General features: G+C 32.1%; 43 protein-coding genes. 25 read left to right on the top strand and 18 right to left on the bottom strand.

The window, feature by feature from the left end; translation table 11 throughout:
- Positions 1-134: 134 nt before the first annotated feature.
- From ACQY1Q_RS13415 to tyrS, 6 genes are all read right to left on the bottom strand, one after another.
- Positions 135-677, bottom strand: a complete 543-nt coding sequence (locus tag ACQY1Q_RS13415; protein ID WP_431005834.1) for a DUF2911 domain-containing protein — start codon at positions 675-677, stop codon at positions 135-137.
- A 103-nt stretch (positions 678-780) separates the two neighbouring features.
- Positions 781-1776, bottom strand: a complete 996-nt coding sequence (locus ACQY1Q_RS13410; protein WP_431005833.1) for a transporter — start codon at positions 1774-1776, stop codon at positions 781-783.
- Entirely contained in the window at positions 1739-2773 is a 1035-nt protein-coding gene (locus ACQY1Q_RS13405; RefSeq protein ID WP_431005832.1) for a cytochrome-c peroxidase, read from the bottom strand. Before ACQY1Q_RS13405 ends, ACQY1Q_RS13410 begins: the two co-directional genes overlap by 38 nt.
- 78 nt (positions 2774-2851) lie before the next feature.
- Positions 2852-3646 carry an MbnP family protein gene (locus ACQY1Q_RS13400; protein WP_431005831.1) on the bottom strand — a complete coding sequence of 265 codons (795 nt, stop codon included), beginning with the start codon at positions 3644-3646 and terminating at the stop codon, positions 2852-2854.
- 150 nt (positions 3647-3796) lie between these two features.
- Entirely contained in the window at positions 3797-4219 is a 423-nt protein-coding gene (locus tag ACQY1Q_RS13395; RefSeq protein ID WP_431005830.1) for a hypothetical protein, read from the bottom strand.
- Between the two features lie 286 nt (positions 4220-4505).
- On the bottom strand, positions 4506-5810 hold the full coding sequence (gene tyrS / locus ACQY1Q_RS13390) for a tyrosine--tRNA ligase (protein WP_431005829.1): 1305 nt from the start codon (positions 5808-5810) through the stop codon (positions 4506-4508).
- A gap of 62 nt (positions 5811-5872) precedes the next feature.
- On the opposite strand from tyrS, the gene ACQY1Q_RS13385 reads away from it, so the two are divergent.
- Positions 5873-6886: an SDR family oxidoreductase gene (locus ACQY1Q_RS13385; RefSeq protein WP_431005828.1), complete on the top strand. Its 1014-nt coding sequence runs from the start codon at positions 5873-5875 to the stop codon at positions 6884-6886.
- Positions 6887-6912: 26 nt separating this feature from the next.
- On the opposite strand, the gene ACQY1Q_RS13380 is transcribed toward ACQY1Q_RS13385, so the two are convergent.
- From ACQY1Q_RS13380 to ACQY1Q_RS13370, 3 genes are read right to left on the bottom strand one after another with little or no spacing between them, the layout of a single operon-like run.
- Positions 6913-7371, bottom strand: a complete 459-nt coding sequence (locus tag ACQY1Q_RS13380; protein ID WP_431005827.1) for a DUF4296 domain-containing protein — start codon at positions 7369-7371, stop codon at positions 6913-6915.
- Positions 7371-8705, bottom strand: coding sequence for a dihydroorotase (locus ACQY1Q_RS13375; RefSeq protein WP_431005826.1), 1335 nt, complete (start codon positions 8703-8705; stop codon positions 7371-7373). Before ACQY1Q_RS13375 ends, ACQY1Q_RS13380 begins: the two co-directional genes overlap by 1 nt.
- Before the next feature lies 1 nt (position 8706).
- Positions 8707-9426, bottom strand: coding sequence for a polyprenol monophosphomannose synthase (locus ACQY1Q_RS13370; protein ID WP_431005835.1), 720 nt, complete (start codon positions 9424-9426; stop codon positions 8707-8709).
- An 86-nt stretch (positions 9427-9512) separates the two neighbouring features.
- Here ACQY1Q_RS13370 and ACQY1Q_RS13365 point away from each other — a divergent pair, with 86 nt between their 5' ends.
- From ACQY1Q_RS13365 to ACQY1Q_RS13305, 13 genes are all read left to right on the top strand, one after another.
- The gene (locus ACQY1Q_RS13365) at positions 9513-10154 is read left to right on the top strand and encodes a DUF4271 domain-containing protein (protein ID WP_431005825.1); all 642 of its coding nucleotides are present in this window, start codon (positions 9513-9515) and stop codon (positions 10152-10154) included.
- A gap of 11 nt (positions 10155-10165) precedes the next feature.
- Positions 10166-10915: a uroporphyrinogen-III synthase gene (locus tag ACQY1Q_RS13360; RefSeq protein WP_431005824.1), complete on the top strand. Its 750-nt coding sequence runs from the start codon at positions 10166-10168 to the stop codon at positions 10913-10915.
- 119 nt (positions 10916-11034) lie between these two features.
- Positions 11035-11712: a TIGR04282 family arsenosugar biosynthesis glycosyltransferase gene (locus tag ACQY1Q_RS13355; protein WP_431005823.1), complete on the top strand. Its 678-nt coding sequence runs from the start codon at positions 11035-11037 to the stop codon at positions 11710-11712.
- Between the two features lie 121 nt (positions 11713-11833).
- Positions 11834-15049 carry a SusC/RagA family TonB-linked outer membrane protein gene (locus ACQY1Q_RS13350; RefSeq protein WP_431005822.1) on the top strand — a complete coding sequence of 1072 codons (3216 nt, stop codon included), beginning with the start codon at positions 11834-11836 and terminating at the stop codon, positions 15047-15049.
- Between the two features lie 103 nt (positions 15050-15152).
- Positions 15153-16577, top strand: coding sequence for a SusD/RagB family nutrient-binding outer membrane lipoprotein (locus tag ACQY1Q_RS13345; RefSeq protein WP_431005821.1), 1425 nt, complete (start codon positions 15153-15155; stop codon positions 16575-16577).
- 37 nt (positions 16578-16614) lie between these two features.
- Entirely contained in the window at positions 16615-17964 is a 1350-nt protein-coding gene (locus ACQY1Q_RS13340; protein ID WP_431005820.1) for a sodium:solute symporter family transporter, read from the top strand.
- Positions 17940-18776, top strand: a complete 837-nt coding sequence (locus ACQY1Q_RS13335; RefSeq protein WP_431005819.1) for a metallophosphoesterase family protein — start codon at positions 17940-17942, stop codon at positions 18774-18776. The genes ACQY1Q_RS13340 and ACQY1Q_RS13335 overlap by 25 nt, the downstream gene beginning before the upstream one ends.
- Positions 18777-18814: 38 nt before the next feature.
- Positions 18815-19696 carry a sterol desaturase family protein gene (locus ACQY1Q_RS13330; RefSeq protein WP_431005818.1) on the top strand — a complete coding sequence of 294 codons (882 nt, stop codon included), beginning with the start codon at positions 18815-18817 and terminating at the stop codon, positions 19694-19696.
- Between the two features lie 42 nt (positions 19697-19738).
- The gene (locus ACQY1Q_RS13325) at positions 19739-20341 is read left to right on the top strand and encodes a TIGR04282 family arsenosugar biosynthesis glycosyltransferase (protein WP_431005817.1); all 603 of its coding nucleotides are present in this window, start codon (positions 19739-19741) and stop codon (positions 20339-20341) included.
- Positions 20342-20356: 15 nt separating this feature from the next.
- The gene (locus ACQY1Q_RS13320) at positions 20357-21178 is read left to right on the top strand and encodes a purine-nucleoside phosphorylase (RefSeq protein WP_431005816.1); all 822 of its coding nucleotides are present in this window, start codon (positions 20357-20359) and stop codon (positions 21176-21178) included.
- Positions 21172-21588, top strand: a complete 417-nt coding sequence (locus ACQY1Q_RS13315) for a DoxX family membrane protein (RefSeq protein WP_431005815.1) — start codon at positions 21172-21174, stop codon at positions 21586-21588. Before ACQY1Q_RS13320 ends, ACQY1Q_RS13315 begins: the two co-directional genes overlap by 7 nt.
- On the top strand, positions 21585-22553 hold the full coding sequence (gene arsM, locus ACQY1Q_RS13310) for an arsenosugar biosynthesis arsenite methyltransferase ArsM (RefSeq protein ID WP_431005814.1): 969 nt from the start codon (positions 21585-21587) through the stop codon (positions 22551-22553). The genes ACQY1Q_RS13315 and arsM overlap by 4 nt, the downstream gene beginning before the upstream one ends.
- A 247-nt stretch (positions 22554-22800) precedes the next feature.
- Positions 22801-24576: a chloride channel protein gene (locus tag ACQY1Q_RS13305; protein WP_431005813.1), complete on the top strand. Its 1776-nt coding sequence runs from the start codon at positions 22801-22803 to the stop codon at positions 24574-24576.
- A 31-nt stretch (positions 24577-24607) separates the two neighbouring features.
- Here the strand turns inward: ACQY1Q_RS13305 and radA are convergent, their stop codons facing one another.
- From radA to panC, 4 genes are read right to left on the bottom strand one after another with little or no spacing between them, the layout of a single operon-like run.
- A complete protein-coding gene (radA, locus tag ACQY1Q_RS13300) occupies positions 24608-25969 on the bottom strand; it encodes a DNA repair protein RadA (protein ID WP_431005812.1) in 1362 nt (453 codons plus the stop codon).
- A gap of 33 nt (positions 25970-26002) precedes the next feature.
- Complete coding sequence (locus tag ACQY1Q_RS13295) at positions 26003-26947, bottom strand: lysylphosphatidylglycerol synthase transmembrane domain-containing protein (protein ID WP_431005811.1); 945 nt, start codon at positions 26945-26947, stop codon at positions 26003-26005.
- A 2-nt stretch (positions 26948-26949) separates the two neighbouring features.
- On the bottom strand, positions 26950-27300 hold the full coding sequence (panD, locus tag ACQY1Q_RS13290; RefSeq protein ID WP_431005810.1) for an aspartate 1-decarboxylase: 351 nt from the start codon (positions 27298-27300) through the stop codon (positions 26950-26952).
- Positions 27301-27353: 53 nt separating this feature from the next.
- On the bottom strand, positions 27354-28196 hold the full coding sequence (panC, locus tag ACQY1Q_RS13285; RefSeq protein ID WP_431005809.1) for a pantoate--beta-alanine ligase: 843 nt from the start codon (positions 28194-28196) through the stop codon (positions 27354-27356).
- Between the two features lie 96 nt (positions 28197-28292).
- Here panC and ACQY1Q_RS13280 point away from each other — a divergent pair, with 96 nt between their 5' ends.
- From ACQY1Q_RS13280 to glmS, 3 genes are read left to right on the top strand one after another with little or no spacing between them, the layout of a single operon-like run.
- Entirely contained in the window at positions 28293-29108 is an 816-nt protein-coding gene (locus tag ACQY1Q_RS13280) for a glycogen/starch synthase (RefSeq protein WP_431005808.1), read from the top strand.
- A 9-nt stretch (positions 29109-29117) separates the two neighbouring features.
- Complete coding sequence (locus tag ACQY1Q_RS13275) at positions 29118-30791, top strand: DUF4270 family protein (RefSeq protein ID WP_431005807.1); 1674 nt, start codon at positions 29118-29120, stop codon at positions 30789-30791.
- Between the two features lie 9 nt (positions 30792-30800).
- Positions 30801-32657, top strand: coding sequence for a glutamine--fructose-6-phosphate transaminase (isomerizing) (glmS, locus tag ACQY1Q_RS13270; RefSeq protein ID WP_431005806.1), 1857 nt, complete (start codon positions 30801-30803; stop codon positions 32655-32657).
- 57 nt (positions 32658-32714) lie between these two features.
- On the opposite strand, the gene ACQY1Q_RS13265 is transcribed toward glmS, so the two are convergent.
- Positions 32715-33674, bottom strand: coding sequence for an endonuclease/exonuclease/phosphatase family protein (locus ACQY1Q_RS13265; protein WP_431005805.1), 960 nt, complete (start codon positions 33672-33674; stop codon positions 32715-32717).
- Between the two features lie 340 nt (positions 33675-34014).
- Here ACQY1Q_RS13265 and ACQY1Q_RS13260 point away from each other — a divergent pair, with 340 nt between their 5' ends.
- Positions 34015-34338, top strand: coding sequence for a hypothetical protein (locus tag ACQY1Q_RS13260; RefSeq protein WP_431005804.1), 324 nt, complete (start codon positions 34015-34017; stop codon positions 34336-34338).
- A 44-nt stretch (positions 34339-34382) separates the two neighbouring features.
- On the opposite strand, the gene ACQY1Q_RS13255 is transcribed toward ACQY1Q_RS13260, so the two are convergent.
- Entirely contained in the window at positions 34383-34817 is a 435-nt protein-coding gene (locus ACQY1Q_RS13255) for a LexA family protein (protein WP_431005803.1), read from the bottom strand.
- 2 nt (positions 34818-34819) lie between these two features.
- A complete protein-coding gene (locus ACQY1Q_RS13250; protein WP_431005802.1) occupies positions 34820-36073 on the bottom strand; it encodes a Y-family DNA polymerase in 1254 nt (417 codons plus the stop codon).
- A gap of 35 nt (positions 36074-36108) precedes the next feature.
- Between ACQY1Q_RS13250 and hflX the strand changes: the two genes are divergently transcribed.
- From hflX to ACQY1Q_RS13220, 6 genes are all read left to right on the top strand, one after another.
- Entirely contained in the window at positions 36109-37305 is a 1197-nt protein-coding gene (hflX, locus tag ACQY1Q_RS13245; RefSeq protein ID WP_431005801.1) for a GTPase HflX, read from the top strand.
- 374 nt (positions 37306-37679) lie between these two features.
- Positions 37680-38408: an energy transducer TonB gene (locus ACQY1Q_RS13240; RefSeq protein WP_431005800.1), complete on the top strand. Its 729-nt coding sequence runs from the start codon at positions 37680-37682 to the stop codon at positions 38406-38408.
- Between the two features lie 128 nt (positions 38409-38536).
- Complete coding sequence (locus ACQY1Q_RS13235) at positions 38537-39262, top strand: energy transducer TonB (protein WP_431005799.1); 726 nt, start codon at positions 38537-38539, stop codon at positions 39260-39262.
- A 42-nt stretch (positions 39263-39304) separates the two neighbouring features.
- On the top strand, positions 39305-42049 hold the full coding sequence (locus tag ACQY1Q_RS13230) for a TonB-dependent receptor (RefSeq protein ID WP_431005798.1): 2745 nt from the start codon (positions 39305-39307) through the stop codon (positions 42047-42049).
- 201 nt (positions 42050-42250) lie between these two features.
- A complete protein-coding gene (locus tag ACQY1Q_RS13225) occupies positions 42251-43045 on the top strand; it encodes an energy transducer TonB (RefSeq protein ID WP_431005797.1) in 795 nt (264 codons plus the stop codon).
- Positions 43046-43079: 34 nt separating this feature from the next.
- Complete coding sequence (locus tag ACQY1Q_RS13220; protein WP_431005796.1) at positions 43080-45836, top strand: TonB-dependent receptor; 2757 nt, start codon at positions 43080-43082, stop codon at positions 45834-45836.
- 83 nt (positions 45837-45919) lie between these two features.
- Here the strand turns inward: ACQY1Q_RS13220 and ACQY1Q_RS13215 are convergent, their stop codons facing one another.
- A complete protein-coding gene (locus ACQY1Q_RS13215) occupies positions 45920-46372 on the bottom strand; it encodes a hypothetical protein (RefSeq protein ID WP_431005795.1) in 453 nt (150 codons plus the stop codon).
- A gap of 176 nt (positions 46373-46548) precedes the next feature.
- Positions 46549-48303: an aspartate--tRNA ligase gene (gene aspS, locus ACQY1Q_RS13210; RefSeq protein ID WP_431005794.1), complete on the bottom strand. Its 1755-nt coding sequence runs from the start codon at positions 48301-48303 to the stop codon at positions 46549-46551.
- Between the two features lie 985 nt (positions 48304-49288).
- Between aspS and ACQY1Q_RS13205 the strand changes: the two genes are divergently transcribed.
- Positions 49289-49636, top strand: a complete 348-nt coding sequence (locus ACQY1Q_RS13205) for a HopJ type III effector protein (RefSeq protein ID WP_431005793.1) — start codon at positions 49289-49291, stop codon at positions 49634-49636.
- The last annotated feature ends 293 nt before the right edge of the window (positions 49637-49929 follow it).

The raw sequence follows: 49929 nt of genomic DNA, 5'->3' as shown, positions 1-49929 counted from the left end.
AAGGATTAAAAATTATTTTTACGCCTAGTTCAGATTTTAAAAGTGAGCTTACTAAAATATCTTTTGAAAAGCAATAAACAAAAAAGACGCTGTATAGCGTCTTTTTAATTTTTAATATTCTATAGTTATAAATACTACCCTTTAACAGGTACTGTTACTATCGTAGTTCCCCATCCTAAATACATATTAAAATCATCTCCTTCACCTTCAAATGTAATTGAAAAAGCTTCTAATGGCTCATTGCTTTTTGATACATTTCCGGATACTCTTACCACATCTTCGCTATCTTTATAAAAATAAGCTCCCCATACATTTTTAGCGGTACTTAAAATAACAGTCCACTCTTTTTCTCCCGGTACTGTAAATAAGGTATAAGTGCCTGCTTTTACCTCTTTACCTCCAAAATTAAGATCTTTATAAAAAGTAATTTCAGCGGCTTCATTAGCTCCTGTTCTCCATACTTTTCCTGCCGGTGCTAACTTATCAATACTTCTCTTTTTTAATTGCGGACGGCTATATATTACTTTTACTTTTTTATCAGAAACTCTGTAACTAGACGGATAAGAAGCAGCATCCATAGGGCTCTTATCTAGTTCCGGAAATTTTTGCGCTACTATTTCATTTGAAAAAACTAGGGTTATAGTAAAAATGATGATTGATAAAATTGATTTTTTCATGATTATATCTTTGTATTAATAATTAGGTGATTGGTCATCAAATTTAAGAATCCTTACGATAGTGCTTATTTTTTTAACTAAACTTTATATAAATAACCTTTAGTTAAAAATTATAATTCAAATACACTCCTGACCTATATTTAACATCAATAGTTCCTTGTGCTAATTTTTGCTGAATAGGGTACATTGCTATAATTCCGGCCGTTATTTTTGAAGTGTTGTACTCTATTCCAATACTTGAAAATAATGCGTGCCCTTCTGTATTTTTAATCGGAAGGCCAAATACTTCATTATGATTATAAAACTCTCCTGAAACCCCTAATGAAGGCACAAAGTTGTTGTTTTGAGCATCTTTAAATACATAAAAAAAGGTGCTATTAAAATTAAACTGATTTCCAAACCGGTACTCTTCTTTATTGGCTGTTTTTATATAATAGTTAAGGTAATTAGTTACTCCAAAATTATTATGCTTATACACATATTGTACATTCGTAATTACATCAACACTACCCGTTCCTAATTGAAAACTAGGATTAATAGCATTATTAATGGCCGCATCATAAGTACCTGTAGGCAATTTTAAGCCAGCTCCTAGTTTTAACATGTGATTAGAAGAAGTTATTTTATCTTTCTCTTCATTATAACCTCCTGTTTTTTTATTTAAAACTGTATAATTAACTAAGAAAGACACATCTCCTAATCCGCTAATAGTAGTTGTTTTATTGGTGTATTCTCTAGAATGAAAATGAAACGGTATAAAAACTTGTGCTTCTAAATAGCCTTTAATCACCGGAATTCTTGACCATACTTGAATGGTATTAAAATACTCATTTATAATGGGGGAATTATTAAAAACACCCTCTTTTGATTGGTATTTTTGATGCAGATATCGTACTCCTATAAAATTAGTATCAATAACACCGCCCATTCCTAAACTACCGCCATTATTACTACAACCACAAGCATCACAATCATCTAAAAACCAAGCGTAATATTCCGGAAACGGAGTTGCTGCCTGTATTGATATTGAATAAAAAACACCTAAAAATATAAGCCCTGTTTTATTCAGCAAATCTTTTATCTGTAATAAACTGTTCATCTGTTAATGTTTTTAAAAAAGCTATTATGTTTTCCTTTTCTTCTTCTGTTAATTGGATACCTAATGTGCCGTTAGTATTTTTAAGAATAGGATCTAGATTAGGTGTTTCCTGTACCCCATTGATATAAAAATTAAGCACTGAGTTTAACGATCCAAACCTACCATCATGCATATAAGGTGCTGTAAGTTCTATATTTCTAAGGCTCGGAACCTTAAATTTATATTTATCTTCTTCCACTAACGTCACCGTCATTCTCCCTAAATCGTTTATTTCCGGATTAATTGGTAAACCATTATTTCTAAATGAATTATCTGTAAACACATCTGAAGTATGACATGAAGCGCATTTATTTTTAAAAAGCTGTAATCCGTTTTTTTCTTCTACAGAAAAATCACCTCCTTTTTCTCCTCTAATGTATTTATCATATTTAGAGTTAGCAGACACCATCATTAACATAAATTGAGACATGGCTTTAAACGTATTATCCGCATTTATTTTTCCATCTTCAAATGCCTGACTAAACAACCGGGTATAGGCTGCATCTTCTTGCAATTTTTTAAGAACATTGGTTACTGTTTCATCCATTTCAACCGGATTGGTAATAGGAATAATTGGAAAAAGATCCAGATGAAAAGCAGCTCCATCCCATGAAAATTGGTTTTGAAAAGCCATATTTTGAATTGGAGGCGTATTTCTTTTTCCTACTCTATCTTCAACTCCATGACTAAACTGATGTCCGTGATGCGTAAATGCAAATTTTTGTTGATGACAAAAGGCACAAGAAACAACTCCGTCTGACGATAATTTTCCATCATAAAAAAGTTTTTTTCCTAACTCAAATCCTTTTTCGGTAATCGGATTGGAGTTTAAATCATAATCAGGTTCCGGAAAATTAGCCGGTTTTTCAAAAACCAATGCTACATTAGTATATACTTCTTCTTTTTTACAGCTTAAAAAAGTACATACTCCTATGAATGCAATCACTATTTTTTTCATGATACACTTATTTTATACGGTATTATAAAATCAACTAAACCTCTAAAGAGCAGAAATACTCTTTAGAGGTTTCTTATATTAATGGTGATTTGCATTATGAACGTGATGCACCACAAACATATCTGCGTAATTTTCTGCTATAGTGGTAGCTTTATCACCTCCCATAATTGTTGCTCCTTCAGAAAGTTTGATTTTAGCTTTTCCGTCCAGCATTTTATTAGCATCTGCTACAATATGTAGTTGTGGTGACTGGTTATTGCTTACTATAGCAATATCCATAGGTAACGTTACTTCTTTGTATAAATCAACGGTAGTTCCTCTACTGGCAATATGTAACATAAAAGGAGCTTCTGTAGTTTGAGCATTCTCTTTGTAAGTACCTTCTAAAACCACAAATTTATATCCTGCTTGCCAACTCCATGTTAAATTATAACTTTCTGCTAAGGTCCAAAAATCTTGCTGAACAGCTTGCCCTTGCTTAAATCTTTCCTGATCTACTCCTATTCCGAATTTAATTTTGGTATACTTTCCGGCCGGTACATCTTTAAGTGAAATTTGAACTTTTTTTGTTTTTGTTCCTCCTCCTTCACTTATAATAAAATACCCTTTTTCTTTTGGGTAGGTAAACTCTTTTCCTTCTTCTGTAATTAACACAAAATTACTTACTATATAATCAAAAGAATTGATGGTTAACAGTTCTCCGTTTCCGTTGGTATAGGTAGATGTGCCCAGTAATAACTTATCATTATTAAACCCGTTATCAAACTCAATTACTACTTCATTTTTTCCTTCTAAGTCATCATTTTTCAATTCATTATCACTACAAGAAGTATATATCATAGCTAAAGCTATGAACGCTATTATTTTTTTCATTTTAATTCGTTTTGTTGTCAAATACAGCCTACCTCACCTATTGTTTTATACAAGTAAGCCATATTTATTTTTTTAATAAATTTTTAAATTTTGCATGAATTACCTTAGATTACTTTTAGTAACCCGGTAATAAAAACGATATGTAAAAAATTAAGCTATAGGAGGGTGAAATACCTTTTCATCTAATAAATAAAAGTAATCTCTATTATAACTGAAATTTCTTTTAAATACTAAAGAAAAAGGTTTTTGAGTTTGAATTTGTAAGATATTCACAAAGCCTATAGGATATTCATCCATTGAAATTCGTAACGATTTATAGTCATCTTCTTGCTGTTTTTCAAGCTCTTTCATCAGCTGACATTTACCGTTACAGTTCATTTCCGGCTTATCTTTATTTATACACAGCACTTTAGAAATGTAATCATAATTAATTGCATATTCTACAAAAGGAGCTATAGGCCTAAGCATGGCTACCAAGTATAGAAATACAAAAAAATAGATAGTGGCTGTTTTAAACAAAGTAGGTGTTTTTTTAGCTTCTGCAAAGATACCGCTATCCTTTTTTAGAAACAATACTAAAAGTTTTTAAATTTTATTTTAATTTATTCTAAATAAAAAACTTATATTTGCACGGATTTTACAGATAAAGCATGATTGTTTTTTATACTGAAACTAAGAAAGTTACTCCGATTGTTCCAATGGAAACCTTACAAAAGGCAACTATTTGTGATACTATATGTACAGCTAACTGTGCAAAACCAAAGAGTAAATGCTGCAATAAATACCAAAAAAAAGGCATCAACTGTAAGCGATGCCCTTTAACTTATAATTTAAAAGCGGTTTCTTAAGCTACTATATATTATTCTACCTTTAGTAAGAAATAATTCTTTTTACCTCTTTGTAACAAAACATACTTATCTGCAATTAAATCATTGGCAGTAATTGTATATTCTTCTTTTACTTTTTCTTTATTTACTGCTATTGAGCTTTCTTTTAATGCCCTTCTAGCGTCACCGTTAGAGCTTAAAAAGTTGGTTTTAGCAGCTAAAGCATCAATCATACTTAATCCTTCCTTAATATCTTCTGTTGAAACAGAAGCTTGCGGAACTCCGTCAAACACATCTAAAAATGTTTGTTCATCTAAGCTTTTTAAATCATCAGCAGTTGATTTACCAAATAAGATATCAGAAGCAGCAATTGCCTTTTCTAATTCTTCTTTTGAATGCACAAAAACAGTTACCTCTTCAGCTAACCTTTTTTGTAATACTCTTAAGTGAGGGGCTTGTTTATGCTCTTCAATTAATGCCTCTATCGTTTCTTTATCAAGGAACGTAAAGATTTTAATGTATTTTTCAGCATCTTCATCGGTTGTATTTAACCAAAATTGATAGAATTTATATACTGATGTTTTATCAGCATCTAACCACACATTACCTCCTTCAGATTTTCCAAATTTAGAACCGTCAGCTTTTGTAATTAAAGGACAGGTAGCTGCAAATGCTTCTACTTCTTTTCCTACATTCATTCTTCTTACCAATTCAGTCCCAGTGGTTATATTACCCCATTGGTCTGACCCGCCCATTTGAAGTTTACAACCATAAGCAGTGTGTAAATGGTAAAAATCGTATCCTTGTATTAATTGATATGTAAATTCTGTAAAACTCATTCCGGCTCCTGTTTCTCCTGAAATACGTTTTTTTACCGAATCTTTAGCCATCATATAGTTTACGGTAATTCGTTTTCCTACATCACGTGCAAAATCGATAAATGAAAAGTTTTTCATCCAATCGTAGTTATTCACTAAAATTGGCGAGTTTTCTTTTCCGTTATCAAAATTCAAAAAGCGAGCTAATGTATTTTTAATTCCGGCTACATTTTTAGCTAATATTTCTTCAGTTAACAAATTACGTTCATCTGATTTTCCTGAAGGGTCACCAATCATTCCTGTAGCTCCACCTACTAAAGCAATAGGTCTGTGTCCTGCTTTTTCTATATGCACCAATAAAATAATTGGTACCAAGCTACCAATATGTAATGAATCTGACGTTGGATCAAAACCAATATAAGCTGTTGTCATTTCCTTTTGCAATTGCTCTTCTGTTCCAGGCATTATATCGTGAATCATTCCACGCCAACGTAGTTCTTCAACTAAATTCTTGGTCATATCTTTGTGTTTTTAAAGAAGCAAAGATACATTTATAAGATAAAAAATTCTATTTTCGCTATATGATTTTAGTCACCGGAGGTACAGGTTTAGTAGGATCTCATTTGTTGTATCATTTAACACTAACAAATGATACTGTTTTAGCTATTTATAGAGACAAAGAAAAAATAAAAGCTACCGAGAAAGTTTTTACCTACTACACTAAAAATACAGCACCTTTATTCAATAAAATTAAATGGGTTCAGGCTGATATTACTGAGGTTCCTTCACTTACCCATGTTTTTCAATATCCGATTACTAACGTATTTCATTGTGCGGCCTTGGTTTCTTTTGACCCTAAAGATTACAAGAAAATGAGAAGGGTAAATATAGAAGGAACGGCCAATATAGTTAATTTTTGTATTGAACATACTATTGAAAAATTATGCTTTGTAAGCTCTATTGCTGCTGTAGGTGATGCTGTAAACGGAAATATAATTACCGAAGAAAATGAGTGGATTGATACAGGTGATAATCACGGATATGCAATTACCAAGTATGGTGCTGAAATGGAAATATGGCGCGCCAGTCAAGAAGGCATTCATGTAATTGTAGTTAACCCAGGTGTTATTTTGGGTAGTGGTTTTTGGAAAGAAGGTTCCAGAAAACTGTTTTCTCAAATTTATAATAATTTCAAATTTTATACTGAAGGAATAACAGGTTTTGTAGGGGTAAAAGATGTGGTTAAAGCCATGATTGAACTTGTGGACTCTTCTATTAAAAATGAACGTTTTATTTTAGTTGCCGAAAACAAATCATTTAAAACTATTTTTAGTCAAATAGCTAATGGTTTTGGTAAAAAAGCTCCGTCAATTAAAATTGGTAAAGTAGCTACTGGTATTTTTTGGAGAATTGACTGGTTCTTAACAAAAATTACCGGAAAAGTCCCGTTATTAACTAAAAATTCTGCCAAATCATCTCATAATACCTCGTATTATTCTTCGGAAAAAATAACACAAGCTATCGATTTTCAGTTTACTCCTACTGAACGTGTAATTAAAGACGTATGTAACGATTATCTTTCTGAGATAAATTAAAATCTACATTACTTAACAAGTATAATTTATCGTCTTAAATGTTGTAGTTTTTCTTCTCCTAAACCTTTAACTAAACTACTATCAAAAGTCTTTCCGTCTTCGTCAAGCATTAATTTAGAGTTTGGTTTATCTATAGAGTCTTTAACACGTTGTAGCTCTCTGTATTTTTTATCCAGACTATCAATATTCTTCTTTACTTTTTTAAGCATGTCTGAATAGTCATCCGCTTTTGAAGTATAATATTTATTACTACGATCAAATCGTATGGTATCAATTTTATACTTGTTATATACCAATACCATGTAGTTAGATTCTTTCTTTAAAAACTTGTTTTTTATATTTTTTGCAGAAGAAGCCAAGTACATATCTGTTAGCAGAGCGATCATGGTATCTTTAGGTATTAAATCTTTTGGTTCCTTGTATATTGTATTACTAGTACAAGAAACCAAAAAAGTTAATACAATGAAGGATAAAAATTTATTCATTATCTGTTAAATACTAAACGTTCACCTTTTATATCTTCATTAAACGTGCCTTCATTATATAATAAATTTCCGTTTACAAAAGTGTGCGTTATTTTATTAGAAAACTCTTGTCCTTCAAAAGGAGACCATCCACATTTATACAATATATTTTCTTTTTCAACTTTCCAAGATTGGTTAGGGTCAACTAAAACAAGATCTGCATAAAAACCTTCTTTTATAAAACCTCTTCTATCTATCTTAAATATTTTTGCCGGGTTATGGCACATTTTTTCAACCGCTTTTTCTATAGGTAAAACTCCTTCTTTTACTTTTTCTAAAACAGCTACCACAGCATGTTGTACTAAAGGACCTCCACTTGGTGCTTTGGTATAAATAGCATCTTTTTCTTCTAATGTGTGAGGTGCATGATCTGTTGCAATAATATCAATTCTATCATCTAGCAACGCTTTCCATAATCCGTCTTTATCTTTTTGAGTTTTTACAGCCGGATTCCATTTAATATGTGTCCCCTTTTTTTCATAATCCACATCTGTAAACCATAAATGATGTACACAAACCTCAGCTGTAATTTGCTTTTCTTCTAACGGAATATCATTTCTGAATAAATGTGTTTCTTTTTCTGTTGATAAATGGAAAATATGCAAACGTGCTCCGGTTTTTTTAGCTAATTCAATTGCTTTTGAAGAAGATAAATAGCAGGCTTCTTCACTTCTTATTAATGGATGGTATTTTACCGGAATATCTTCTCCGTATTTAGCTATGTATTCTTCTGTGTTTTTTCGAATGGTATTTTCATCTTCACAGTGTACTGATATTAACAACTTAGTTGATGAAAATATTTTTTCTAAAACTTCTTCATTATCAACCAACATATTTCCGGTAGATGAACCTAAAAACAATTTTATTCCGGCAACTCTTTTAGGGTCTGTTTTTAGCAACTCTTCTAAATTATCATTAGTACCCCCAAACATAAATGAATAGTTAGCATAAGATGTTTTACTAGCTATTTGAAATTTATCTTCTAACAATTCTTGCGTTGTTGCTTGCGGTACAGTGTTAGGCATTTCTATAAACGAAGTAATCCCTCCAGCAACCGCTGCTTTACTTTCTGTTGCTATGTTGGCTTTATGTGTTAAACCGGGTTCTCTGAAATGTACTTGGTCATCAATCATACCCGGAATTAAATATTTTCCTTCAGCATTAATTACCGTAGCATTATTTACTTCAATAGTTTTAGCTATTTGCTTTATATAAGCACCTTCAATTAAAACATCGCCGTTAAAAACTTTATTCTCGTTAACTATTCTTCCGTTTTTTATTAAATATGATTGCATTTTATCTTGGTAATCCGTTTATTCTCATTTTTATAACTCCAAAAAGAGCTTCGTATACTATACCGCCACTCATTTTAGATTCTCCTTTGGTTCTGTCTGTAAATATTACCGACACTTCTTTGATTGTAAATTTATGCTTCCAAGCTTTGTATTTCATTTCTATCTGAAATGCGTAGCCTACAAATTTAACTTTATCTAGCTTTATGGTTTCCAACACTTTTCTATTCCAACATACAAATCCGGCCGTTGTATCATGTACAGGAATTCCTGTTATAAAACGCACGTATTTAGAAGCAAAATAAGAAAGTAATACTCTGCTCATTGGCCAGTTTACTACATTAACTCCAACAGAATAGCGCGAACCAACAGCAACCTCTGCTCCGTCAACAGTACAGGCATTGTATAACCGTATTAAATCGTTTGGATTATGAGAAAAATCGGCATCCATTTCAATGATATATTCATATCCTTTTGCCAAAGCCCACTTAAAACCATGAATATAGGCTGTGCCCAATCCGTTTTTCCCTTGTCTTTCTTCTATATGAAGTCTGTCCTTAAATTCTTCTTGTAATTTTTTTACAATATCGGCAGTACCATCCGGTGAGTTGTCATCAACCACCAAAACATCAAACTCTTTTTGCTGATTAAACGTAGCCCTTACAATAGCTTCAATATTTTCTTTTTCATTGTAAGTAGGAATAATAACTACGGTGTCTGACATCATATTTTTCATGTAAATAAAGGCAAAGATACACTAATTTATTACTAATTTTGTGTTAATTAGAGGGACTAAAAAAATAACATCTTTTGCAAGCAATTGAACTCAGTAACAATTACGATAGTTGGTTTACTTTAGTAATACTTTTTACTATTGTTTTAATTGCTGTGCTAAAATTAATCAAGCCAAATCAATTACTTGGCTATACGATTGCTTTTTTTACTCCCGGTTTTTTTCAAAAAAAAGCAGAAGAATACATAACTATTTTTAAACCTTTTACATTTGTTTTAGCTTTATTCAGCATTGTTATTCTTGCTTTAATATTTCAATTTACTTTAGCTGTTTCAATATTTAATGCTGATAATTTTAATACGTTTTTAAAAATACTAGCGTTTATTTTTTGCTACTTTTTTGTTAGGTATTTTTTAGATTTATTTCTGGCAAATGTTTTGGCCATTAAAGAAAACGTAAACTATTTTTTACATGTTAAATATGGTTATTTGTTTACCATCTGTTTACTAATGCTGCCCTTTATTATACTTAACAAATATACCATTCGTAGTAAGTTTTTTATACTAAGTATTTTTATTCTTTTACTAATTATCAGAGCCTTTTTTATTTTGTTTAATAATAAAAGAATCGTTATAAGTAAGTTGTTTTATTTTATTTTGTACTTTTGCACACTTGAAATAGCACCGCTATTAATTCTTTATAAAACAACAACTACGTAAAGAGAAATTTTATGAAAGTGAAAACTATTTTAGTGTCTCAACCAGCCCCGAAAACTGAAACTTCTCCTTATTTTGACTTGGCGGAAAAACTAAAAGTAAAAGTAGACTTCCGTTCATTTATACATGTTGAAGGAATTCCTGTAAAAGAGGTAAGAGCTCAGAAAGTAGATTTAAACAACTACACAGCTATTATCTTAACCAGCAGAAATGCTGTTGATCATTTTTTCAGAATTGCTGAAGAAATGCGTTATACAGTTCCTGATGATATGAAATATTTTTGTCAATCTGAGGCTGTAGCATACTACTTACAAAAATATGTTGTTTATAGAAAACGTAAAATTTATGTGGGTAGCAGAACATTTCCTGAGTTAGCTAAACTAATTAAGAAGCATAAAGATGAAAAATTCTTATTGCCTTCTTCTGACAAATTGAAAGATTTAATTCCTGAGGAACTAAATAAATTGGGCATTGAATGGAAACGTGCCGATTTGTACAGAACCGTAATGAGTGATTTATCTGATTTAGAAAATGTATTTTATGATATTTTAGTATTCTTTAGTCCTTCCGGAATTGATAGTTTATTTAAAAACTTTCCTAATTTCAAGCAAAACAATACTAGAATAGCTGTATTTGGTAACTCTACCATGAAAGCTGTTGAAGATAGAGGTTTACGAGTAGATATTGCTGCTCCAACACCAGAAACCCCATCTATGACAATGGCTTTAGAAAAATATATAAAGGAAGTTAATGGGAAAAAGTAGTTAAAAGACCTTACTTGAAAGAAATTCACAAAACCGCTAAGAAAACTTAGCGGTTTTTTTGTAATGATAGGTAATTTGTTTCGACTTCACTAAACATAATTCAAATGAAAACAGCATAAATGTTTAACCAGCAGTCTAATGTAGCTATTCTGATTTTTGCCAATTCCTCTAAAAAAGAGGCAGAGCAAAAGTTTTTAGGTAAAGGTGAACGGCTGTTTACGTATTTAAACAAAAAAACTGTACTTGAAGCTACAAAAACAAAGGCGCAAGTAATTATTCATAATGAAAAACACCAAAGAGGTACTAACTTTAACGAACGTTTTACCAATGCACTAGAGCATACATTTTCAAAAGGTTTTCAATATGTAATCGCTATTGGTAATGACAGTCCTAACTTACGTACTTCACACATACAAAAAGCCATAACCTCTGTACAAAATAACCAATGTGTTTTAGGTCCTTCAGTAGATGGTGGTGTTTATCTAATAGCCTTAAGTAAAAAGCAGTTTAACAAGGATACCTTCCTACATTTACCTTGGCAAACTACTAATTTGTTTTCTTGCCTTAAAGAAACACTAGAAAAAGAAAATCATCCTGTTTGCCAACTTACGTATTTAAAAGATATCGATTCTGAAAAAGATCTTACTTATTTTTTAAACCGTTTTAAGACTACTGCTTTTTTAAAAAAATTAATTATTGAAATTGTAGCATTATTCAATATATCTTATAATAAAATAACTTCTGTATATTTATTCCAACACACCTCATTCTTATACAATAAAGGATCTCCTTTATAGACTTCCAGAGTAAGTAAACATTTTTAAGTTTTACAACATCAGAAACATCTTTTAGGTAAACAACTCAATCTTACTTTCATTTTTGATGGTGATTGATAACAACCAAAACGTATAAAAACACATGAAACAAATCTTATTAGGATTAGTATTGTGCTTTACTGGCCTTGCTAATGCTCAACATAAGGTTACAGGTATAGTAACCTCTAAAAATGACGGAATTCCACTTCCATATGTTAACGTAACTATAAAGAATACAACTAAAGGAACTGTTACCGATAGCAATGGTAAATACTCTATAGCAATTGACACCATACACGATTGGCTTGTTTTTTCTTCAATAGGTTATAAAACAAAAGAAATTAAGGTTACTAATAAAAATTACATAGCTATTTCTTTAGAAGAAGAAACAACTGGTTTAGATGAAATTGTAGTCACTGCTTTAAACAGAAAAAGAGAAACAAAAGAGTTGGGTTATGCTGTTCAAAATATTAAGCAAAAAGAAATTTCAGAAGTAAAGGCCGTTAATTTTTTAGATAATTTATCAGGAAAATTGGCCGGTGTAACCATAACAACCGGAGGTGCCACCGGAGTAGGTTCGTCTTCTAAAATTGTAATTCGGGGAGAACAATCGTTCACTAACAATAATCCTCTTTTTATTGTTGATGGAACTCCTATTAACAACAACACTGTTTTTAATAGTACTAATGAAGCTGCTGCCGGATTTCAAGAAGTTGATTTTGGTAATGGTGCTATGGAAGTAAATCCGGATGATATTGAATCTGTAACTGTTTTAAAAGGAGCCAGTGCAGCAGCTTTGTATGGTACCCGAGCTTCAAACGGTGTTATTATTATGAACACTAAAAAAGGGAAGAAAGACTTTACGATGAGTTTTAATTCTTCTTTATTCGTTGATACTGCTTTTCAGTTACCTCAATTTCAAAACCTATACGGACAAGGGAATTCAGGAAATTTTGAATTTGTTGATGGATTAGGAGCTGGAGTTAATGATAATATTACCTATAGTTGGGGATCAAAATTAGACCAAGGCCTTTTAATTCCACAATTTGACAGCCCTGTAACATTGCCTGATGGCACCATTGTTAGAGGTGGTGACACAGCTCTATATAGTGGAGTTTCTATTACACCTACTCCTTTTGTTTCGCAACCAAATAACTTAAAAAACTTCTATCAAATCGGAGTTACCACTATAAATAACCTTTCTGTTGCTTCCGGTTTTAACAAAGGAAATTATCGTTTATCGTTTACAGATGTCAATAGTGAATCTATTATTCCCGGAGTAAATTTAAAACGTAAAACAATAGCAACCAATCTGCAATTTACGCCTACTTCAAAAACTACAATTACTTCACATATTAATTATGTAAATAGTAATAGTGATAACAGGCCTTCTAACGGGTATGGTTCTGAAAATGTTAACTACTCTTTAGTTGCTTGGGGGCCCAGATCATTAAACATAGATAGTTTAAAAAAATACTGGCAACCTGGATTGGAAGGAAGACAACAATTTTCTTTCAATTATACTTTTTTTGATAACCCGTATTTTATTTTATATGAAAACAGAAACAGCTTTAATCGTGATCGTCTTTTTGGAAATATTTCTGTTAAACAGCAAATTACCGACAACTTAAGCGTTCTATTGAGAACAGGAATGGATTATTCTAATGAAAACAGACGGTTTTTAAGAAACTTCAGCTCTAACCGTTTTAAAAATGGTGCCTATGCTGAACATACTGTTACCTACCGTGAAATCAACACAGATTTTTTAATCAACTACACTCCTAAAATAAAAAATATAAGTCTTGACATTTCCTTAGGAGGAAATAGGTTAGATCAAAAAGCAAGTACACAACAAACACAAACCACACAATTGGCACAACCCGGAATTTTTAGTTTTAACAATGCTGCCTCACCTATTGAAACTTTTGGTTTTTCTTCAGAAAAAAGAATTAACAGTTTGTACGGCTTACTTAAAATAGGTTATAAGAACTTCTTGTTTGCAGATATTACCGGAAGAAACGACTGGTCAAGTGCTTTAGCAACACCTTTTACTTCGGCAAACACCTCATTTTTTTATCCATCGGTTTCTACCAGTTTAGTTCTAAGCAACCTCATAAACCTACCTAAAACTATTTCATTTGCAAAATTACGAGCAAGTATTGCTCAGGTTGGAAATGACACAAATCCTTATCAAACTTCAAGAACATTTATCCCAACTACAAATGTAAATGCTCAACCAAGTTTTACAAGTCAAGATTTTATTTCCAATCCTAATTTACGTCCCGAAAAAACAACCTCTTTTGAGATAGGAACGGATATTCGTTTTTTTAACGATCGATTAAATTTTGACATTACCTATTACAATTCACTTACTAAAGATCAAATTTTATCGCTTCCTATTCCAATTTCATCAGGTTTCAAACAGCAAGTAATTAACGGAGGAAAAGTTCGTTCAGAAGGAATTGAAGTGGTTTTACAAACTACCCCTATTAAAAACAACCATTTTCAATGGAACTCTACTATAAACTTCAGTAAAAATATATCTACTATAGAATCGCTTCCTCAAAATAGTGACAGAGTTACCTTAGCATACTCAAGAGTATATGACAATCCGGATCAAACAGTTTGGTTTCAGGTAGAAGAAGGAGGTCGCATAGGTGATTTTTACGGAACAGGATATCTTAAAAATGAAAACGGAGACTTTGTACTCACCTCTGACGGTCGTTTTATTGCTGATCCTACACTGAAAAAACTAGGTAATTACAATCCTGATTTTACAGTTGGTTTAACTAATGATTTTTCCTACAAAAACTGGAATTTAAACTTTTTATTTGATTGGCGCCAAGGAGGAGAGCTAGTATCTAGAACTTTATCTTTGGCCGGAGTTGCCGGTCAGTTAGAAGAAACTGCTTACAGACCGGAATCCGGTATTATTGCACAAGGAGTAGTTAATACCGGTACTGCACAAAACCCTGTTTATACACCCAACACCACAGCCGTTACTCCAGAAAGTTATTACAGACAGTTTTATGACAGAAATCATGAAGAAAATAATGTATATGATGCTTCGTATTTAAAACTCAGACAATTTTCTTTAGGCTATACTTTTCCTCTGCAAAATAAGACTTTCGGCTTTGTTAAAAACGGTGCAAACATAACAGTTTCTTTTATAGGAAAAAATGTATTTGCCATTAGTAAAATTCCACATTTTGACCCTGAGCAACTTGCCGTTCAAGGGCAAGGAATTATTAGCGGAGTAGAAGATATGTCGTATGCAACTACAAGAAGCTTTGGTTTTAAATTAGGCATTAACTTTTAAAAAAGAATTATGAAAACCTATAATGGGCATTTGGCAAACAAGGGTTAATCCCCGCCAAAACAACTAAACAATTGTTCCATAAGTTCTTAAAAAATTTAAATAGATGAAACATTTTTTATACAGTATACTATTCATTCTCTTATCTGGCTGTACTCAAGGTTTTGAAGAAATTAATACCAACCCAAATTTTCCGGTAGATGTACAACCTAATTTATTGTTACGAAAAGTAATTTACAATTACGGTGAAGCAATGTCTTATGAAGGGTTTGTTGCCGGTAACTTATTGAGCCAGCAACTTACTGCCTTGGATTTTAATTTATTTGACAGGCATGCGTTAAAATCGCCACAACTAGGAGGGAATCCTTGGTCTATTTTTTATACCAACCTGCGTGATAATGAAATCATCCTTGATAAGGCAAAAAACAATCCTACTTTTAAAGTTTATGAAGGTCCTGCTCTAATTTTTAAAGCTTACATGACTATGGGCTTGACTGATTTGTTTGGAGATGTTCCGTATAGCGAAGCCTTTGCCGGAGATACAAAAACCGTAACTCCAAAATATGACACTCAAGAAACTATTTATTTGGGTAACGGAGGTATTTTAGATAATTTGAGAAAAGGAATAGCAGCCATTGAAAAGTACTCAGGAAATTTACCATTAGAAGGAGATGTGTTGTATAACGGAAATTTAAATAATTGGATATTATTTGCCAATTCATTACGAATTAAGGCTTTAATTCGTATCTCTTCAAAACAAGATATTTCACAAGAACTTCAAGAAATTGTAACTCAAGGAAAATTTATTTCTAATGCAGCACAAAATGCTGTTTTTCATTTTACTGAGAGTGAACCTAACAACTTCAGAATGGCTCGTTTACGAGCCGGAGATTTTAACAATTTTGTGATGTCAGAAACTATTGAAGAAGTCTTAAAAAACCTAAATGACCCTAGAATTGAAACGTTATTCCGACCTTTAGGAAATTCAAGTAACGATTATAACGGCTTAATTAATGGAATTGATGCTTCTCAAACCACTATTTCTTTAGGCAATTATTCTTTGGCCGGAACTATCTTCAGAGAAAATTCCGGAAATCTTAAAGCCAATTATATGACCGCTTGGGAAACACATTTTTTATTAGCTGAAGCAGCTTATAAAGGTTTTATTACCTATGATGCAAAATCGTTGTACGAACTAGCTGTATCACAAGCATTCAGCTATTGGAATACTACTTTACCTCTTGATTACTTAAGTACAACTGCTAATTTTGATACCTCCAAAGCTATGGAACAAATTATAACCCAAAAATGGATTGCCAATAGTATTAATGGTTATGAAGGGTGGATAGAATATCGTCGAACAGGTTTTCCTAAACTTAAAGCTGTTTCAGCTAGTTTAAATAACGGGCTAATTCCTGTAAGAATGCCCTACCCAACAGAAGAAGCTACTTTAAATACCGCTAACTATGAATTGGCAGCTCAAGCTACCGATAATAATAGTATTAATCGTAAAGTTTGGTGGAATGAATAAGTATCAATCAAAAAGTATTTCTGAACACGTATAGCTAATGGAAGAATCAATACATATCTGGCAATGGGGATTGCTATTTATAACAAGTATTTTGTTTTTTATATTATCTCCTTTAGCCAAAACTAAAGACGCTTTTTTTAAAGCAACTCAACATAAAAAAGCACCGAATACCTTGTTGTTAACAGGTAGCTTAGTCATTTCATGGATTTTTGCCAAAAGTATTACTAATGCTGCCAATTTAGGATTAGAATTTGGGCTTATAGGTGGTATTGCCTACGCTATGTACTATCTTTCTTTTGCCATAGCAGGAATTATTATTTATCAATTACGTACCCAAGGAGGTTTTATAAGTATTCATCATTTTTTACAAACCAGATTTGGCAATACGGCACTACTTATTTTTTCAATTTTAATTCTTATTCGACTATTTAATGAAGTTTGGTCTAACACCTTAATTATTGGTTCTTATTTCGGTAGTATTGATAGCACTCCTTACTACACCTCAATCATTGTATTTACTGGGCTTACTTTAGCTTACGCACTAAAAGGGGGGTTAAGTAGTAGTATTTTTACAGATGCTATTCAAATGCTGTTTTTTGCTGTTTTACTTGCAATTATTTTATGGAATATCTTTTCTTCGGGAAATTTCACTTATACATCGATTATTAATTCCGGAGAATGGACGATGGCTTTAGGAGGAAATTTAGTAATAGCCGCTTTCTTGCAATCATTTAGCTACCCTTTTCATGATCCTGTACTAACAGACCGCGGTTTTATAAGCAGTCCTAACATAACGTTGAAAAGTTTTTTTGGGGCAGCTATCATTGGCTTCTTGTGTATTCTCTTATTTAGTTTTGTAGGAATTTACGGGAGACTTAATGGCTTACAAGGTCAGGCAGCCGTTGCTTTTAGTAAAACATTAGGCATTGGTATTTTGTTAGTTATTAATTTTATTATGATTACCTCAGCCGCATCAACACTAGACTCAACATTTTCATCTGCAGCAAAACTTTTTGCTATTGATTTAGATATGAAAGCTTCCGTTTCTTTTGGAAGAATTATTATGGTATTAATAGCCATTGTAGGAACTATTCCAGTTTTTTTAGACGCCTCTATTTTATCGGCCACCACTATCAGTGGCACGATGGTTATAGGATTAGCACCTATATTTATATTATGGAAACTAAAACCTCCAACTATTAGTTTTTATTTATCCGTTGGCTGTGGTATTTTAGTTGGTTTTTTATTAGTTTTTAATGCATTTCCTAAAAGTTTAATTTTCACCTCTGGTAAATATGCTGATTTATTATGGGTTAATATTTGGGGTAGTATTGCTTGTTTCACTCTTTACATAATACCTTTATGGATAAAAAAACAATTCATCTAAACACCGTTAAAGGAAAGGTTCTTCTATTTGGTGGTGTTTATAGCAACCTTCAAGCGTTAAAAGCTTTGATAAAAATTGCTAAAAAAGAAAACATTGCTCCTGAAAATTGTTTTTGTACGGGTGATTTAATTGGGTATTGTGCCCAACCGGAAGAAACTATACAAACATTTATACGATGGGGAGCTCGTACAATTATTGGCAATGTTGAGCAACAATTACGAAATGGAGATATGAATTGTGGTTGTGATTTTACATCGGGATCAAGGTGCGACACTTTTTCTAAAGCATGGTATCCTTTTGCCCAAAAAGAACTTTCAGAAGACGCTATAAAATGGATGCTAACGCTACCTGATCATATTTCTTTTACCTATGCTCATAAAAAAGTAACGTTGGTACATGGTACACATCAATACATCTCTGAGTTTATATTCAAATCTACCCCATGGAATAGTAAAGCATCTTCGTTTCAAGAAACTGAAAGCGATATTATTGTAGCGGGACATTGCGGAATTCCTTTTTATCATAAAAAAAATGAGCTTTTATGGTTAAATCCGGGAGTAATTGGAATGCCTGCCAATGATGGACAACCTCATGTTTGGTATGTTATTCTAGATGATGTTAATGAGTTTTCATATTCGTTTAAAAACTTATCATATAATTATAAAAAAGCAAGTGAATTAATGATTGAAAAAAAACTTCCAACAGCTTATGCAACAACTTTGCTTACAGGATTTTGGGATAATATGGAAATTTTACCCCAAGAAGAACAACTATGGAAAGGTAAAAATTTAGCGGAACTGATAAATCATTAATTTGTTATTTTTATTGCTGGCACCTTTATATTTAAGATATGAATAAATACATAGAACTTATTAAAAACTCTTATACAGGATACTGGAATTATTTAAAAGAATCTGTATTGTTTGAAATTCAATGGGAGAATTATTTTTACGGACTTATTATAATTTCATTGATTGTTTGGGCATTGGAAATTGTTTTTCCTTGGCGTAAAAATCAACCCGTTATAAGAAAAGACTTTTGGTTGGATACTTTTTACATGTTTTTCAATTTCTTTTTACTCAACCTAATTGTGTTAATTGCTCTTTCCAATACTGCAGAACAACTATTAAATGACCTTTTGAGCATAATGGGTTTATCCGTTTATCATTTCCGCCTTTTCGATATTAATATATTCTCGTATTGGGCAAGACTTCTGGTCTTTTTTATTGTTATTGATTTTGTACAATGGTTTACACATACATTATTACACAGATATGAGTTTTTATGGAACTTTCACAAAGTACACCATTCTGTAAAACAAATGGGGTTTGCTGCTCATTTACGTTACCATTGGATGGAACCTGTAATATACAATTCAATGAAATACATTCCGTTGGCTATCATGGGGGGATTTACAGCTCAAGATGTAGCTATTGTTCACTTTTTCAACATTACTATTGGACACTTAAATCATGCTAATATCAATTTAGATTATGGTTGGTTTAAGTATTTACTAAACAATCCTCGAATGCATATTTGGCACCATGCAAAAGAGCTTCCTCCTGAAAGAAAAAACGGAGTTAATTACGGAATCACCTTAAGCCTTTGGGATTATCTTTTTAAAACGAACTACATTCCGTATAACGGCCGTGATATTGAACTAGGCTTTGATGGTGATGAAAAGTTTCCTGACGATTTTATTCATCAAGAACTATATCCGTTAAAAAAATAAATACACTTCTACTCTCTAACATTTTTGAATACAATTAATTTAATGTCTAAAAATCTAGTACTCATATTTACTCGCAATCCGGAACTTGGCAAAGTAAAAACGCGTTTAGCCAAAACTATTGGTAATGAAGCTGCTTTGGCAGTCTATACTTTTTTATTAAATCACACCAAACAAGTTACCCAAAACGGAACCTTTGACAAAGCAGTTTATTACTCTGTAAAAGTTCATGAAAATGATATTTGGGATAAAAATACTTACCAAAAATTTCTTCAACAAGGAGACAATTTAGGAGAACGGATGCAACATGCTTTTCAACAAGCATTTGATAACGGATATGAAAAAGTAGTTATTATAGGAAGTGATTTATTTGATTTGCAAACATCTCATATCTATGAAGCTTTTGATCAATTAGCAAAAAATGAGGTAGTAATAGGACCGGCTGAAGATGGCGGATACTATTTGTTGGGCTTAAAAAAAGTACACCCGGAAATTTTTAAAAATAAAGCTTGGGGAACTTCAACCGTAAGACAAGACACATTACATGATTTACAAAACGTTTCCCTACATTTGTTGGAAACACTTAATGATATCGATGTTTTTGAAGACATTAAAAACATTGAAATATTTGACCAATTTTATAAATAAAAACATTCATTACTCGTGAAAAAGCAACAACTACAAGAAACCAAAACTTTTCTTCAAAATAAAGGAATTACACAACCGGAAATAGGCATTGTACTCGGAACGGGCTTAGGTAAATTAGTAAATGAAATTCAAATTGAAAAGGAAATTCCATATGCAGAAATTCCTCACTTTCCACAAGCTACTGTTGAGTTTCATTCCGGAAAGCTTATCTACGGAACTTTATCCGGAAAAAAAGTAATTGTAATGTCCGGTCGGTTCCACTTATATGAAGGTTATAATCTATGGGAAGTTACCTATGGTATTCGAACCATGCATCAATTAGGTATTAAAACATTATTAATTTCTAATGCAGCCGGAGCAATCAACTTGAATTTCAAGAAAGGAGATATTATGCTGATAGAAGACCATTTAAACCTACAAGGAAATTCTCCATTAGCTTTTAAAGGAGCCAATGAATTTGGTGATTTATTTGCAGATATGCTAGAACCCTACTCAAACAAATTAAATACACAAATGAAAGCTATTGCCAAAACTAACGACATAGATTTGAAAGTAGGTGTATATGCAAGTGTAGTAGGACCGCAGTTAGAAACCAGAGCAGAATATAGAATGCTACAAATTTTAGAAGTAGATGCCGTAGGAATGAGTACAGTACCTGAGGTTATTGTTGCCAAGCATTTACAACTACCTTGTGCTGCGGTTTCTGTGTTAACAGATGAGTGTGACCCTAAAAACTTGCAACCGGTTAATATTCAAGAAATAATTGAAGTTGCCGGTAAAGCAGAACCTAAAATGATTACACTATTTAAAAATTTAATACAAGAACTATCATGTTAAACCAATACATTGCTGTACTAACCATTCGATTATTACTAGGACTCATTTTCTTTTTTCAGGGATTTGGAAAAGTAGTTACGTTTGGATTAGACGCTGTTTATAAAAACTTTTTCTTAAAAGATTTTTCAGATCTACTTCCCGAGTTTTTATTATATGCCACAGCGTATTATACATCAATAGTAGAACTGATTGACGGTTTCTTATTAATCATAGGTTTTAAAAGAGACCTCGCTTTATACGCTTTAGCTTCTGTTTTGGTTATTGTTACTTTTGGGCATGGATTAAAAACTCCTATTTGGGATTTATCTCATGTAATGTTTCGAGGTATTCTTTTAATTTCTTTACTATTACTGCCAAAAGAACTTGATAAATTTTCTATTGATTTTTTTATAAAAAAAGACAACGTATGAGTTATTTAGAAACTACTAAAAATGTATATAAAGAAGCGGCTTTAACCCCTGATGTAGGGTTATGTTGTACAACAAACCCTATTTGGGAGCTACCGGGTTTAAAAATCCCGAAAATTATGCAGGAAATGAATTACGGTTGTGGCTCAACAGTTCATGCTCGTGATTTAACCAACAATCCTAAAATTTTATATGTTGGTGTTGGCGGCGGTATGGAATTACTGCAATTCTCCTATTTCTCACGTCAAAAAAGCGGAGTTATCGGTGTTGATGTAGTTGATGAAATGCTAGAGGCTTCTAAAAAGAACTTTGTAGAAGCCGAGCAACAAAATACTTGGTTTAAAAGTGAGTTTGTAAATTTACGTAAAGGAGATGCTTTAAACCTTCCTGTTGAAGACAACTCGATTGATGTAGCTGCTCAAAATTGTTTGTTTAATATTTTTAAAGCAGAAGAACTAAAAAAAGCCATTGCTGAAATGTATCGTGTATTAAAACCTCATGGTCGTTTAGTTATGAGTGATCCTACTTGTGAGCAACCAATGAACGAAACCCTAAGAAATGATGAGCGTTTACGTGCCCTGTGCTTAAGTGGTAGTTTACCTATTGCTGAATATGTTAAAATGTTGACTGATGCCGGTTTTGGAACTATTGAAATTAGAGCAAGAAAACCGTATAGAATATTAGACCCCAAAAATTATTCTACTGATGAATTGATTTATATTGAATCTATTGAAGTAGCTGCCATTAAAGATCCAATGCCAGAAGATGGACCATGTGTATTTACAGGAAAAGCGGCTATTTATTTTGGTGAAGAGGATTATTTTGATGATAAAAAAGGGCATACTTTATTAAAAAACCAACCCATCGCCATTTGCGATAAAACTGCCAAAGCATTAACCGATTTAAGAAGAAACGACATCTTCATTAGTGAATCTACCTTTCATTATGATGGTGGAGGGTGTTGTTAAGTATATAATAAATCAGCTATCTAGTAACATGATTAAAATCTCTAACAAATATGTTTTTCATATTTAGTTAGAGATTTTCATTTTTCCTTAAAACAACATCTAAGAATTATCCTTCTTGTACATCTAAATTTTCTTATTTTACAACATATAACAATACTTGTTTAAAAGTTATTTTTTTATCTTCCTTTCCTGTATAATAATTTGTTACTTTTATGTTTGCTTTTCAAAACAGCTTTAGATTCCGTATATGCCTGAAAGTAAACATATTTTAAAAAAAATTCTTATTTGGAGATATAAACATATATCTGAACGTCAGTTCATATACATCCTAAGTATTTTAGTCGGTTTTTTATCAGGAATCGGTACCTTAATCCTAAAAAACTTAACATTTTTTTTTCACGATTTACTAGAAGGAAAGCTTATTAGAGATTTTCATCATTCATTATACTTCATTTTCCCTATCATTGGTTTAGTGTTGGTATACTATATAAAGAAAAAAGTTATAAAAAAAGATATAGGTCATGGTATTCCCAGTACACTGCATGCTATTTCTAAAAAAGACGGAATTATTGAGCAATATAGAATTTATTCCTACTTACTTACAGCACCTGTTACTGTAGGCTTTGGAGGATCTGTTGGATTAGAAGGTCCGGCTGCTACTACCGGAGCTGCTTTGGGTTCTGGAGTTGCTCAATTATTTCATATGAATACCAAAAATCGTATGCTTTTAATTGGTTGTGCGTCAGCAGGAGCTGTATCATCCATGTTTAAAGCTCCCGTAGCTGCCATTATTTTTGCCATTGAAATTTTTAGTTTAGACTTAGCTTTTGCTTCTTTAGTTCCTTTACTATTAGCTTCAGTTGTAGCTGTAATTACTTCCTATTTTTTCTTAGGAAAAGATGTTTTATTAGGTTTTAAATTACAAGATGGCTTTCTTATTAAAGATATTCCTTTCTATATTTTATTAGGAGTTGGCACTGGAATAGCTTCTGTTTACTTTTCAAAAATATACTTTAGAATTAATAAGTTTTTTAATCTGTTTAAAAACTCATTTCATCGGTTAATATTAGGAGGAATCGCTATCGGAATTATGCTCTACCTAATACCTCCTCTTTACGGTGAAGGCTATGGAATTATTAATAATTTGTTAGAAGGAAATGCCAAAGCAGCTTTGGAAGACATTCATTACATTTCCGATTTTAACAACGTATGGATGGTTATTGTTTTTCTACTAATAGTAACTGTATTTAAAGCTATTGCCATGACAACCACCTTTGCTGCCGGAGGAGTTGGAGGAATTTTTATTCCAACTTTAGTAATGGGGAGTGCTTTAGGAAATGTTTCTGCAAAAATTATTAATGAATTAGGAGGCCATGTATCTGAAAGTAATTTTACTTTGGTAGGAATGAGTGGGTTAATGGCCGGTGTATTACATGCACCGCTAACAGCTGTTTTCTTAATTGCTGAAATTACCGGAGGGTACGACTTATTTGTTCCTCTAATGCTTGTAGTGGCCACTTCTTATGCTATTACTAAATATTTTATTTCTAACTCTATTTACACAGTTGAACTAGCAAGAAAAGGAGAATTAATTACGCATAACAAAGATAAAAATGTAATGATGATGATGCGTATAGATAAACTCATAGAAAAAAACTTTAAAATTATTCATCCTGACATGACTTTGGGCGAAATGCTTAAAAAAGCAGTAGCCAAATCATCTCGTAATATATTTCCTGTTCTTGATGAGGAACACCGTTTTTTAGGAATTGTATTATTAGATGACATACGCCCATTAATGTTTGAACAGGAAATGTATGATAAAGTAACCGTTGATGAACTTATGAAAAGTGCCCCTGATATTATCTTTCATGACGATTCTACAGAAATTGTAATGCAAAAATTTAAAGAAAGCGGGGCATGGAATTTACCTGTTATCAAAAACAAAAGATATGTAGGTTTTATTTCTAAATCTAAGTTACTTTCAGCTTACCGAACTAAGCTTATTGAGATTACGGTTTAATTAAATATAAACAGTATTCAAAACATATAGCTTAAGCAAATAAAGTAGCAAAAGCCTCTTCAATTTTACTCACTAAAATAATTTTTATAGCACTCTTTTTTAAGGTTATCTTATTATATTTTGATGTTACAAATGTCTTGTATCCTAGTTTTTCTGCTTCCGTAATTCGTTGATCAATTTTTGATACCGGGCGTATTTCTCCGGCCAAACCAACCTCAGCAGCAAAACATACATCAGGATTAATAGCTAAATCTTGATTAGACGATAAAATAGCCGCAACCACAGCCAAATCTATCGCCGGATCATCTACCTGAATTCCTCCGGTAACATTTAAAAACACATCTTTAGCCCCTAACTTAAATCCTGCTCGTTTTTCAAGAACCGCTAAAATCATGTGTAATCGTTTCAAATTATATCCTGTAGTAGTTCTTTGAGGCGTTCCGTATACAGCAGTACTAACCAATGCCTGAATTTCTATCATTAACGGACGGATTCCTTCTAACGTTGAAGCAATAGCCGTTCCACTTAAATCAGCATCTTTTTTAGAAATTAAAATTTCTGAAGGATTAGAAACCTCTCTTAATCCATCAGATAACATTTCATAAATTCCTAGTTCAGCCGTTGAACCGAATCGGTTTTTTTGAGAGCGAAGTATTCTATAAGTATGATTTCTATCACCTTCAAACTGCAACACTACATCTACCATATGTTCTAAAATCTTAGGCCCTGCAATATGGCCTTCTTTATTAATATGTCCGATTAACAGTACAGGTGTAGCTGTTTCTTTTGCAAACTTAATAAGCTCGGCAGAAGTTTCTCGTATTTGCGAAATACTCCCAGGTGAAGCTTCAATAACATCTGTATGTAAGGTTTGAATAGAATCAATCACCAATACATCCGGTTGTATTTCTTCAATATGTTTAAAAATTTGCTGGGTATTGGTTTCTGTCAGTATTAAACAATTAGAAGTTCCTGCATCCAATCGTTCTGCTCTCATTTTGATTTGAGACTGGCTTTCTTCTCCGGAAACATACAATACTTTTTGAGGAATTTGCAAGGCAATTTGTAATAGTAAGGTAGATTTCCCTATTCCCGGCTCACCCCCTAATAACACCACGGCACCTTTTACCAAACCGCCCCCTAAAACAGTATCTAACTCTTTATTTTTAGTAAAAATTCGCTCTTCAGGATTTAATTGAATCTCTTCAACACGTAGTGGCTTAGATACTCTTCTTTCTTTATTAGTTGGTGTTTTCCAACTTCTTTTTTCTTCTTTTTGAATAACTTCCTCTACAACAGTATTCCACTGCTTGCAGTTATTACATTGCCCTACCCATTGTGCATGTTGCGTTCCGCAATTCTGACAAAAGAAAGTTGTTTTGGTTTTAGCCATTCAATTAAAAGATTTATTACAAAGAAAAGAAATCTATTTATTTTTATTGTAAACAGGCAATAGTACAAAAGCCAAGCCTCCGAAAACAATAATCATTAATGTTTGTGCTGTCCACATAATCCAACCGAAAGCATTGGCCGGTTCATCAGGAATAGCAAACAAGGCAAAGGCTCCGGCTACGGCAACAGGATATAAACCAATACCTCCATTAGTAGCAGCAATACTAAATCCGCCGGCTATAAAACCAATTAAAACAGCGCCAAAAGGCACATGTAAGTTATTTATTGCCGGAATTGTTGCCCAAAACATGGCAACATACATAAGCCAAATAAAAACGGTATGGAAAATAAAAGCCCATTTATTTTTCATTTTAAAAATACTGGTAGCCCCTTCTATCAATCCAACTATGAAGTTTTTTATTTTTGATCCTAATCCGGATTGTGCTTTTTTTACGTAACGTGTAAAAACTATAAAAGCCACCACTAAACCTACTAGAAGAATTCCTATTTTAATAGGGTCAAAATTCTTAGTTAATAGCTGATAAATAAAGTCAAATTGAACAAATAAAGTAATTACAATAATTCCAAGCATCATCAACAAATCAGCAATACGCTCTGCTACAATAGTTCCAAAGCCCTTTTCAAAAGGAATATCTTCATAATTTGCCATTACGGCTGCCCTTGACACTTCACCTGCTCTTGGAACCGCATAATTTACTAAGTAAGCTATTAATACAGCCATAGTACTGTTACCAAAATCTGGCTTATAGCCCATAGGTTCTAAAAGATATTTCCATCTATAAGCTCTCGAGAGGTGGCTCAAAATTCCAAAAAACAACCCAAGTGCAATCCACTCGTAATTAGCGTTCTTAAAATAATGTAATAGGGTTTCAAATGATACTTTTGAGAGTGAATACCAAACTAAAAAACCTCCCAAAATGAGAGGTAATATTATTTTTAAAACTTTTTTTAAATTCAAAACTAAGTTAATGTATTATCTACTTCGTTAGGAAAAACTAATTTAGGTTTAAAATTTTTTGCTTCTTCTAATTCCATAAAAGCATATACAATTAAAATTAGCACATCTCCTCTTTGTACTCTACGAGCAGCTGCTCCGTTTAGAGTAATCTCTCCACTTCCTCTTGGACCTGGTATTGCATAAGTTTCTAAACGCTCTCCATTATTGTTGTTTACAATTTGAACTCGTTCACCTTCAATTATGCCTGCGGCATCCATTAAATCTTCATCAATGGTAATACTTCCAATATAATTCAAATCAGCACCAGTAACCTTTACACGGTGGATTTTAGATTTTACTACTTGAACTAACATACTGCAAAAATAGGGGTTTTTTAATGAATACTAATTTGTTTTTAATGAATTTATTACAGGCCTATATTATCAATTAAACGAATATCACCCGCAAAAACAGCTATAAATGCACGATATTTTTTATTTGACTCTATAACTTTTGGCGTTTGTAACGTTTCTTCATCGGCTATGGTAAAATATTCCAACTCAAGCAAATCTTGCTTTTTAAATTGTTTTTCAACCCATTGCTCCAACTCATTGACATTTTTTGTACCAAACTTTTTCTTTGCCTTTTTTAACGTTTTATAAATAAAAGGAGCTGCTTCTCTGTGTTCTTTTGTTAATCTAACATTTCTGGAACTCATTGCCAAACCATCATCTTCTCTAAAAATTGGTCGTCCTTTTACTTTGACAGGAATATGATATTTTTTTGCTAATTTTTTAATAATTTGTAATTGTTGAAAATCTTTTTTTCCAAAATAAGCAACAGTAGGTTCAACAATTTCAAAAAGACTTTTCACAATAGTTCCTACACCATCAAAGTGTCCTTTCCTATACCTACCTTCCATTTGATTTTCCAAACCGTCAAAATCAAACTTTTGAGCAATTATATCATCGGCATATATTTCATTAACAGAAGGAGTGAATAAAACATCACATGCTACCTTTTTTAATAATTTTATATCATTATCTAAAGGCTGAGGGTACTTCTCTAAGTCTTCTTTATTATCAAACTGAGTTGGATTTACAAAAATGCTTACCACAGTAATATCATTTTGCTTTTTAGCTCGTTTAATAAGCGATAAATGTCCTTTGTGTAAGGCTCCCATTGTAGGTACAAATCCAATGGTTTTACCTTCTTCTTTTTGTTGAATTAAAAAAGCTTTTAATTCGGATTTAGAATTAAATATATTCATTAGCTATTCATTGAAAAACGTGCAAAATTAGGAATTTAACACGATTTTAGCATAAAAATTCGTATTTTTGCATCCTCATATAAAGAGTTCGATTTAATGAAGGATAAGAGAATACTATATGTTTCATCAGAGGTAACACCCTATTTGCCAGAAACAGAACTAGCATCAACCTCGTTCAATGTTGCTAAGCAAGCACATTCCAAAGGAGTCCAAACACGTATTTTTATGCCTCGTTTTGGGGTGATTAACGAAAGAAGACACCAGCTTCATGAAGTAATTCGTTTATCAGGTATGAACCTAATAATTAACGACATGGATATGCCTTTAATTATTAAAGTTGCTTCAATTCCTAAAGAAAGAATGCAGGTTTATTTTATTGATAATGACGAATATTTTAAGCGTAAAGCAATGTATTCTGATGAAGATGACAAGTTGTTTGATGACAATGATGAACGTATGATTTTCTTTGCGAAAGGAGTTGTTGAAACTGTTAAAAAATTAAACTGGGCTCCGGATATTATTCATGTACATGGATGGATGGCTTCTTTGTTACCTTTATATTTAAGAGAATATTATAAAGAAGAACCGCTATTTAATCAAAGTAAGATTGTAACTTCGCTTTATAACAAAGGTTTTGAAGGTGAGTTAAGCAATGAAATGGCAAATAAAGTGCGCTTTGATAGAATTAGTGACGAAAAAGCTTCTGTTTTTGAAACACCTAACCATATTAATATATTAAAAAGTGCTATTAAAAACTCTGATGCTGTTGTAAAAGGCAGTGAAATTCTTCCTGATGGAATTGAGGATTTTATTGCAAAAGACAATACAAAAGTTTTAGAGTTTCAATCTGAAGAAAATTTAACAGAGGCATATTTAGAGTTTTACAGAGAAAACGTTTTAGAATTAAGCTAATAAATAAGAATGATTAGAAAAATTGGTATTTTAGGTGCAAGCTTATTTTGTTTGGTATCATTAACATCATGTGAAAAAGATTTTAACGATATAGGTACCGGTGTAATTAAAAACACAAAGTTTAACACCAATAAGGTGGAACTGGAATTAGAAATTACTCCTATTGACATAGAAAGTGTGAGAGCTGATAATATTGGTACTACAATTACAGAATATTGGATGGGAGTGTATAAAAACGAAAATTACAAAACTATAGAGTCTTCTTTCGTAAGTCAATTAGGTCTTTTAAACAGCCTTAAAACAAGTGATGTTAAACCCGCTTCTGCTGATGGTGAAATTGACTCTCTTTTTGTGCTTGATAAAGTAATCTTAAAGATTCCTTATTCTGCTACTAACAAAGGAAAAGATAGTGATGGAAAACCAAAATTCACCTTAGATTCAGTATTAGGTAATCCTGATATTGCTACTAGTTTAAAAATATTTAAAAGCGGTACGTACCTAAATACTTTAGACCCAAACAATCCTTCACAACCCAATTCATTCATGTCTAATGACACCTATCTTGAAGAAGAATTATTGAATGAAGATGCTGGTTTTACTTTTAAACCAAGCGCTATTGATACTATGTATACTGTAACCAGACACTATAGTGATGGTAGAACTTTTGAAAGTGAAGAAAAACTTAGCAACAAAGCTCCTTTTTTAGCTGTACCACTAAATACGACAAGAATGAAAGAGCTTTTTTGGGATAAATTTGATGGTACTGAATTTTCGTCTGCACAAGAGTTTAATAATTATTTCAGAGGTCTTATTGTAAAATCAGAAGGTGCTGATGGTTCAATGGTTCCTGTAAGATTAACCGGTAGCAGTGATCTTCCTTCAGTAGACTTTTATTACACAATAACGAGATTTGAAAAAAAGGCAGATAATTCTAATTTAGTCTATAAAGATACTGTTCCAACAAGATATTCTTTCCCTCTTAGCGGAGTTAGAAATAGTATTTATAAAATGTCACCTAGAACAAACCCTATTCCTTCTGATAATTTTATATTACAAGGAACAGCAGGGTCCATGGCTGAAGTTAAGGTTTTAGGAGTTAATTTAACTAAATTAAAACAAAGCGACCCTACTAACTCTATTCTCAACTACGAAAGCTACGACAACAATCCTAAAGATGGATATTTAGATCTTAAAGAACTATCTAGTATTAGAGATGTTGCAAATGAAAAATATGGTTTTTTAGTTAATGATGCTTCTTTATCATTTTACATTAACCAAACTGCAAACACTAATAAAAATATAATTCCTCAAAGAATATTTTTATATACCAGCAGTGATGATGGTAGTGGAAATGTATTACCAATTCAAATTACAGACTCCTATACTGAATCAGGAACTTTTGGAGGTAATCTAGAACTTGTTGATGAAAAGCCTGAAAAATATACCCTTAGAATTACTGATTATATATCAAATTTATTTGATAGAACCTCAACAAACTACTCTCCGTTATTATTAAAAGTATATAACAATCCTACGGATAACCCTTACAGAAATAGAGTACTAGAAACTAATGTTTTATCTTATAATTGGGATCCTAGAGGTGTAACTTTACTTAACGAAAACGAAACTACAAACGGAGCTAAAAAAGCAGTATTAAAAATTACATATTCAGAAAAAAGATAAAGATTTATTATGTGTGGTATAACAGGTTATATAGGTTACAGAGATGCATATCCTATTGTAATTAACGGATTAAAGCGTTTAGAATACAGAGGTTATGATAGTGCCGGAATTATGATGTATGACGGAGACGAAATGCATTTATCAAAAACCAAAGGAAAGGTTAGCGATTTAGAAGTAATTACAAACAGTAATGAAAATAAAAAAGGAGGAAAAATTGGTATTGGTCATACCCGTTGGGCTACTCATGGGGTACCAAATGATACTAATTCGCACCCTCACTTTTCTCAATCGGGAGATTTAGTAATTGTTCACAACGGTATTATTGAGAATTATGATACATTAAAAAAAGAATTAATTGCTCGTGGTTATACTTTTCAAAGTGATACAGATACTGAAGTTTTAGTAAACTTAATTGAAGAAATTAAGAAAAACGAAGGTTGTAAATTAGGTAAAGCGGTTCAATTAGCCTTAACAAATGTTATTGGAGCATATGCTATAGCTGTTTTTGACAAAACAAAACCTAATGAACTTGTTGTTGCCAGATTAGGAAGCCCTATAGCTATTGGTGTTGGAAAAGATAATGAAGAATTCTTCGTTGCTTCAGATGCTTCACCTTTTATTGAATATACTAAAAATGCCATTTATCTTGAAGATGGTGAATTAGCTATCATAAAGAAAGATAAAGGGATTAAAGTTCGTAAAATTGAAACCGACAATGAAGTTGATGCTGACATTCAAGAATTACAATTAAATCTTGAACAAATAGAAAAAGGAGGCTTTGATCATTTCATGATTAAAGAAATTCATGAACAACCTAAAGCAATAATTGATACTTACAGAGGTAGAATGCTACCTAATGAAGGTATTATACGTATGGCCGGGATTGATGATAATATTTCAAAATTCCTGAATGCTGATAGAATTATTATTGTTGCTTGTGGTACATCTTGGCATGCCGGATTAGTAGGTGAATACTTATTTGAAGACATGGCTAGAATTCCTGTTGAAGTTGAATATGCTTCTGAATTTAGATATAGAAATCCTATTATTACTCCGAAAGATATTGTAATTGCTATTTCACAATCAGGTGAAACTGCTGATACATTAGCTGCTATTAAACTGGCAAAATCTAAAGGAGCTTTTGTTTTTGGTGTATGTAATGTTGTTGGATCATCTATAGCAAGAGAAACTCACGCCGGAGCATATACTCATGCCGGTCCGGAAATAGGAGTAGCTTCTACGAAAGCTTTTACCACTCAAATTACCGTACTTTCGTTAATTGCTTTAAAATTAGCGCAGGCAAAAGGAACACTTTCTAAATCTGCTATAAACAATTACTTACAAACCTTACAGCAAATACCTACTCAAATTGAAAGTTTATTAAAAATAGACCCTGTCGTTAGAGAAATTTCTGAAGTATATAAAAATGCTAAAAACTGTTTGTATTTAGGTAGAGGATTTAATTTCCCTGTTGCATTAGAAGGAGCATTAAAACTTAAAGAGATTTCATACATTCACGCAGAAGGATATCCAGCTGCCGAAATGAAACACGGTCCTATTGCTTTAATTGATGAAAATATGCCTGTTTTTGTAATTGCGACTAGCAAGGGTCATTACGAAAAAGTTGTAAGTAATATTCAAGAAATTAAATCAAGAAGTGGAAAAATAATTGCCATAGTTACTGAAGGTGATGTTACCGTAAAGGAAATTGCAGATCACGTAATTGAAATTCCGGATACTGAAGAAGCTTTTACTCCTCTTCTTACTACAATACCTTTACAGCTTTTATCATATCACATTGCCGTAATGTTAGGTAAAAACGTAGATCAGCCAAGAAACTTAGCTAAATCTGTTACTGTTGAATAACGGATAAATATAAATTATATTAAAAATAACTCAAAAGCTTCCTGAACACAGGAAGCTTTATTTTTTGGTTAAAAACTTAATATATACAGGAAAATGATCTGAAAAACCTCCTTCATACCAAGGACCAATGTAGGTTCTAAACGGACTTCCTTTAAACTTACCTTTATAAATTCTCATCCAGGGTTTTTTAAATATATAAGCTCCTGTGAAATGTAAGCTACTATTTTCTGAGAAAAAGTTTTTAGACACTATTATTTGATCAAAAAGATGCCATTCTCCTAAATACGTTAATGTTCCATTATTCTTTCTATGTAAAGATTCCATTGGATTGAAAAAATCATTTTTAACAAGATAATTTTTAACACTCTCACTGGAAGGATCATCATTAAAATCGCCCATAACTATAAACTTAGGTTCATGCTTTTCCTCTAATTTTATTTCTTCTATTATTTCTCTGGCTTGCTTAGCAGCCATAATTCTCTTTTGCCTTGTTTCAAGCTCTCCATCTCTTCTGGAAGGCCAATGATTTACTAAAACATATACCAAATCTCCATGTAAAGCCCCTTTAACCACCAAAATATCTCTTGTATAGTCTATACTTCCATCAGTATCAATCAACTCAACAGAAACGGTTTTTGAAGAAAGTACTGTAAATAATTTAGGATTATACAATAAAGCTACATCGATGCCTCTTTCATCAGGTGAATCATAATGTATATAATCATAATTAGAATTAATTAAATTCCTATGTCTTGTTAAATCTTCTAATACATTTGTGTTTTCAACTTCAACTAATCCTATTAATGCCGGAGGATGAATTGAACTTTCTTTTCCCAGTATTGATAAAATAGAGGTAATTTTCTTTATTTTCAGTCTATATTTCCCTTTATTCCATTTTAATCTTCCCTTAGGGGTATATTCATCATCATTTTTAAAAGGATCATTAATTGTGTCAAATAAATTTTCAACATTATAAAAACCTACAGTTAGGGAACTTCTCTTCTTATTTTTAGGCATTTAACTACTATTTCAGGTTATTATACACAAGAGAATTTCATCAAAATAAACATAATACTAACACAACAATATTAAATAAATCATATTAATATTTCTTAAAAGAATATTTAAAACACAATTCTGCTTAATTATCTTTCAATTATACTTAAAAAAATTGCAAAAACATAGTAACTAATCAATATTATGCTTGTGTAAACTTAGGTTGTATAAAACCTTTAAATAACAGTAAAAAAATATTTTTATAACACCCAAAAACAGAATTAAAACACTAATAACCAGTAATTTTACATCGAATTTAAAAACAAAAATTAATTCCTTAATCTAGAAAAAAAACAAAAAGATGAGAAAGTTCGTTTTATTCGTATTCATTGCAATGATTAACGTGTCTTTATTTGCAGCAAATGAAAACCCATTAAAAGAGGAAATTAGAACTAATATTGTAAAATTATTAGGTAAGGCCAACTTTAAAGTTGAAGAAGAATTTAAAACAACCGTTGATTTTTTAGTTAATAAAAAAGGGCAGGTTGTAATATTGAACATTGATTGTAATAGCCCTGTAGTTTGTGAATATATTAAAAGTAAACTTAACTACAAAAAGGTATATAACAATTCAAATCAATCGATACAAGTATATAAAATGCCTTTAAGAATTCTTAAAAGCTAATTTTTAGTTGTGTGTAATTTGAACCTCGCTAAAGCGGGGTTTTTTTATACCTTTTTTATAACATTGGTAACTATACCCCAAATAATAAAGTTATTTTCTTCTGTAATTTCAATTATTGGATACTTAGGATTTTCCGGTTTTAGCCAAACTTTACTTCCTTCAACTCTTAATCGTTTTACAGTAAATTCTCCATCTAAAAAACACACCGCAATTTTATTATTAACCGGCTCAATACTTCTATCAATTACCAATAAATCATTGTCATCTATTCCTGCATCTATCATAGATTGCCCACTAACTCTAGCAAAAAAAGTAGCCTCTTTATTTTTAATTAGTTCTTCATCTAAAGAAATTCTTTTTTCTCTAAAATCATCTGCCGGTGATGGAAACCCTGCTGAAATACCAATATCAACAAACAATGCACCTTCTGTCATACCTTTTTTAGGTGTAAAAAATGTTAATGAACTCACCTTTTCCATACTTATTTTACCTTAATAATTTGATTAATATTAGTTGTGTATTTAGGCGACAAATGCTCTTGACGCATTTTCCATGTACGTTCTAAATCTTGATTTGCCAATTTAATTTTATCAGATTTATATTTATTATTAACAAAATCAATAACATTCATTAATGATTTGTGCTTTGGATTTTCGTTTTCAAAAATATTCAATTGATAATTATCATTAGGAACTAAACCTGTAATAATTACTCCGGCTCTTTTGTAATTAATTCCTTTTTTAAAAATCATTTCAACAGCTTTTAACGCTTCTTTTGTAATTAATAAAGATGAATTTGTTGGATGTGAAAAAATTACAGATTTACTGGCCTTATAACGTTCTTGATCTTTTTCATACCTATTACTGCTTAATGTTACAATAAGCATATAACAACATGATTGTTGTTTTCTTAGTTTTTCTGCACACGACATGGCAAAAGTGGCCACTCTTTCTTTTAAATCTATGATATCAGAGAATGTTGATTCAAAACTTCTGGTTGTCGCAATTGCTTTTTTAGTAGTAGTATCTTCAAGTTGTAAAACAGGAATTCCTTTGAGATCTTGCTGTAATTTCCATTCAGTAATAGAAAAATTACTACGCAACCAATTACTATCTAATTGTGTAAAATCGTACGCTTTTATACAACCTTTTTCTTTTAATCTCTTTTGTAGTCTATACCCTATTCCCCAAACTTTTTCAATTGTTAGCCACTTTAATGCTCTTATTCTTTTTTCCTCGGAATCAATTACATAAACACCTCCGGTTTCTTTCGGAAATTTACGTGCAATTTTATTCGCTACTTTACTTAACGCCTTTGTAGGAGCTATACCTACACACGTTGGAATTCCTATCCATTTTGCTATTCTATTTTTAATTTTTTTACCATAATCTTCAAAATCAAGAGTATCAAATCCTTTAAATTCTAAAAAGGCCTCGTCAATTGAGTACACTTCAACATCTGGTGTAAATTGAGTTAAAATACTCATCACTCGTTCACTCATATCACCATACAATGGGTAATTAGACGATAAAACTGTTATATCAAAACGTTCAAAATCTTGTTTAAACTTGAATGCAGGAGCTCCCATCGGTATAAATTTCTTTGCCTCATCACTACGAGAAATCACACAACCATCATTATTACTCAATACAACTATAGGCTGATTAAGTAACCCCGGGTTAAATACACGCTCACAAGAAGCATAAAAATTATTACAATCCACTAAAGCAAACATACGGTAAAGATAAGAAATTTGTACTTTTGCAGTCTATGATTGAAACACGTAAAGCCATATCTGAAAAAGCGGTTTTAATAGGTATTATAACCCAACATCAAGATGAAAAACAATCTGAAGAATATTTAGATGAATTAGAATTCTTAACCTTAACGGCAGGAGGTATTGCTGTTAAACGATTTGTTCAAAAATTAGACAAACCAAATCCTAAAACCTTTTTAGGTACCGGTAAGTTGGAAGATGTTAAAGCATATATAGACGCTCACGATATTGGAACCGCTATTTTTGATGATGAACTTTCACCTGCTCAGTTACGAAATGTTGAAAGAATTTTGGATTGTAAAATTTTAGATCGTACCAATTTAATTTTAGACATTTTCGCAAGTAGAGCGCAAACCAGCTCCGCAAAAACTCAAGTTGAGTTAGCTCAATACCAATATTTATTACCCAGATTAACCAGACTGTGGACTCACCTTGATAAACAAAAAGGGGGAATTGGTATGCGTGGACCCGGAGAAACTGAAATAGAAACTGACCGTCGTATCATTAGAGATAAGATTACCTTGTTGAAAAAGAAATTAGAAACCATAGATAAACAAATGGTAATTCAACGAAAAAACAGAGGTAAAATGGTACGTGTTGCTTTAGTTGGTTATACAAACGTTGGAAAATCAACTTTAATGAATGTTATTAGTAAAAGTGAAGTTTTTGCAGAAAACAAGCTATTTGCTACATTAGATACAACTGTTAGAAAAGTGGTTATTAAAAACATTCCGTTTTTAATGACAGACACCGTTGGTTTTATCAGAAAACTGCCTACTCAATTAGTAGAATCTTTCAAATCTACGTTAGATGAGGTAAGAGAAGCAGACTTATTACTACATGTTGTTGATATTTCTCATCCAAATTTTGAAGATCATATTGCTTCAGTAAATAGTATTTTAGATGAAATAGACAGCGGCAATAAGCCCACAGTCATGGTTTTTAATAAAATAGATGCTTACACCCATGAAAGCATTGATGAAGATGATATTGTTACTGAAAAAACAAAGGCTCATTACACATTAGAAGATTGGAAAAAAACATGGATGAGTGATTTACAAAAAGAAAGCCTTTTTATTTCAGCATTAAATAAAAGCAACCTTGAAGAATTCAAAGAAAGAGTATATGAAGAAGTACGAAAAATTCATATCCAACGCTTTCCATATAACGATTTTTTATATTATGAATAGCAAGGTTTTACATAAGCTTTAAGGATACTTAACTAAAATTGAACATCTTGTATTCGTTTTTTAATATTTTTTTTATTATCTTTAAATTTCAATTGTAATAATTATTACAGCTTAATTATTAACATATTAATTCCCCCTAAAATGAAAAATACATACATTAAATTAAAAAAAGGAACTTCGAGTTCTGGTAAAAGAGTAAAAATTGGCTTTCCAATTCTAATCAGCCTTGTTGCATAATTATTAATCTTTCCTATTTAATAGTTATATAAATACACAGCTTACTACTACATTAACTCAATACTCTTAATCAGAACTAGGTAAACTAATTCTCATTATCGGTATACTATTATTTAGGAAATCTAACAGTAGGCACCATGAAGAAATTAGCTATATTTTTACAAATAGTCTTAATGTTTCACTCCGCACTATCACAAGAGGTATGTGCTCCTAAAGAAACATCAGAAAATATCAATGATATTTCCAGTATAGCAAAATGTACAGTTGTTAGCAATGCTAATAGTGAAGGCACAAAAGAAAAGTCAAAGGTAACGGTTGTTTCAAGCAGAAATCACCAAAAAAGACGTTCTCTTAATGAAGTACAAACAGCTAGTGAACTATTTTCTGCAGATGTTAATCACCTAAAAACCACAGACAGTATAGAGCAGTTAAAAATAACACGCATAAAACAAAAAATTACAGCAATCAATACTGCCTTAGAAGAAAAAATTTCTTTAGAGCAGGTTCCTTTTAATTCAGTAGAAGAAATTCCGAAATTTAGAAATTGTTCTGATGAATCCTTAGATGAAGTAGATTGCTTTAACTATGAGATGCAAGAGCATTTAATGCAAAACATTATATATCCTGAAAAAGCAGTACAAAAAAGGATTGAAGGAGATATTTGGGTAAGTTTTGTAATTACCTCGTCAGGAAATGTTAGAAACATAGTTGCTACCGGCCCCGAAAACAGCGATAGCTTAAAAGAAGAAGCTATTAGAGTAATTTCTTTATTACCTTCGTTTATTCCGGGAAAACAAAACAATCAAGATGTTAATGTTACTTACACTTTTCCAATAAGCTTTAGTCTTGAGAGCACAACAGATTAATTAAACGTTATTTTTTATACTGATTAACAGACATATAATATTTTTTTGTAAATTCGTATGTTATTTTTACAGTTTCACAACGACTAACCAAGCAGTTTTGTTTATTGTAAAATGATTAATACCCCAGTATGAAGAAAGCAGTCTTATTATTAATGCTAGGAACATTATATGTTTCTAACATCCAAGCTCAGGAAGTTTGTGAGTCTTCGGAGGATGCCGTTGCAGATTTAAACAGTATTACAAAGTGTACGGTTAAACAATCTGATGATGATAAAAACAAAAAAACGAGACAAATTACTGTTAAAGTCTCAGCTAGTAAAAGATATTTAAAAAAGAGAGAACTTGCCAAAAAACAAAGTGTTAATTCACTCGCTAGTGTTAATAGCTCTGGTATTGAAAGTAACGAAGTAAAGTCAGAATTTGGAGAATCTCTATCCTTTAAAAATAATATTGAGGACATTAAAAACAAGTTATCTGCTGAAGAAATAAAAAGTGCTTTAAAATTTAGCACGGTAGATAAAATCCCTGCATTTGAAGAATGTTCAAGTGTAAAGGATGATGAACGTATGAATTGCTTTAATGAGGCAATGATAAAGCATATTCAAAAATACTTCAGATATCCTAGTCAAGCAGTAAAAGAATCTATCCAAGGAGAAGTTTGGGTACGTTTTATTATTGACAAAGATGGAAATGTAAAGAATATAAAAGCTTTAGGGCCTAAAAACGGTGATATTTTAAACAATGAAGCCAAAAGAGTAGTATATAACTTACCTAAGTTTAAACCTGCTAAAAAAGATGGAAAACGTGTTTCTGTAAAATATGGATTCCCTATCACGTTCTCTTTAGATGAATAAGGCCTTTTATTCAGTCAAATAATCTTTCTAACCCCCAATATTATGCAAAAAAAAATACTATTACCTATTTTTTTATTGTTAAACACACTTCTTTTTGCTCAAAGTACAATAACAGGAACTGTTTATGATGAGTATTTAGAGCCTTTCGCAAGTGCTGTTATAACAACCTCAAAAGAGCATGTAGTATCGGATAGTGATGGAACGTTTTCATTGAAAACGACCTTAGCTTTTCCTTTTACTGTTCAAATTTCTGCCTTTGGATATAGGACAGAAACTATTGAAGTAACTTCTGCCGATCAAGAAATTAATGTGATCCTAAAAGAAAACATTGCACTTGATGAAGTAGTTATTTCTGCCTCACGTTCTCCTGAACGTGTTATTGAATCTCCTGTAACCATAGAACGTATTGGTATTACAGAAATAAAAAGAAACACCTCAGTTTCTTTTTATGATGGTTTGAAAAACTTAAAAGGGATAGAATCCAGAGAAGCTAATTACGGATTTAAATCAATTAACTCTCGTGGTTTCTCTACTTTTGACAACACTCGTTTTGTACAGTTAGTTGACGGAGTAGAAACCTCAATACCTGCACTTAACTTTTCGGCAGGTAATATTGTAGGGCTTTCAGATTTAGATGTAAAAGATGTGGAGATACTTCCGGGTGCGTCATCAGCTTTATATGGAGCAAATGCCTTCAACGGAATCTTATTAATGAGAAGTAAAAGTCCATTTGATTACGCAGGAATTAGCACCTATTTTAAAACCGGTTTCATAAGCCAAGAAGCTACAGATACTGAGCAATTTTATGATGTAGGTATTCGTATGGCATATAAGTTTGATGAAAAATTAGCTGCAAAAGCTAATTTAACTTACTTCCGAGCAGAAGAATGGAATGCTACCAGTACAGCTAATACCTCAGGAGTTGGAGGAGAAATTATTAGCGGAAATAGAGAAAGTAACCATGATTATGATGGGTTAAACGTATATGGTGACGAATTTTCATTTACTTTAAAACAAATTGCAGCAGCAGGTGGTTTACCTCAAAACATTATAGACGGTTTACCAAACGATGCAATAAGTAGAACAGGTTACGAAGAAAAAAACCTAGTAGACTACAATGGAAACAACCTAAAGTTTGATGCCTCTGTACATTTTAGACCATGGGCAAATGACAAACTAGAAATTATATTAAACTCTCGTTTTTCAAGAGGTAATAACATTTACCAAGGTACAAACCGTTTTTTCCAAAAAGATTATTTTGTACAACAATATAAATTGGAATTTTTAGGTAAAAACTACTTCTTAAGAGGTTACTATACTGGTAATGATTCCGGAAAAAGTCATGACTTAAGATTTGTTGGATTAGCATTAAATGAACTAAGTAAACCATCTCAGGTTTGGTATGCAGATTATTTAGGCGCTTACTTAAATACCGGTAGCCACCAAATTGCAAGACAAGCGGCAGATAATAACAGATTACAACCTGGTACAAATGAGTTTAAAAATGCTATACAGCAAATTATAGAAACTCCTATTGCAGATGGAGGAGCAGCAATTAAAGACCAAACTTCTTTTTATCATGCAGATGCCAATTATAATTTTAGAGATATTATTAAGTGGGGAGAAATTCAAGTAGGAGGTTCATTTAGAAGACACATAGTTAACTCAAATGGTACACTATTTACTGATAAAGACAGTAAGATTACTTTTGACAACTACGGTTTTTATTCTCAAATTCAGAAAAAGTTTTTTGAAGACAAACTTAAATTCACAGGTTCTATCCGTTACGATAAATCAAAGAATTTTGAAGGAAACTTCTCACCAAGGGTAGCCCTTAACTATTCATTAGGTAAAAATAATGATCATGTTTTAAGAGCTTCTTACCAAACCGGTTTTAGAAACCCTAGTATTATAGAGCAGTACTTTGGATTAAAAACAGGCCCAAATAGCTTTAACATAGGTACCGCTGATGAAAATTTAGATCGTTTTGTAACCACAGTAGCTAACAGTAACGGTAGTACAAGTACTTTAACAGGTAGAGATGCTTTTAACAATTCATTTGTAGCAGCATCTGTTTATAACGGAACTCCTGAAAAGGCAAATGTTTCACCTATCAGACCTGAAAAAGTAACTTCCTATGAATTAGGATACAGAAGTATCATAGGGTTAAGTAATGATAATATTCTGGAATTAGATGTAAACGGATATTATAACCAATATAAAGACTTTGTTGCCTTTAAAAATGTGATTGTTCCTAACTACGGAAAAATAGATAGCAATGGACAGCCTGACGCACAAGCTGCAAGCGCTTTAGCTAACCGTGATTTTACCGAATTTACTCTTAACACAAACTCATTAGCTGAGATTAGTTCATACGGAATTGGTGTAGGATTAAATACTAAAATTTTGAAGTCTTTCAATGTGGGGCTTAATTATACATTATCAAGAATGATTTTTGATCAAGATTCTGACCCAAACTTTAGCCCTGGATTTAATACACCGGAGCATCAAGTAAAATTCATGTTTGGAAATCCTAACTTATTTAAAAACTTTGGATTTAACATTAATGCCAGATGGCAAGATTCATTTTTATGGCAATCTAGTTTCTTAAACGGAACTATAGACTCAAGAACAGTAGTAGACGCTCAAATCAATTACAGAGTACCAGCTATTAAATCAAGATTTAAAATTGGCGGAACGAATTTAACCGGAAAAGAATACTATGTAGCTCCGGGATCTGGAAAAATAGGTTCGTTATATTATATCTCTTGGACTATTAATAATTAAGCGAAAAGCACCTAAATATCTTAAAAAAGAGATGAGATTACTTTAATTTCATCTCTTTTTTTTGTACCTTTAAACATATAGTAACTCAAAAAAAAACAAAAAAGTATTTGTATGTTATAATTTTTTCATAATTTTGCGCCCTAAAAAACTACTAAACTACTATATTACAAGTAAATAAATAATATTTTTAACCCCTTAAATATGAAGAAAACATTTTTGTTGATAGTATTAGTAGTACTCTCATTTCGCGTATATGCGCAAGAAGTTTGTGAAAATCCTGAAGATGATGCTTTAGATTTAAACAGCATTACAAAATGTTCTATAAAGCCTTCTAAAGATTCTAAAGACAAAAAATCAAGACAAATTACGGTTAAAGTATCTGCAAGTAAGCGTTTTTTAAAGAAAAGAGAAATCATTAAAAAACAAGCCGCTTCTAGTATTAGTGATGTAAATACTGCCGGAGTATCAGAAATTGCTACTAAGCAACCCATAGCTAGTGATGCAATTAAAGCTGAACCTATAGCTGATAGTGAAATTATAACTCCTAGTCCATCAGTAGCTGAACCTACTGATATTAAAAACAACATTGAATCATTAAAAGAAAAACTATCTAAAGAAGAGATACAAAAAGCCGAAAGGTTTAGTACTGTAGATGCAATACCTTCTTTTAATGCTTGTAATAGTAATGACTTAAGTGAGATGGAAAGACTTGATTGTTTTAATATTGAAATGATTAAACATATTCAAAAACATTTCCGTTACCCAAGTGAAGCTGTAAGAAATCAAATTGAAGGTGAAGTTTGGGTTCGTTTCATCATTGATAAAGACGGATATGTGAGCAATATTAAAACATTAGGACCAAAAAATGGCGAGCTTCTTAATGAAGAAGCAAGAAGAGTGGTAACCAAATTACCTCGCTTTGAGCCAGCTCAGAAAAATGGCAAGTCTATATCTGTAAAATATGGTTTCCCAATAAACTTCTCATTAGAAGAATAATCAATTAATCTTTATATAATCAAAATCCCAAAAAATGGTTAAAAAACAGTTAGCTGTAATTGTTTTTGCATTGTTAGCAATTACCAGTTTTGCACAAGTAAAAATTAGTGGAATCGTTTATGACGAATACCTAGAGCCTTTTTACAGTGCTAAAATTACTCAAGGAAGAAATTATGCTATATCTAATACAAACGGAGAATTTACCCTTAAAATTGAAGGAAAGTTACCCCAAACTATCTCTGTTTCTGCATTTGGATATAAAACAGAAGAAGTAATCGTAACTTCTCAAGACCAAGAAATTAACGTGATTCTTAAAGAAAATATACTTCTTGACCAAGTTGTTATTTCTGCATCGCGTGTGCCTGAAAGAATCATTGAATCTCCTGTAACAGTAGAACGTTTTGGTTTAACTGATATCAGAAGAAACAGTTCTAACTCATTCTATGATGGTTTAACAAACTTAAAAGGAATTAACTCAAGAGAAGGAAGCTATGGTTTTAAATCTATTAATACCAGAGGTTTTTCTGACTTTAGTAACGTTCGTTTTGTACAGTTAGTAGACGGGATGGATACGGCTGCACCTGCTTTAAACTTTAGTGCTGGTAATTTATCAGGAGTTTCTGAGTTAGACATTCAAAGTGTGGAAATATTACCAGGTGCATCTTCTGCATTATATGGGGCAAACGCCTATAACGGTATTATGTTATTAAACACTAAGAGTCCATTTGATTTTACCGGAATTAGTGTTTTATTTAAAAGCGGATACATGCATCAAAATGCTGCAGGAAACAATCCGTTTTACGATGCTACTGTAAGAATGGCTTACAGATTTAGTGATGCTTTTGCTGCTAAAGTTAACTTTTCATACTTTAAAGCCGAAGAATGGCACGCTACTGATTACAGAAATAAAGAAGTTGATAGTGCTAAATTAATTGACGGTAGTGTAAATTCAACTATAAACTATGATGGAGTTAACACGTATGGTGATGAATTATTTTCTGATTTAGCACTTTTTACCGGAGATGTAAATGATATAGGAAAATTAATTAGAAGAACCGGATATAAAGAAAGTGATCTTATAAAAGATTATAGTTCTAAAAACTTAAAGTTCTCCGGATCTTTACATTTTAGACCTTTTAACGACGAGTCTTTAGAAATTCAATTAGCTACAAGATTAGCTATGGGAAACAACCTTTTCCAAGGTACTAGTAGATTTGCTCAACGTGATTACTATATAGGACAATCAAAATTAGAAGTAAAAGGAACTAACTTTTACATTAGAGGATACTATACAAGAAACGATGCCGGAAAAAGTTATGATTTAACAAGAACCGGTATTTTTATGAACGAAGCTTCTACTCCTTTTGATACTTGGTTAGGAGATTTTGTTACTCAATGGTATGTTAATAATCAATCAATTGAAGCGGCTAGAAAATATGCTGATAGAAATAGATTAGTACCGGGAACAAATGCATTTAATACAGAATTCAACAGAATTACAACAACTCTTCTTACTGAAGGTGGTAGTGCTATTTATGACAAGAGTTCATACGCACATGCTGATGCTAACTACAACTTCAGAAGTTTACTAAATGATTGGGCAGATGTTCAAATAGGAGGTTCATACCGTCAGTACAACCCAGACTCAAAAGGAACAATCTTTAACGATGCTAACCTACCTATTAGCGTTGAAGAATATGGTGTATATACTCAAATTCAAAAGAAATTAATGAATGAGAGATTAAAGTTAACAGGATCTATCCGTTATGATAAATCTCAAAACTTTAACGGAAACTATTCTCCTCGTTTAGCTGTAAACTATGCTTTAGGTGAAAGTAAAACGCACATTTTAAGAGCGTCATACCAAACCGGTTTCAGAAACCCTACTATACAAGAACAGTATTTATTTTTAAATACTGCTGTAAAAACAAACGTAGGATCAACTGCTGATAACTTAAGCAGAATTGAGTTCGAAAACAGACATTTTTTCCCTGGTTACGGAACTATCGTTACCACAACAACCGGTGATGATATTATTAACAATGCTTTATTAACCAGATCTGTTTACGACGCTAACTTTACAGGTGAAAGTCTTATAAAGTCTGACTATAAAGAAATACAACCGGAAGTTGTAAGAACTTATGAAGCCGGGTATAGAGGAATTATAAAATTAAACAACAATAATAACTTAGATTTAGACATCAACGGTTTTTATAGCCAACACGATGATTTTGTATTTTTCCAAGATGTGGTTGTTCCAGACTATGGAACTGTAATTGCTACCGGACAATTAGATGCTGATGCTAATTTTGCTCTAAATAATGGACATGTACGTGAGTTTTACTTAGTAACTAACAGTAAATCTAAAGTAAAATCATACGGTTTCGGATTAGGATTACACACTAAGTTTTTAAAGAATTTTGATTTTGGATTCAATTATAACTTTATAGACTATACTTTTAAAGATTTAGACTACGGTTTATTTGAGCCTAACTTTAACACTCCTAAACATACTGTTAAAGCACAGGTTAGTAACGATAAGTTATTTGATAACTTCGGATTTAGTGTAAATGCAAGATGGCAAGATAAATACAGATGGGTTTCACCGTTTGTAAAAGGTGATGTTGATGCAAGAACAGTAATTGATGCTCAATTAAACTACCGTATTCCTTCTTGGAAATCTAAATTCAAAATTGGTGGAACTAACTTATTTGGTAAAGAGTACTATGTTGCTCCTGGATCAGGTCAAATAGGTCAGTTATACTATGTATCATGGATTATAAACGATTAAGATAATCGATCTACTATAAACTACAAAAAGCCTGTAAATTTCATTTACAGGCTTTCTTTTTATTTTTAAAATAGTAAGTACTATTATACCATTCTTTCTTCTTTTAAACGCATAAGAGTAGCCTTAGCATCAATTTTATTCAAAGATAAAAGTGATTTAGAGTTCACTATTAAAAACTTCTCTAAGCCCCCTTTATTATTGTTCATAGCAACTGAAGTATACACGGTATTTTTTATTCTTAATGATTTTGGTGTGCCTATTTGATCAAATGTATATTCTTTGGCATCCTTAAAAAGCTTTTTCATGACAAGTTTATTATTCTTAACTCTTGCCACACATAAGAACTTAAATAAATAGATATGTAACCCTATTAATAAAAGAAAAAACAGACCACCTAAAACAATGGCTCCTGTTGAGCCTTCTTTTATAATTTTTGATACGGCAACCGGAATAAATATAAGTGTTGCTAATGTACTTAAATACAAGCCCGGCATTGTCCAATTAGAAGATAATTTAATTTCTTGTTGTGCATTCATAAATCATTTATGTTTAGTATTTATTAAACAAAAATGAAGAATACGCTTCTTAAAACTAAAACTACTTATTATATGTTAATTCTTATTTATTATTTGATTACAATGAATTTTGAACATAAAAAACACCTCTGTCAGCAAGCTAACAGAGGTGTTTTGTAGTATTGTATTATCTAAAATTATTCTTTTATGGCTAATTTTATACTTAACTCTTCTAATTGAGCATTGTCAATAGTAGCAGGAGCATCAATCATTACATCACGTCCTGAATTGTTTTTAGGGAACGCAATAAAATCACGAATCGTTTCTTGTCCTCCTAAAATAGCTACTAAACGGTCTAAACCAAAAGCCAAGCCTCCGTGTGGTGGTGCACCGTATTCAAAAGCATCCATTAAGAAACCAAACTGAGCTTTTGCCTCTTCAGGTGTAAATCCTAAATGTTTAAACATAATAGCTTGCGTTTCTTTATCGTGAATTCTGATAGAACCTCCACCAATTTCATTTCCGTTCAATACTAAATCATACGCATTGGCTTTTACATCACCCGGATTAGTATCTAATAATTCTAACTGACCCGGTTTAGGAGAGGTAAACGGGTGGTGCATTGCGTGGTAATGCCCAGTCTCTTCATCAAGTTCTAACAACGGGAAATCTACTACCCATAATGGTGCAAATTCATCAGCTTTACGTAAACCTAAACGCTCTGCTAACTCCATACGCAAAGCGCTTAATTGCGCACGTACTTTGGTTGTTTTTCCTGAAAGAATACAAATCAAGTCACCTGCTTTAGCACCGGTTACTTCCGCCCACTTTGCTAGATCGTCTTGATCGTAAAATTTATCTACCGATGACTTATAAGTACCGTCTTCATTACAACGTGCATAGACCATTCCTAAGGCACCTACTTGCGGTCTTTTAACCCACTCAATTAATTGATCTATTTCTTTTCGCGTATAGGCGTTTCCTCCCGGAACAGCAATACCTACCACTAATTCAGCATCATTAAATACTTTAAAATCTTTATGCTGCGTTACTTCATTTAATTCGCCAAACTCCATTCCAAAACGAATATCCGGTTTATCATTTCCATATCTACGCATAGCGTCATCAAAAGTCATTCTAGGAAATTTATCTACCTCAACACCATTGATTTCTTTAAGTAAATGGCGTGTCATTCCTTCAAAAATTTCCAAAATATCTTCTTGCTCAACAAACGCCATTTCACAGTCTATCTGCGTAAACTCCGGTTGACGGTCGGCACGTAAATCTTCATCTCTAAAACACTTTACAATTTGGAAATACTTATCCATTCCTCCCACCATTAATAATTGCTTAAAGGTTTGTGGTGATTGTGGTAAGGCATAAAATTGCCCCGGATTCATACGAGAAGGTACTAGGAAATCACGAGCACCCTCAGGAGTAGATTTAATTAAATACGGTGTTTCAACATCAATAAATCCTTTGTCAGATAAATATTTGCGAACTTCCATCGATACTTTATGACGGAAAATTAAGCTGTTCTTAACCGGATTACGTCTAATATCTAAGTAACGATATTTCATACGTACATCTTCACCTCCATCCGTTTCATCTTCAATGGTAAAAGGAGGCAATTTAGCGCTGTTTAAAATGGTTAATTCAGAAACTAATACTTCAACATCACCTGTTGGCATGTTAGGGTTTTTAGAAGCTCTTTCAATAACAGTTCCTTTTACCTGAATTACAAACTCACGACCTAATGTTTTAGCTACGCTCATTAAATCTTTAGAAGTACGCTCTTCGTCAAAAATTAATTGTGTAATTCCGTAACGATCACGTAAATCTACCCAAATCATAAAACCTTTATCACGTGATTTTTGTACCCAACCTGCTAGGGTAACTTCTGTATTAATGTGCGATGCTCTTAACTCGCCACAAGTATGCGTTCTGTACATTTCTTGAATTTTTAGCTGTGCAAAATTAAGGATTTTATATGTATTTGTTAGTAGTTTTTATGTATTGAATATCATAGAAAATCTATCTTATTGTGATGATAGGTCATTAGCTACAAACAGTTAAGAGTTTAAGTAGCTTTTCATTGCCAACGTTATTCATAACCTTAAGGTGGTAACCTAGATAAAGCTCAATCGGGTAAACGACAAATTTCCTTTCGGGCATTACGAAGGAGTGGTAACGACTGAAGTAATCTCTTGATTCAAAGAGACTGCCACAGCAAAAGTATTTGCTTCGCAGTGACGGTCTTATTTTAAATTGTTACACACCCAATCAACCCTACACTATTGGTTTTATAAAAACGTATTCATTTTAAAAGTCAATACAGAGCACTTGTTAGAATAATGTTTGTGTTTAATTGTAAAAATGTTGTTTTTAACGGAATTTTGTTTCGTTTTTTGTTCAGCGGTGCCGCTCAAGAGAATAATGTTAGTTCATTGCGTTGAGCGGTTCCGCTGTGGAGAATAATGTTAGTTTATTACGTTCAGCGGCGCCGCTGTGATAAATAATCTTTGTTCATTGCGTCCAGCGACACCGCTGAAGTGAATAAAGTTAGTTCATTGGGTTGAGCGACACCGTTGACGGCAATTATTATGATATACTGTACTTATACCATTTGACGTTTGAAATGACCGCAATAAAACGTTCTTTTTTCCTTTCTATTTCAGAATAAAAAGAAACCATAGCTAGGCTATTCTTTAGTTTTCTTCTTTATATAAAGAAAAAAATCTTCATTTTCTTTTACAGTAATTTCAAACGTCAACTGGTATTAGCTGTGTTGCTCATTCCTTTTTTGCTGAAAGATTTACGATAGGTTTGTATTGGGATAGGTAATAAATCTATATAGTTCTATATTTATGCAGTACATGGCTTAATATTCTTTTTATTTGCAAATTGTAAACATGTATCTGATACAAATTAACAAACATGACAATAGAAGATTTTAAAACTAAAGTAAATCAACAACCGCAATTAATCGAGTTCTCAGAAACTATTGCAATTATAGATTCTAACTACGAGTTTACGCCTACTGCTTTTAAGAATGGTGACACTTACAACCCAAAAAATGAAAATAACGGTTCTTGTAAGGTATTTGCTTTTGCATTGCATCAAAAGTTAAGTAAAGAAGAAACGCTAGCCTGTTTTGGGCAATTCTACTTTAAGGATGTTTTAGAGAACCCTGAGGGCACGGATCATCAAAATATCAGAAATTTTATGCTGTATGGTTTTGACGGATTGGCTTTTGAGGGTACTGCCTTAACTTTAAAAAGCTAATGTGTTAACTATAGTTATCGGTAAAATATCTCTTACCACAAGTATGTTAAACCATTAGTTAACCTTTACAGGTACGTTTAAGTATAGTGTTTTTAAAATTACCGTTAATGGGCTTTGTATATGAAAAGTAACGGATTTTTAGCACTAATTTTTCAGATTATAACTGACTGTTAATTTATTCATTTTCTATTAATTAAGCGATTAAACCTCCATTTTTTATATACGTCTTAAGTTAGCAATTGTTTAAATTTAGTAATAAAAACCAGAAAGAAAAAGCGTAGAGTAAGGTTATG

Source organism: Tenacibaculum sp. TC6 (genome assembly GCF_050606265.1).
Classification (GTDB): Bacteria; Bacteroidota; Bacteroidia; order Flavobacteriales; family Flavobacteriaceae; genus Polaribacter.
The sequence above is the reverse complement of the archived record's forward strand: the minus strand, read 5'-3'. Positions and strand labels throughout refer to the sequence as shown.

Coding starts and splice junctions, on each gene's coding strand:
- ACQY1Q_RS13415 (WP_431005834.1), bottom strand. CDS start 677: ATGAAAAAATCAATTTTATCAATCATCATTTTTACTATAACCCTAGTT.
- ACQY1Q_RS13410 (WP_431005833.1), bottom strand. CDS start 1,776: ATGAACAGTTTATTACAGATAAAAGATTTGCTGAATAAAACAGGGCTT.
- ACQY1Q_RS13405 (WP_431005832.1), bottom strand. CDS start 2,773: ATGAAAAAAATAGTGATTGCATTCATAGGAGTATGTACTTTTTTAAGC.
- ACQY1Q_RS13400 (WP_431005831.1), bottom strand. CDS start 3,646: ATGAAAAAAATAATAGCGTTCATAGCTTTAGCTATGATATATACTTCT.
- tyrS (WP_431005829.1), bottom strand. CDS start 5,810: ATGACCAAGAATTTAGTTGAAGAACTACGTTGGCGTGGAATGATTCAC.
- ACQY1Q_RS13385 (WP_431005828.1), top strand. CDS start 5,873: ATGATTTTAGTCACCGGAGGTACAGGTTTAGTAGGATCTCATTTGTTG.
- ACQY1Q_RS13380 (WP_431005827.1), bottom strand. CDS start 7,371: ATGAATAAATTTTTATCCTTCATTGTATTAACTTTTTTGGTTTCTTGT.
- ACQY1Q_RS13375 (WP_431005826.1), bottom strand. CDS start 8,705: ATGCAATCATATTTAATAAAAAACGGAAGAATAGTTAACGAGAATAAA.
- ACQY1Q_RS13370 (WP_431005835.1), bottom strand. CDS start 9,426: ATGTCAGACACCGTAGTTATTATTCCTACTTACAATGAAAAAGAAAAT.
- ACQY1Q_RS13360 (WP_431005824.1), top strand. CDS start 10,166: ATGAAAGTGAAAACTATTTTAGTGTCTCAACCAGCCCCGAAAACTGAA.
- ACQY1Q_RS13355 (WP_431005823.1), top strand. CDS start 11,035: ATGTTTAACCAGCAGTCTAATGTAGCTATTCTGATTTTTGCCAATTCC.
- ACQY1Q_RS13350 (WP_431005822.1), top strand. CDS start 11,834: ATGAAACAAATCTTATTAGGATTAGTATTGTGCTTTACTGGCCTTGCT.
- ACQY1Q_RS13345 (WP_431005821.1), top strand. CDS start 15,153: ATGAAACATTTTTTATACAGTATACTATTCATTCTCTTATCTGGCTGT.
- ACQY1Q_RS13340 (WP_431005820.1), top strand. CDS start 16,615: ATGGAAGAATCAATACATATCTGGCAATGGGGATTGCTATTTATAACA.
- ACQY1Q_RS13335 (WP_431005819.1), top strand. CDS start 17,940: ATGGATAAAAAAACAATTCATCTAAACACCGTTAAAGGAAAGGTTCTT.
- ACQY1Q_RS13330 (WP_431005818.1), top strand. CDS start 18,815: ATGAATAAATACATAGAACTTATTAAAAACTCTTATACAGGATACTGG.
- ACQY1Q_RS13325 (WP_431005817.1), top strand. CDS start 19,739: ATGTCTAAAAATCTAGTACTCATATTTACTCGCAATCCGGAACTTGGC.
- ACQY1Q_RS13315 (WP_431005815.1), top strand. CDS start 21,172: ATGTTAAACCAATACATTGCTGTACTAACCATTCGATTATTACTAGGA.
- arsM (WP_431005814.1), top strand. CDS start 21,585: ATGAGTTATTTAGAAACTACTAAAAATGTATATAAAGAAGCGGCTTTA.
- ACQY1Q_RS13305 (WP_431005813.1), top strand. CDS start 22,801: ATGCCTGAAAGTAAACATATTTTAAAAAAAATTCTTATTTGGAGATAT.
- radA (WP_431005812.1), bottom strand. CDS start 25,969: ATGGCTAAAACCAAAACAACTTTCTTTTGTCAGAATTGCGGAACGCAA.
- panD (WP_431005810.1), bottom strand. CDS start 27,300: ATGTTAGTTCAAGTAGTAAAATCTAAAATCCACCGTGTAAAGGTTACT.
- panC (WP_431005809.1), bottom strand. CDS start 28,196: ATGAATATATTTAATTCTAAATCCGAATTAAAAGCTTTTTTAATTCAA.
- ACQY1Q_RS13280 (WP_431005808.1), top strand. CDS start 28,293: ATGAAGGATAAGAGAATACTATATGTTTCATCAGAGGTAACACCCTAT.
- ACQY1Q_RS13275 (WP_431005807.1), top strand. CDS start 29,118: ATGATTAGAAAAATTGGTATTTTAGGTGCAAGCTTATTTTGTTTGGTA.
- glmS (WP_431005806.1), top strand. CDS start 30,801: ATGTGTGGTATAACAGGTTATATAGGTTACAGAGATGCATATCCTATT.
- ACQY1Q_RS13265 (WP_431005805.1), bottom strand. CDS start 33,674: ATGCCTAAAAATAAGAAGAGAAGTTCCCTAACTGTAGGTTTTTATAAT.
- ACQY1Q_RS13260 (WP_431005804.1), top strand. CDS start 34,015: ATGAGAAAGTTCGTTTTATTCGTATTCATTGCAATGATTAACGTGTCT.
- ACQY1Q_RS13255 (WP_431005803.1), bottom strand. CDS start 34,817: ATGGAAAAGGTGAGTTCATTAACATTTTTTACACCTAAAAAAGGTATG.
- ACQY1Q_RS13250 (WP_431005802.1), bottom strand. CDS start 36,073: ATGTTTGCTTTAGTGGATTGTAATAATTTTTATGCTTCTTGTGAGCGT.
- hflX (WP_431005801.1), top strand. CDS start 36,109: ATGATTGAAACACGTAAAGCCATATCTGAAAAAGCGGTTTTAATAGGT.
- ACQY1Q_RS13240 (WP_431005800.1), top strand. CDS start 37,680: ATGAAGAAATTAGCTATATTTTTACAAATAGTCTTAATGTTTCACTCC.
- ACQY1Q_RS13235 (WP_431005799.1), top strand. CDS start 38,537: ATGAAGAAAGCAGTCTTATTATTAATGCTAGGAACATTATATGTTTCT.
- ACQY1Q_RS13230 (WP_431005798.1), top strand. CDS start 39,305: ATGCAAAAAAAAATACTATTACCTATTTTTTTATTGTTAAACACACTT.
- ACQY1Q_RS13225 (WP_431005797.1), top strand. CDS start 42,251: ATGAAGAAAACATTTTTGTTGATAGTATTAGTAGTACTCTCATTTCGC.
- ACQY1Q_RS13220 (WP_431005796.1), top strand. CDS start 43,080: ATGGTTAAAAAACAGTTAGCTGTAATTGTTTTTGCATTGTTAGCAATT.
- ACQY1Q_RS13215 (WP_431005795.1), bottom strand. CDS start 46,372: ATGAATGCACAACAAGAAATTAAATTATCTTCTAATTGGACAATGCCG.
- aspS (WP_431005794.1), bottom strand. CDS start 48,303: ATGTACAGAACGCATACTTGTGGCGAGTTAAGAGCATCGCACATTAAT.
- ACQY1Q_RS13205 (WP_431005793.1), top strand. CDS start 49,289: ATGACAATAGAAGATTTTAAAACTAAAGTAAATCAACAACCGCAATTA.